The organism is Nocardioides oceani, assembly GCF_030412965.1.
Classification (GTDB): Bacteria; Actinomycetota; Actinomycetes; order Propionibacteriales; family Nocardioidaceae; genus Nocardioides; species Nocardioides oceani.
Genome location: NZ_JAUHJQ010000006.1, coordinates 55,212 through 108,693 on the forward strand (window position 1 = coordinate 55,212; position 53,482 = coordinate 108,693).

The 53,482-nt window shown below is 74.0% G+C and carries 61 protein-coding genes (2 of these 61 only partly in view); 30 read left to right on the forward strand and 31 right to left on the reverse strand.

From position 1 onward, the window contains the following. The 3 genes in view from QWY28_RS14810 to QWY28_RS14820 are tightly spaced (each overlapping or abutting the next) and all read right to left on the reverse strand, a layout consistent with a single transcriptional unit that may run on beyond the window. Nucleotides 1-492 carry the 5' portion of an SDR family NAD(P)-dependent oxidoreductase gene (locus tag QWY28_RS14810; protein WP_300953334.1) on the reverse strand. 264 nt of this gene lie to the left of the window's left edge, so 492 of the gene's 756 nt are visible here — the first part of the coding sequence; it begins with the start codon at nt 490-492; its stop codon lies off the left edge, out of view. Continuing rightward, entirely contained in the window at nt 489-1,376 is an 888-nt protein-coding gene (locus QWY28_RS14815) for an SDR family oxidoreductase (RefSeq protein ID WP_300953335.1), read from the reverse strand. The genes QWY28_RS14810 and QWY28_RS14815 overlap by 4 nt, the downstream gene beginning before the upstream one ends. Beyond that, nucleotides 1,373-3,145 (reverse strand): GMC oxidoreductase, encoded by a 1,773-nt coding sequence (locus QWY28_RS14820; protein ID WP_300953336.1) that lies wholly within the window; start codon nt 3,143-3,145, stop codon nt 1,373-1,375. Before QWY28_RS14820 ends, QWY28_RS14815 begins: the two co-directional genes overlap by 4 nt. Before the next feature lie 144 nt (nt 3,146-3,289). Between QWY28_RS14820 and QWY28_RS14825 the strand changes: the two genes are divergently transcribed. Further along, nucleotides 3,290-4,072 carry a hypothetical protein gene (locus QWY28_RS14825; RefSeq protein ID WP_300953337.1) on the forward strand — a complete coding sequence of 261 codons (783 nt, stop codon included), beginning with the start codon at nt 3,290-3,292 and terminating at the stop codon, nt 4,070-4,072. Then, on the forward strand, nt 4,072-4,359 hold the full coding sequence (locus QWY28_RS14830) for a DUF1905 domain-containing protein (protein WP_300953338.1): 288 nt from the start codon (nt 4,072-4,074) through the stop codon (nt 4,357-4,359). The genes QWY28_RS14825 and QWY28_RS14830 overlap by 1 nt, the downstream gene beginning before the upstream one ends. Nucleotides 4,360-4,394: 35 nt before the next feature. Here QWY28_RS14830 and QWY28_RS14835 read toward each other — a convergent pair whose 3' ends face one another. Next, nucleotides 4,395-5,015 (reverse strand): TetR/AcrR family transcriptional regulator, encoded by a 621-nt coding sequence (locus tag QWY28_RS14835; protein ID WP_300953339.1) that lies wholly within the window; start codon nt 5,013-5,015, stop codon nt 4,395-4,397. A gap of 104 nt (nt 5,016-5,119) precedes the next feature. On the opposite strand from QWY28_RS14835, the gene QWY28_RS14840 reads away from it, so the two are divergent. The 8 genes from QWY28_RS14840 to QWY28_RS14875 all read left to right on the forward strand — a co-directional run bounded on the left by QWY28_RS14840 (nt 5,120) and on the right by QWY28_RS14875 (nt 14,668). Further along, entirely contained in the window at nt 5,120-6,544 is a 1,425-nt protein-coding gene (locus tag QWY28_RS14840; RefSeq protein WP_300953340.1) for a cytochrome P450, read from the forward strand. Continuing rightward, nucleotides 6,541-8,139 carry a succinic semialdehyde dehydrogenase gene (locus tag QWY28_RS14845; protein WP_300953341.1) on the forward strand — a complete coding sequence of 533 codons (1,599 nt, stop codon included), beginning with the start codon at nt 6,541-6,543 and terminating at the stop codon, nt 8,137-8,139. The genes QWY28_RS14840 and QWY28_RS14845 overlap by 4 nt, the downstream gene beginning before the upstream one ends. Before the next feature lie 593 nt (nt 8,140-8,732). Next, nucleotides 8,733-9,341, forward strand: a complete 609-nt coding sequence (locus QWY28_RS14850; protein ID WP_300953342.1) for a TetR/AcrR family transcriptional regulator — start codon at nt 8,733-8,735, stop codon at nt 9,339-9,341. Nucleotides 9,342-9,498: 157 nt separating this feature from the next. Continuing rightward, nucleotides 9,499-10,719, forward strand: coding sequence for an acyl-CoA dehydrogenase family protein (locus tag QWY28_RS14855; RefSeq protein WP_300953343.1), 1,221 nt, complete (start codon nt 9,499-9,501; stop codon nt 10,717-10,719). A gap of 18 nt (nt 10,720-10,737) precedes the next feature. Beyond that, nucleotides 10,738-11,793, forward strand: coding sequence for an acyl-CoA dehydrogenase family protein (locus QWY28_RS14860; RefSeq protein ID WP_300953344.1), 1,056 nt, complete (start codon nt 10,738-10,740; stop codon nt 11,791-11,793). Beyond that, nucleotides 11,790-13,316, forward strand: a complete 1,527-nt coding sequence (locus QWY28_RS14865; protein ID WP_300953345.1) for a class I adenylate-forming enzyme family protein — start codon at nt 11,790-11,792, stop codon at nt 13,314-13,316. The genes QWY28_RS14860 and QWY28_RS14865 overlap by 4 nt, the downstream gene beginning before the upstream one ends. 63 nt (nt 13,317-13,379) lie before the next feature. After that, nucleotides 13,380-14,219 carry an SDR family oxidoreductase gene (locus QWY28_RS14870; RefSeq protein ID WP_300953346.1) on the forward strand — a complete coding sequence of 280 codons (840 nt, stop codon included), beginning with the start codon at nt 13,380-13,382 and terminating at the stop codon, nt 14,217-14,219. Between the two features lie 59 nt (nt 14,220-14,278). After that, a complete protein-coding gene (locus tag QWY28_RS14875; RefSeq protein WP_300953347.1) occupies nt 14,279-14,668 on the forward strand; it encodes a hypothetical protein in 390 nt (129 codons plus the stop codon). Nucleotides 14,669-14,685: 17 nt separating this feature from the next. On the opposite strand, the gene QWY28_RS14880 is transcribed toward QWY28_RS14875, so the two are convergent. After that, on the reverse strand, nt 14,686-15,114 hold the full coding sequence (locus QWY28_RS14880; protein ID WP_300953348.1) for a four-helix bundle copper-binding protein: 429 nt from the start codon (nt 15,112-15,114) through the stop codon (nt 14,686-14,688). A gap of 133 nt (nt 15,115-15,247) precedes the next feature. On the opposite strand from QWY28_RS14880, the gene QWY28_RS14885 reads away from it, so the two are divergent. Continuing rightward, nucleotides 15,248-15,889, forward strand: coding sequence for a hypothetical protein (locus tag QWY28_RS14885; RefSeq protein ID WP_300953349.1), 642 nt, complete (start codon nt 15,248-15,250; stop codon nt 15,887-15,889). Between the two features lie 63 nt (nt 15,890-15,952). Here the strand turns inward: QWY28_RS14885 and QWY28_RS14890 are convergent, their stop codons facing one another. Both QWY28_RS14890 and QWY28_RS14895 read right to left on the reverse strand, forming a co-directional pair. Continuing rightward, nucleotides 15,953-17,545: an MXAN_6640 family putative metalloprotease gene (locus tag QWY28_RS14890; RefSeq protein WP_300953350.1), complete on the reverse strand. Its 1,593-nt coding sequence runs from the start codon at nt 17,543-17,545 to the stop codon at nt 15,953-15,955. A gap of 79 nt (nt 17,546-17,624) precedes the next feature. Further along, the gene (locus QWY28_RS14895; RefSeq protein WP_300953351.1) at nt 17,625-18,023 is read right to left on the reverse strand and encodes an FAD synthase family protein; all 399 of its coding nucleotides are present in this window, start codon (nt 18,021-18,023) and stop codon (nt 17,625-17,627) included. A gap of 44 nt (nt 18,024-18,067) precedes the next feature. Here QWY28_RS14895 and QWY28_RS14900 point away from each other — a divergent pair, with 44 nt between their 5' ends. Both QWY28_RS14900 and QWY28_RS14905 read left to right on the forward strand, forming a co-directional pair. Then, nucleotides 18,068-19,345: a DUF445 domain-containing protein gene (locus QWY28_RS14900; protein WP_300953352.1), complete on the forward strand. Its 1,278-nt coding sequence runs from the start codon at nt 18,068-18,070 to the stop codon at nt 19,343-19,345. Continuing rightward, nucleotides 19,345-19,644: an RNA-binding S4 domain-containing protein gene (locus tag QWY28_RS14905; protein ID WP_439117257.1), complete on the forward strand. Its 300-nt coding sequence runs from the start codon at nt 19,345-19,347 to the stop codon at nt 19,642-19,644. The genes QWY28_RS14900 and QWY28_RS14905 overlap by 1 nt, the downstream gene beginning before the upstream one ends. Nucleotides 19,645-19,671: 27 nt before the next feature. Here QWY28_RS14905 and QWY28_RS14910 read toward each other — a convergent pair whose 3' ends face one another. From QWY28_RS14910 to QWY28_RS14935, 6 genes are all read right to left on the reverse strand, one after another. Then, on the reverse strand, nt 19,672-20,040 hold the full coding sequence (locus tag QWY28_RS14910) for an FKBP-type peptidyl-prolyl cis-trans isomerase (RefSeq protein ID WP_300953353.1): 369 nt from the start codon (nt 20,038-20,040) through the stop codon (nt 19,672-19,674). Between the two features lie 5 nt (nt 20,041-20,045). Further along, nucleotides 20,046-20,459, reverse strand: a complete 414-nt coding sequence (locus QWY28_RS14915) for a hypothetical protein (RefSeq protein WP_300953354.1) — start codon at nt 20,457-20,459, stop codon at nt 20,046-20,048. Beyond that, nucleotides 20,443-21,753 carry an NAD(P)/FAD-dependent oxidoreductase gene (locus QWY28_RS14920; RefSeq protein WP_300953355.1) on the reverse strand — a complete coding sequence of 437 codons (1,311 nt, stop codon included), beginning with the start codon at nt 21,751-21,753 and terminating at the stop codon, nt 20,443-20,445. Before QWY28_RS14920 ends, QWY28_RS14915 begins: the two co-directional genes overlap by 17 nt. Before the next feature lie 16 nt (nt 21,754-21,769). Then, nucleotides 21,770-22,636, reverse strand: coding sequence for a DICT sensory domain-containing protein (locus tag QWY28_RS14925; RefSeq protein WP_300953356.1), 867 nt, complete (start codon nt 22,634-22,636; stop codon nt 21,770-21,772). A gap of 58 nt (nt 22,637-22,694) precedes the next feature. Continuing rightward, on the reverse strand, nt 22,695-23,126 hold the full coding sequence (locus QWY28_RS14930) for a CBS domain-containing protein (protein ID WP_300953357.1): 432 nt from the start codon (nt 23,124-23,126) through the stop codon (nt 22,695-22,697). Nucleotides 23,127-23,208: 82 nt separating this feature from the next. After that, nucleotides 23,209-24,123 carry an inositol monophosphatase family protein gene (locus tag QWY28_RS14935; protein WP_300953358.1) on the reverse strand — a complete coding sequence of 305 codons (915 nt, stop codon included), beginning with the start codon at nt 24,121-24,123 and terminating at the stop codon, nt 23,209-23,211. Nucleotides 24,124-24,177: 54 nt separating this feature from the next. On the opposite strand from QWY28_RS14935, the gene QWY28_RS14940 reads away from it, so the two are divergent. Continuing rightward, nucleotides 24,178-24,627, forward strand: coding sequence for a DUF2231 domain-containing protein (locus tag QWY28_RS14940; protein WP_300953359.1), 450 nt, complete (start codon nt 24,178-24,180; stop codon nt 24,625-24,627). Nucleotides 24,628-24,640: 13 nt separating this feature from the next. Here the strand turns inward: QWY28_RS14940 and QWY28_RS14945 are convergent, their stop codons facing one another. Together QWY28_RS14945 and QWY28_RS14950 are read right to left on the reverse strand one after the other, a co-directional pair. Further along, nucleotides 24,641-25,543 carry a GTP-binding protein LepA gene (locus QWY28_RS14945; protein ID WP_300953360.1) on the reverse strand — a complete coding sequence of 301 codons (903 nt, stop codon included), beginning with the start codon at nt 25,541-25,543 and terminating at the stop codon, nt 24,641-24,643. A gap of 57 nt (nt 25,544-25,600) precedes the next feature. Then, entirely contained in the window at nt 25,601-26,236 is a 636-nt protein-coding gene (locus QWY28_RS14950) for an RDD family protein (RefSeq protein WP_300953361.1), read from the reverse strand. A gap of 74 nt (nt 26,237-26,310) precedes the next feature. Between QWY28_RS14950 and QWY28_RS14955 the strand changes: the two genes are divergently transcribed. After that, nucleotides 26,311-26,697: a PaaI family thioesterase gene (locus QWY28_RS14955; protein WP_300953362.1), complete on the forward strand. Its 387-nt coding sequence runs from the start codon at nt 26,311-26,313 to the stop codon at nt 26,695-26,697. 16 nt (nt 26,698-26,713) lie between these two features. Here QWY28_RS14955 and rsgA read toward each other — a convergent pair whose 3' ends face one another. Genes rsgA through QWY28_RS14970 form a run of 3 tightly spaced genes read right to left on the reverse strand, consistent with a single transcriptional unit; the run spans nt 26,714 to nt 29,548 of the window. Continuing rightward, nucleotides 26,714-27,706: a ribosome small subunit-dependent GTPase A gene (gene rsgA / locus QWY28_RS14960; protein ID WP_300953363.1), complete on the reverse strand. Its 993-nt coding sequence runs from the start codon at nt 27,704-27,706 to the stop codon at nt 26,714-26,716. Between the two features lie 8 nt (nt 27,707-27,714). After that, nucleotides 27,715-28,995, reverse strand: a complete 1,281-nt coding sequence (gene aroA, locus QWY28_RS14965; RefSeq protein ID WP_300953364.1) for a 3-phosphoshikimate 1-carboxyvinyltransferase — start codon at nt 28,993-28,995, stop codon at nt 27,715-27,717. A 22-nt stretch (nt 28,996-29,017) separates the two neighbouring features. Beyond that, the gene (locus tag QWY28_RS14970; protein ID WP_300953365.1) at nt 29,018-29,548 is read right to left on the reverse strand and encodes a DoxX family membrane protein; all 531 of its coding nucleotides are present in this window, start codon (nt 29,546-29,548) and stop codon (nt 29,018-29,020) included. Nucleotides 29,549-29,611: 63 nt separating this feature from the next. Here QWY28_RS14970 and QWY28_RS14975 point away from each other — a divergent pair, with 63 nt between their 5' ends. The 4 genes from QWY28_RS14975 to rsrA all read left to right on the forward strand — a co-directional run bounded on the left by QWY28_RS14975 (nt 29,612) and on the right by rsrA (nt 32,057). Continuing rightward, nucleotides 29,612-30,373 (forward strand): SOS response-associated peptidase, encoded by a 762-nt coding sequence (locus QWY28_RS14975; protein WP_300953366.1) that lies wholly within the window; start codon nt 29,612-29,614, stop codon nt 30,371-30,373. After that, the gene (locus QWY28_RS14980) at nt 30,370-31,020 is read left to right on the forward strand and encodes an alpha/beta hydrolase family protein (protein WP_300953367.1); all 651 of its coding nucleotides are present in this window, start codon (nt 30,370-30,372) and stop codon (nt 31,018-31,020) included. Before QWY28_RS14975 ends, QWY28_RS14980 begins: the two co-directional genes overlap by 4 nt. 108 nt (nt 31,021-31,128) lie before the next feature. Then, nucleotides 31,129-31,779, forward strand: a complete 651-nt coding sequence (locus tag QWY28_RS14985) for a sigma-70 family RNA polymerase sigma factor (protein ID WP_300953368.1) — start codon at nt 31,129-31,131, stop codon at nt 31,777-31,779. After that, nucleotides 31,779-32,057 (forward strand): mycothiol system anti-sigma-R factor, encoded by a 279-nt coding sequence (rsrA, locus tag QWY28_RS14990; RefSeq protein WP_300953369.1) that lies wholly within the window; start codon nt 31,779-31,781, stop codon nt 32,055-32,057. The genes QWY28_RS14985 and rsrA overlap by 1 nt, the downstream gene beginning before the upstream one ends. Nucleotides 32,058-32,253: 196 nt before the next feature. On the opposite strand, the gene QWY28_RS24725 is transcribed toward rsrA, so the two are convergent. The 5 genes from QWY28_RS24725 to QWY28_RS15010 all read right to left on the reverse strand — a co-directional run bounded on the left by QWY28_RS24725 (nt 32,254) and on the right by QWY28_RS15010 (nt 35,877). Then, nucleotides 32,254-32,328: a 50S ribosomal protein bL37 gene (locus tag QWY28_RS24725; protein WP_369759046.1), complete on the reverse strand. Its 75-nt coding sequence runs from the start codon at nt 32,326-32,328 to the stop codon at nt 32,254-32,256. 61 nt (nt 32,329-32,389) lie between these two features. Then, nucleotides 32,390-32,791, reverse strand: a complete 402-nt coding sequence (locus QWY28_RS14995) for a thioesterase family protein (protein ID WP_300953370.1) — start codon at nt 32,789-32,791, stop codon at nt 32,390-32,392. Further along, nucleotides 32,791-33,285 (reverse strand): GNAT family N-acetyltransferase, encoded by a 495-nt coding sequence (locus tag QWY28_RS15000; protein ID WP_300953371.1) that lies wholly within the window; start codon nt 33,283-33,285, stop codon nt 32,791-32,793. The genes QWY28_RS14995 and QWY28_RS15000 overlap by 1 nt, the downstream gene beginning before the upstream one ends. After that, complete coding sequence (locus QWY28_RS15005; protein WP_300953372.1) at nt 33,285-34,991, reverse strand: acetolactate synthase; 1,707 nt, start codon at nt 34,989-34,991, stop codon at nt 33,285-33,287. The genes QWY28_RS15000 and QWY28_RS15005 overlap by 1 nt, the downstream gene beginning before the upstream one ends. A gap of 25 nt (nt 34,992-35,016) precedes the next feature. Next, a complete protein-coding gene (locus tag QWY28_RS15010; RefSeq protein WP_300953373.1) occupies nt 35,017-35,877 on the reverse strand; it encodes a DUF2785 domain-containing protein in 861 nt (286 codons plus the stop codon). 78 nt (nt 35,878-35,955) lie between these two features. Between QWY28_RS15010 and QWY28_RS15015 the strand changes: the two genes are divergently transcribed. After that, a complete protein-coding gene (locus QWY28_RS15015) occupies nt 35,956-37,479 on the forward strand; it encodes a sensor histidine kinase (RefSeq protein WP_300953374.1) in 1,524 nt (507 codons plus the stop codon). Between the two features lie 18 nt (nt 37,480-37,497). Here QWY28_RS15015 and QWY28_RS15020 read toward each other — a convergent pair whose 3' ends face one another. Continuing rightward, a complete protein-coding gene (locus tag QWY28_RS15020) occupies nt 37,498-37,749 on the reverse strand; it encodes a WhiB family transcriptional regulator (protein ID WP_011755173.1) in 252 nt (83 codons plus the stop codon). Between the two features lie 231 nt (nt 37,750-37,980). On the opposite strand from QWY28_RS15020, the gene QWY28_RS15025 reads away from it, so the two are divergent. Next, nucleotides 37,981-38,433 carry a hypothetical protein gene (locus tag QWY28_RS15025; protein ID WP_300953375.1) on the forward strand — a complete coding sequence of 151 codons (453 nt, stop codon included), beginning with the start codon at nt 37,981-37,983 and terminating at the stop codon, nt 38,431-38,433. Here QWY28_RS15025 and QWY28_RS15030 read toward each other — a convergent pair whose 3' ends face one another. The 3 genes from QWY28_RS15030 to sodN all read right to left on the reverse strand — a co-directional run bounded on the left by QWY28_RS15030 (nt 38,434) and on the right by sodN (nt 40,259). Then, nucleotides 38,434-39,249, reverse strand: a complete 816-nt coding sequence (locus QWY28_RS15030) for an RNA polymerase sigma factor SigF (RefSeq protein WP_300953376.1) — start codon at nt 39,247-39,249, stop codon at nt 38,434-38,436. A 2-nt stretch (nt 39,250-39,251) separates the two neighbouring features. Next, nucleotides 39,252-39,692 (reverse strand): ATP-binding protein, encoded by a 441-nt coding sequence (locus tag QWY28_RS15035; protein ID WP_300953377.1) that lies wholly within the window; start codon nt 39,690-39,692, stop codon nt 39,252-39,254. 162 nt (nt 39,693-39,854) lie between these two features. Next, the gene (gene sodN, locus QWY28_RS15040) at nt 39,855-40,259 is read right to left on the reverse strand and encodes a superoxide dismutase, Ni (protein ID WP_300953378.1); all 405 of its coding nucleotides are present in this window, start codon (nt 40,257-40,259) and stop codon (nt 39,855-39,857) included. 134 nt (nt 40,260-40,393) lie between these two features. Here sodN and QWY28_RS15045 point away from each other — a divergent pair, with 134 nt between their 5' ends. The 4 genes from QWY28_RS15045 to QWY28_RS15060 all read left to right on the forward strand — a co-directional run bounded on the left by QWY28_RS15045 (nt 40,394) and on the right by QWY28_RS15060 (nt 43,722). After that, entirely contained in the window at nt 40,394-40,708 is a 315-nt protein-coding gene (locus QWY28_RS15045; RefSeq protein WP_300953379.1) for a S24 family peptidase, read from the forward strand. Nucleotides 40,709-40,798: 90 nt separating this feature from the next. Next, on the forward strand, nt 40,799-42,022 hold the full coding sequence (locus QWY28_RS15050) for an NAD(P)-dependent malic enzyme (RefSeq protein WP_300953380.1): 1,224 nt from the start codon (nt 40,799-40,801) through the stop codon (nt 42,020-42,022). 36 nt (nt 42,023-42,058) lie between these two features. Beyond that, nucleotides 42,059-43,027, forward strand: coding sequence for a zinc-binding dehydrogenase (locus QWY28_RS15055; protein ID WP_300953381.1), 969 nt, complete (start codon nt 42,059-42,061; stop codon nt 43,025-43,027). Continuing rightward, nucleotides 43,024-43,722 carry an SDR family oxidoreductase gene (locus tag QWY28_RS15060; RefSeq protein ID WP_300953382.1) on the forward strand — a complete coding sequence of 233 codons (699 nt, stop codon included), beginning with the start codon at nt 43,024-43,026 and terminating at the stop codon, nt 43,720-43,722. Before QWY28_RS15055 ends, QWY28_RS15060 begins: the two co-directional genes overlap by 4 nt. 15 nt (nt 43,723-43,737) lie before the next feature. Here the strand turns inward: QWY28_RS15060 and QWY28_RS15065 are convergent, their stop codons facing one another. Further along, entirely contained in the window at nt 43,738-44,367 is a 630-nt protein-coding gene (locus tag QWY28_RS15065; RefSeq protein ID WP_300953383.1) for a TetR family transcriptional regulator, read from the reverse strand. 144 nt (nt 44,368-44,511) lie between these two features. On the opposite strand from QWY28_RS15065, the gene QWY28_RS15070 reads away from it, so the two are divergent. The 3 genes from QWY28_RS15070 to QWY28_RS15080 are packed head-to-tail and all read left to right on the forward strand — an operon-like array spanning nt 44,512 to nt 47,056. Continuing rightward, complete coding sequence (locus QWY28_RS15070; protein ID WP_300953384.1) at nt 44,512-45,591, forward strand: ferredoxin reductase; 1,080 nt, start codon at nt 44,512-44,514, stop codon at nt 45,589-45,591. Between the two features lie 31 nt (nt 45,592-45,622). Then, entirely contained in the window at nt 45,623-46,774 is a 1,152-nt protein-coding gene (locus tag QWY28_RS15075; protein ID WP_300953385.1) for a fatty acid desaturase family protein, read from the forward strand. A 24-nt stretch (nt 46,775-46,798) separates the two neighbouring features. Continuing rightward, nucleotides 46,799-47,056, forward strand: coding sequence for a hypothetical protein (locus QWY28_RS15080; RefSeq protein WP_300953386.1), 258 nt, complete (start codon nt 46,799-46,801; stop codon nt 47,054-47,056). A 306-nt stretch (nt 47,057-47,362) separates the two neighbouring features. On the opposite strand, the gene QWY28_RS15085 is transcribed toward QWY28_RS15080, so the two are convergent. The 3 genes from QWY28_RS15085 to QWY28_RS15095 form a co-directional block, all read right to left on the reverse strand. Continuing rightward, on the reverse strand, nt 47,363-48,010 hold the full coding sequence (locus tag QWY28_RS15085; RefSeq protein ID WP_300953387.1) for an acetoacetate decarboxylase family protein: 648 nt from the start codon (nt 48,008-48,010) through the stop codon (nt 47,363-47,365). A gap of 15 nt (nt 48,011-48,025) precedes the next feature. Then, nucleotides 48,026-48,202 carry a DUF6104 family protein gene (locus tag QWY28_RS15090; RefSeq protein WP_166193936.1) on the reverse strand — a complete coding sequence of 59 codons (177 nt, stop codon included), beginning with the start codon at nt 48,200-48,202 and terminating at the stop codon, nt 48,026-48,028. 87 nt (nt 48,203-48,289) lie between these two features. Then, on the reverse strand, nt 48,290-52,033 hold the full coding sequence (locus QWY28_RS15095; RefSeq protein WP_300953388.1) for a multifunctional oxoglutarate decarboxylase/oxoglutarate dehydrogenase thiamine pyrophosphate-binding subunit/dihydrolipoyllysine-residue succinyltransferase subunit: 3,744 nt from the start codon (nt 52,031-52,033) through the stop codon (nt 48,290-48,292). Nucleotides 52,034-52,243: 210 nt separating this feature from the next. Between QWY28_RS15095 and QWY28_RS15100 the strand changes: the two genes are divergently transcribed. Further along, entirely contained in the window at nt 52,244-52,882 is a 639-nt protein-coding gene (locus tag QWY28_RS15100) for a hypothetical protein (RefSeq protein ID WP_300953389.1), read from the forward strand. Then, nucleotides 52,882-53,482 carry the 5' portion of an LCP family protein gene (locus tag QWY28_RS15105; protein WP_300953390.1) on the forward strand. It continues 320 nt past the right edge of the window, so 601 of the gene's 921 nt are visible here — the first part of the coding sequence; its start codon is at nt 52,882-52,884; the stop codon falls past the right edge of the window. Before QWY28_RS15100 ends, QWY28_RS15105 begins: the two co-directional genes overlap by 1 nt.

Genomic DNA, 53,482 nt, shown 5'->3' on the forward strand with positions numbered 1-53,482 from the left:
CGGCCCGAGCTCGAGCGCGGCGACCTGGGTGAGCATCGCCAGGCCCGCCTTCGCCGAGCAGTACGCCGCCATGCCGGTGCCCGGCTGGCGGGCGTTGAGCGAGGCGACCGAGACGACCGCGCCGCCGGTGCCCGCGGCGGTCATCACCCGGGCGGCGTGCTTGAGCACCAGCAGGCCGCCGGTCAGGTTCACGTCGACGACACGGCGGAACTCCTGCACGTCGTGGTCGACCACCTGCATCAACGTGCTGACCCCGGCGCTGTTGACCACCACGTCGAGCCGGCCGTGCTCGGCGACGACGGTGTCCACGGCGGCCGCGACCGCCGCCTCGTCGGTCACGTCGACGACCAGGTCGGCCGCCGCTCCCTCGAGGTCGCCGGTGACCACGGTGTGGCCGGCGCCGCGGAGCGCCTCGGCGGTGGCGGCGCCGAGGCCCGAGCCGCCGCCGACGACGAGCGCGACGGGCTGTCCTGCGGGGGTGGTGCTGGTCATGCGCGGCCTCCTGACCGGTCGGCGCGCCGGGCCTGGAGCCGGCGCTGCTTGGCGACGAACCGGGTCGCGGCCCGGTTCGCGAAGGCGGGGGCCAGGCGGCCGACCCGCCACGCGATCCGCGCGGGGCGCGGGGTCACGAGCATCGGCCGGTCCGCGGCGACGGCGGCGAGCGCCTCGGCGGCCAGCACGTCGGGGTCCAGCGGGCGGCGTACGCCCTGGCCCTTGAGGTAGTAGTCGCGCCCGTGGAACCGCCCGAGGTGGCCCTTCTCGAGGATCGGCGTCTCGACCGCCGCCGGGCACAGCACGGTGACGCCGACGTTCTTGGCCGCCGCCTCGGTCCGCAGCGCGAGCGACAGCCCGACCACCGCGTGCTTGGTCATCACGTAGCTGGTGATCAGCCCCGCGGCCATCAGTCCGCCCATCGAGGCGGTGTTGACGACGTGGCCGCCCCAGCCGTCGCGGCCCTGCCGGACCAGGTGGGGGTACGCCGCGGCGACGCCGTGCACGACGCCGCGGATGTTGACGTCGATGATCGCGTCCCAGTGCTCGGGCGTGAGGTCCTCGGTCTCGCCGCCGAAAGTGATCCCGGCGTTGTTGAACAGCAGGTCGATCCGCCCGGCGCGCGCCACGACGTCGTCGACCGCGGCCCGCACCGCGTCCGCGTCGGTGACGTCGAGCCGCAGCGCCCGGGCGGTGCCGGGACCGGTGGCCCCGGCGGCGTCGGCCACCCGCTGGGCGGCGAGCTCGTCGAGGTCGGCGACCACGACGTGCGCCCCGGCATCGACCAGCGCCCGGACCAGGGCGGCGCCGATGCCGGAGCCGCCGCCGGTGACCAGGGCCTGGCGGTCGGTGAACGGGTCCTCGGGGCGGACGGTCCGGGTCATGCGGGCTCCTCGACGGGGCGGGCAGGGTCGCTCGGGCGAGCGGGGACGGGCGTGATCGGCAGCAGCCGCAGCGCACCGGGTGCGCTGGCGGGGACGGCGGGGGAACGCGGCGGCACCGGCGCGAGCCGGATGTACGCCGTGCCCAGCGGCGGGCGGGGATCGGGCTCGCCGCGGTTGGGCCAGAACGACATCGCCCGCTCGGCCATCGCGGTGATGGTCAGTGACGGGTTGACGCCGAGGTTGGCCGCGACCGCGGAGCCGTCGACGACGTGCAGACCGGGGTGGCCGTGCAGCCGGTGCCAGGGGTCGATCACCCCGGTGGCGGCGTCCGCGCCGATCGGGCAGCCGCCGAGGAAGTGCGCGGTGGTCGGGACGTCGACCACCTCGGTCCAGCCCGCGCCGGGGATGCCGTCCATCCGCCGGGCCATCGCCCGCCCGATCGCGTTCGCCTCGGGGATGTGGGTGGGGTTCGGCTCGCCGATGCCCTGCCGGGTGGTCATCACCCGGCCGCGGCCGAGGCGCCGGCGGCGGGTGTAGGTCGTCAACGAGTTGTCGATGCTCTGCATCACCAGCACGCCGATCGACTGCTCCGACCACCGCCGCGGCACGTGCAGCCGCAGCAGGTCGCGCCGCCCGCGCCACATCTCCCGCGCCATCACCAGCGCCCGGTGCCGCCCCGGCACCGGGTCGGTCATCGTGGCCATCGCCATGCCCATCGCGTTGCTGCCGCGGCCGTAGCGGCACGGCTCCACGTGGGTCCGCTCGTCGAGGTGCACCGAGGAGGAGATCGCGACGCCCTCGGTGTAGTCGACGTCGTCGCCCCGCGCGCGCACCGCCAGGCCGGCCTCGGAGTTGGTCCGCGTCAGCTCGCCCAGCCGCGGCGAGACGTGCGGCAGGCTGCCGGAGTCGCGCAGGTGGTGCAGCAGCCGCTGGGTGCCCAGCGCGGCCGCCGACAGCACGACCTGCTCGGCGGTCACGGTCCGCCCGCGCCGCCGCCACCCACCGGTGCGGCGCGTCGACACGGCGTACCCACCTCCCGGCAGCGGCCGCACGTCGGTCACCGTCGTCAGCGGGTGCACGGTCGCGCCGGCGGCCTCGGCGAGGTGGAGGTAGTTCTTGGGCAGCGTGTTCTTGGCGTTGTGCCGGCAGCCGGTCATGCACTCCCCGCAGTGGAGGCAGGCGCGACGGTCGGGGCCGGCGCCGCCGAAGTACGGGTCGGGCACCGGCCGGCCCGGCTCCGGACCGAGCAGCACGCCGACGTCGGTGGGTCGCCAGGTGTGCGCGGCCCCGAGGTCGGCGGCCGCGTCGCGCAGCACCCGGTCCGCCGGCGTGACCCGGTCGTACGTCGTCACGCCGAGCATCCGCTTGGCCTGGTCGTAGTGCGGGGCGAGCTCGGCGCGCCAGTCGGTCACGTCGCGCCAGTGCGGGTCGTCGTAGAACGCCGCGGGCGGCTCGTAGAGCGTGGCGCCGTAGACCAGCGACCCGCCGCCCACGCCGGCGCCGCTGATCACCAGCGCGTTGCGCAGCAGCGTCATCCGCTGGATGCCGAGCAGCCCGAGCCGCGGTGCGAACACGTAGCGACGCAGCCGCCACGACGTCCGCGGCAGGTCGTGGTCCTCGAAGCGCGCCCCCGCCTCCAGGACCGCGACGTGGTAGCCCTTCTCCGCCAGCCGCAGCGCCGTCACGCTGCCGCCGAACCCCGACCCGATCACCACGACGTCGTGGTCGAACTCCCTGCCGCTGTCGCTGCTGCTCCCGCGCGCCGTCATCGCCACCCCTCCGCGCTCCGCGCCACAGCGACGTCGTCGGTCCCGGCGGGCTGTGTCGTGCGCCACACGGGTCAACAGTGTTGACACGCGTCAGGTCTGTCAATGGCCCACGCGGGGCAGTCGGCGTGGCTAGGGTCCGGACGCATGAGGCGCACAGGGCGCACAGAGCGCACGAGGCGTGCGGTCGTCGGGCTCGCGGTCGCGGTGGTCGTCCTCGCCGGGTGCGGCGGGGGCGGCGACGAGCCGCGTCCGGCCGCTGACGGCTCGGCCCCCGCGAGCGAGCAGCCCGAGCCGCCCGAGCAGTCGGAGCAGTCGGAGCAGTCGGAGCCGCCGGCGGAGGAGGAGCCGCTGCCCTGCGTGCCGGGGGTCGAGCCCTTCACCGGGCCGGCCGCGGACCGGTTCGGCGCGGAGAGCGTCATGGCCGCCTACTGCACGCTCGCGGAGCTCTCCCTCGAGCACGCCTTCACCGACCTGATCGTGCCGGCGCAGGGCCGGTCCGCCCGCGCGTACGCCGGCCCGCGGCCGGTGCTGACGCCGGCGGCCCGCGCCCGCTGGGACGCCGACGTGGCGGCGTACCTCCGTGCGGGGGACGGGGCCGCGCACGACCGCATCGACGCCCTCGTGCTCACCGACGTGGTGGACGTGCCGAAGGGGTTCCGCCTCGCCGACGACCCCCCGCCGGCGATCGGCGACGAGGTCGGCGCTCGCGCGGTGGCCTCGGTGGTGGGGGAGCGGCTTCGGCTGGCCGTGCCGGTGCGGACGGGCATCGTCCTGGAGCGCCGCGGCGACGACTCCGGCCGCCACCTGCTGCTGCCCGTCACCAAGCGGCTGAGCGTCGACCTGGAGCGGACCGGCTCCGGGCGCTGGCTGGTCGCCGACTGGTCCGCGCGGTGGTCGCGCGGACGCGTGCAGCTGGTGTTCGGCTGATGGAGCTGCAGGTGACCGGCCCGGTCTTCGAGTGGCGCGGACCCGCCCCGCACCACTTCGTCGCGCTGCCCGAGGACGACGCCGCCCTCGTGCGCGACGTGGCGGCGGCGGTGACCTACGGCTGGGGGATGGTCCCCGTCGCCGTACGCATGGGCGATGCCCGCTGGACCACCTCGCTGTGGCCGCGGGAGGGGACGTACGTCGTCCCGCTCAAGCTCGCCGCCCGCCGCTCCGAGGGCGTCGTGACCGGCGACGTCGTCGACCTCGTCGTCACCATCGACGTCTGACCGGGGCTCACGACCCCGCAGACGCGCGGGCCCGCTCAGCCCGCCACGTGCAGCCCGAGGAACATCGCGGTGGCGGCGTCGACGAGCTCCTCGGGCGTGGCCTCGAGCGAGCCGTCGAGCCACGCGCTGACCAGCTCGGCCATGCCGCCGATGAACAGCAGGCCGGCGATCTCGCCCTCGCGCGGCCCCCACCCGCCGACGCCGTAGATGTCCCGGGCCTCCTGGGCGGAGCGGTGCGCGAAGTGCCGCAGCAGCTGGGTGCGCCGCGCGCGCAGGGCCGGCATCGCGCCGGCCTCGATGATCGCGACGCGACCCTTGCGGGGGTCGGCGGTGAGGTACTCGACGAACGCCAGCACCGACGCCCGCGCCCGCGCCGCGGGGTCGTCGCCCGCCGCGTCGCCGGCGGCCAGGCTGACCTCCTCGATCTCGGTCGCGATCCGGTCCATGACCGCGGTGAGCGCGTCGTCGAGGGAGCGGAACGACTCGTAGAAGTAGCGCTCGGTCAGGCCCGCGGTCGCGCAGATCCGCGTCATCGTGGGCCGGGCTTCGGACGGGTCCGCCCAGACCGCGAGGGTCGCCTCGAGCAGCCGCTCGCGCCGCTCGGCGGCACGGTCCTCGGCGCTCACGCCGCGGTAGGTCCCGGACTGCACAGCCATGCGAGCACCCTCTCACAGAAGGTTGACAGGGCCCCCTGTCTGAATGATGCTGACCCGACGTAGCGCCCGTCACACCCACCCGTCCCACCTCCAGGGGGCCTCCCGTGTCGCTCGACCTCACCCAGCCGCCGTCGTCCGGCGGAGCCCGCGCGGCCCGCTCCACCCGCGCGGCCGACGCGGACGGCGCAGACGCCGTCCGCGAGCTCCCGCCGATCCGCCCCGACGACCGCGGCAAGCCGATCCTCGGTCGTGCCTTCGAGTACGCCAAGGACCCCTTCGCGCTGTTCCGCCGGCAGTGGGACCACTACGGCCCGGTCGCGCCGATCTCGATGCTCGGCCAGCGCTGGGTGATGCTGCTCGGCCCCGACGCCTGCGAGGAGGCGTTCCGCAACAAGGACAAGGCCTTCGCCAACGGCCCCGCCTGGACCTACCTCGTCGGCCCGTTCTTCGACCGGGGCCTGATGCTGCTCGACTTCGAGGAGCACCACATGCACCGGCGGATCATGCAGCAGGCCTTCACCCGCGATCGGCTCGAGGCGTACGCCGCCCGGATGCACGCCCCGATCGAGGCCGGCCTCGCCGGCTGGGCCGCGGCGGGCCGCGACCGCGACTTCGCGGCGTACCCCTCCCTCAAGCAGCTCACCCTCGACGTCGCCGCCGACATCTTCATGGGCGGCGCCGAGGACACCACGCCTGCGGAGATGGCGAAGGTCAACCAGGCCTTCATCGCCTGCGTCCAGGCCGCCGCCGCGGTGGTCCGCAAGGACCTCCCGGGCACCCGCTGGGGCCGCGGCCACCGGGGCCGCGAGGTGCTCGAGGAGTTCCTGCGGCACTACCTGCCCTCGCGGCGCGCGGTGGAGACCGACGACCTGTTCTCCCAGCTGTGCCACATCGAGAGCGACGAGGGCGAGCGGTTCAGCGACGACGACGTCGTCAACCACATGATCTTCCTGATGATGGCCGCGCACGACACCTCGACCATCACGCTCTCCACGATGCTGCAGATGCTCGGCCAGCACCCGGCCTGGCAGCAGCGCTGCCGCGAGGAGTCCCTCGCGCTCGGCCCGCGCCCGAGCCTGGCCGAGCTCGAGGGCCTCGAGGCGATGGACTGGGTGATGAAGGAGTGCCTGCGGCTGCGTGCGCCCGTCCCGGTCGTGCTGCGCCAGGTCGTCAAGGACACCGTCGTCCAGGGCGTGCGCATCCCCGAGGGCACCTTCGTCACCGTCGCGCCGCAGTTCGCGCAGGTGATGGAGGAGCTGTGGACCAACCCGCTCGTCTTCGACCCCGAGCGGTTCTCGCCCGAGCGCCGCGAGGACAAGTCCCACCGCTACGCCTGGAACCCCTTCGGCGGCGGCGTGCACAAGTGCCTGGGCATGTACTTCGCCGGCGCCGAGGTCAAGGCCGTCCTCCACCACCTCCTGCGCGGCTGGGAGTGGAGCGTCGACCCCGGGTACGTCGCGCCGATGAACAACCACTCCCTGCCGTTCCCCAAGGACGGCCAGCCGATCGACCTGCGGAGGACCCGATGACCGCCACGCTCCACCCCGCGACGACCCCCGCCACCGCGCGGCCCGCCTGGGTCACCGACGCCAAGCTGGCGTCCTGGAACCGCTGGGTCTCCGCGCCGGTCACCGGCGGCGAGGGCACACTGAGCGCGACCGCGCCGTACGACGCGCAGCCGACGGCGCCGGTCCCGAGCTGCACCCCCGACGACGTCGCCGCCACCGTGGTCCGCTCGCGGGCGGCCCAGGCCAGCTGGGGCGGGCTGACCATCACCGCCCGGGCCGAGGTGCTGCTGCGCTTCCACGACCTCCTGCTCGAGCGGCAGGACGAGGTCCTCGACCTCATCCAGTGGGAGATGGGCAAGGCGCGCTACCACGCCTGGATGGAGGTCCTGCAGGTCGCCAACCTGACCCGGCACTACGCCAAGCGCGCCGCGGCGTACCTCGCCGACCGCCCCGTCCGCGGCGCCATGCCGCTGCTCACCAGCGTGCGCGAGGTGCGCGTGCCACGGGGCGTCGTCGGGATCGTCTCGCCGTGGAACTACCCGCTCTACCTCGGCGTCGGCGACGCGGTGCCCGCGCTGCTGGCCGGGTGCACGGTCGTCAGCAAGGCCGACCCCCAGACGCCGCTGACGATGCTGTGGACCCGGGCGCTGATGGGCGAGGCCGGCCTGCCCGCCCACGTCTGGGACGTCGTCGCCGGGCCGGGTGCCGAGGTCGGCACGGCGCTGGTCGAGGCGGCCGACTACGTCTGCTTCACCGGCTCCACCGCGACCGGCCGGCTGGTCAGCGAGGCCGCGGCCCGCCGCCTGGTCGGCGCGTCGCTGGAGCTCGGCGGCAAGAACCCGCTCCTCGTCCGCGCCGACGCCGACCTCGACAAGGCCGCCGCCGGCACCGTCGATGCGGTCTTCACCAACACCGGCCAGATGTGCATCCACATCGAGCGCGTCCTCGTGCACGAGGACGTGTACGCCGCGTTCCGCGACAAGCTCGTCGCCGCCACGCGCGCACTCACCGTCGGCCAGTCCTTCGACTTCTCCCGCCAGGTGGGGTCGCTGGCCAGCGCGGCCCAGCTGGCGAAGGTGACCGCCCACGTCGAGGACGCCGTCGCCAAGGGCGCGACCGTCCTCTGCGGCGGCCGCGCCCGGCCGGATCTCGGCCCCTACGTCTTCGAGCCGACCGTGCTCGAGGGCGTCACCGAGGACATGGACCTCTGCCTCGGCGAGACCTTCGGCCCGGTCGTCGCGCTGCACCGGGTCGGCAGCGACGACGAGGCCGTCGCGCTGGCCAACCAGGGCTCCTACGGGCTCTCGGCGAGCATCTTCAGCCGCGACACCCGCACCGCCCAGGCGCTGGCCCGCCGGGTCCGCGCCGGCTCGGTCAACATCAACGACGGCGCCGCCCTCGCCGCCGGCTCGGTGGAGGCCGGCATGGGCGGCATGGGCGACAGCGGGCTCGGCCGCCGCCACGGCGTCCAGGGCATCCAGCGGTTCACCGAGACCCAGACCATCGCCCTGTCCCGGATAGGCCCCGTCGGCCCACCCCCGGGCATGGCACTCGAGACGTTCGTCAAGGTCGGCAACGCCCAGCTCCGGCTGCTGCGGAGGCTCCGCTCCCGCTGACCGGTCACCGCTGGTCGAGCACGGCGCGGCGTGTGGTCTCGGGGGCGGCGCGCCGGGCAGCCCCTCTTCAGCGACCCTGTGGTCGCTCCACACGCGGCAGGAGCCCTGTGAAGCGACCAACTGGTCGCTGGACAGGCGCCGGTGGCCGGCGCGCCGGGCAGCCCCTCTTCAGCGACCCTACGGTCGCTCGACACGCGGCAGGAGCCCTGCGGAGCGACCGCCAGGTCGCTGGACACGGCACCGGTGGCCGGCGCGCCGGGCAGCCCCTCTTCAGCGACCCTGTGGTCGCTTCATACGCGGCAGGAGCCCTGCGGAGCGACCGCCAGGTCGCTGGACACGGCACCGGTGGCCGGCGCGCCGGGCAGCCCCTCTTCAGCGACCCTATGGTCGCTTCACACGCGGCAGGAGCCCTGCGGAGCGACCGCCAGGTCGCTGGACACGGCACCGGTGGCCGGCGCGCCGGGCAGCCCCTCTTCAGCGACCCTGTGGTCGCTTCACACGCGGCAGAAGCCCTGTGGAGCGACCGCCAGGTCGCTGGACACGGCACCGACAGGCGGCGGCACAGCACCCGGCCGGCGCAGTAGGTTGCCGCCGTGCCCACCTCCTCGCGCCCGGCCCGTCGTACCCAGGCCGAGCGGCGGGCCAGCACCCGCGGGGCGCTGCTCGACGCGACGATCGAGGTGCTGGTCGATCGCGGCTACGCCCGGCTGACCGCGACGACGGTCTGCGAGCGGGCGGGCGTGACGCGCGGCGCGCAGGCGCACTACTTCGCGACCAAGGCCGACCTGGTGGTGCAGGCGCTGGCCCACCTGACCGATCGGCTGGTCGACGACCTCGTGGGGCACCCGCTGGCCGTCGCCGACGGTCCGGCGGGACAGTACGCCGTGCTGCTGGACCGCCTGTGGGAGATCTTCAGCGGGCCGGTGTCGTCCGCCCAGCTGGAGCTGTTCGTGGCCGCCCGGACCGACGAGGAGCTCCACCGCCACCTGGTGGAGTTCGACGCGGCCGTGCAGCGCACCCTCGGCACGGCCGCGACCCGGGTCGCCCCCGAGCTCGTGGGCCGGGAGGACTTCAAGCCGCTCATGGTCACCGCGATCGCCACCATCCGCGGCCTGCGCATGCTCCGCGCCGTCGCCACCGAGACCCAGGTCCAGCGTTCCTGGCCGTCCGCCAGGGACCAGCTGCTGGCCGCGCTGGGCTGACCGACGCGCCCCGGCCGCTCCCCGCTCGGACATCTCGTGCAGAACTGGCAGCGCGCAGCCACTTACCTGCAACACCGCAGATAAGTTATGGTCCGGTTCCCGGACGTGGTCCAGGTCACACCTGCCGCGTCGCACGCGAACCGAGAGGACCTGCGTCGTGGACTTCGACGACACCCCGGACGAGGCGGCCTGGCGCGCGGAGGTGCGCGCCTTCATCGAGGAGCACCGCGAGGAGCTCGGCCGCCGCGGCGACGAGCGCGGCTTCGACGACCACGTGGCGCGCGCCCGGCAGGCCCTGCTGTACGACGGCGGGCTGGTCGGCGTCACCTGGCCCGTCGAGGCGGGCGGCCGCGGCGGCACCCCGATGCAGCAGGCGATCGTCGACCAGGAGCTCGCGCGGGCGGAGGTGCCCGCGCTGATCAACCTGATCGGCATCGGGATGTGCGGCCCGACGGTGATCCACCACGGCACCGAGGACCAGAAGGCGCGCTACCTGCAGCGGCTGCTCCGCGCCGACGACGTGTGGTGCCAGCTGTTCAGCGAGCCCGCCTCCGGCAGCGACCTGGCCGCGCTGCGCACCAAGGCGGTCCGCACCGAGGACGGCAGCTGGCGGATCAGCGGGCAGAAGGTGTGGACCACGCTGGCCCACCTGGCCGACCACGGCATCGTGCTCACCCGCACGGACCCCGACGTCGCCAAGCACCGCGGGCTGACCATGTTCGTCGTCGACATGAAGGCGCCGGGCGTGACGGTCCGGCCGCTGCGGCAGATGAGCGGCGGCGCGGACTTCAACGAGGTGTTCTTCGACGACGTGGTGGTCCCCGACACCGAGCGGCTCGGCGACGTCGGCGACGGCTGGCGGGTCGCGCTCACGACCTTGATGAGCGAGCGGCTCTCCCTCGGTGGCGGCGGCACCGAGATCGGCATCGGCTCCACCGCGATCGTCGAGCACGTCGCCCGGCACGTCGGCGCGCTCCCTGCGGACCGGCAGGCGCTCGTGCGCCAGCAGCTCGGTCGGGCGTACGTCGACAGCCTCGGCACCCGCTACACCGGCTACCGCCAGCTCTCCGCGATCAGCCGCGGCGACCTCCCCGGGCCGGAGGCGTCGGCAGGCAAGCTCGCCGGCACCAAGGCGGCCCGCGACCTCGCCGACCTCGCGGTGCGCGTCCTCGGCGACGACGCGGCGTACGCCGTCTCGGCCGACGGGTCGAGCACCTGGCAGGACCTCCAGGCCGTGCTGCCCGGCATGGCCATCGCCGGCGGCACCGACGAGGTGCTCCGCAACGTCATCGGCGAGCGGGTCCTCGGGCTGCCGCCCGAGCCGCGGGCCGACAAGGGCATCACCTTCCGCGAGAGCCTCGCCGCCGCAGGCGCCTGAGAGACAGGACGAGACGACATGAACTTCGACCTCGACGACGAGCAGCGCGACCTCGCCGCGGCCGCGCGCGACTTCCTGGCCGGCTCCGCCTCCCCGGCGGTGGCGCGGGCCGCGCTGGAGTCCGACGACCCGGCGACGGCGGAGCTGGCCCCGGGACGCGACGCCCTGGTCGCCAGCGGCTTCGCCACGATCACCGTGCCGGAGGACGCCGGCGGCGGAGGCGGCTCCCTGCTCGACCTGGCCGTCGTGGCCGAGCAGGCCGGCCGGGTGCTCGCCGGCCCGTCGCTGGTGACCACCGCCCGCGCGGCGGTGCTGCTCGCCGGCGACGACGAGCGGCTCGCCCGCCTCGTGGACGGCAGCCTGCGGGTCGCGGTCGTGGACGGCGCCGGCCCGGTCCTCGACGCCGCCTCGGCCGACGCCTTCCTCGCCCTGCGCGGCGAGGACCTGGTCTGCGGGCCGGGCGTCGTCGACGTGCGGGAGCCGATCGACCCCACGCGCGGCCTGGGCCGGGTGGAGCTCGGCGAGGTCGAGGTGCTCGCCACGGACGCCCGCCTGCGCTGGGAGCACGCCGAGCGCGTCGGGCGCGTCGTCCTCGCGGCCGAGGACCTCGGCGCGGCCGGCCGCGCGGTCGAGATCGGCGTCGCCTACGCCCGCGAGCGGCAGGCCTTCGGGCGGGCGATCGGGTCCTACCAGGCCGTGAAGCACGCGCTGGTCGGCGCCTACGTCCAGGTCGAGCAGCTGCGCTCGCTGGTGTGGTGGGCGGCGTGGGCGGCCGACCAGGCCGTCGACGAGCTGCCGATGGCCGCGGCCGCCGCGAAGGCCGCCGCCGCCACGACGCTCACCACGGCCGCGGAGACACTGATCCAGGTGCACGGCGGGATCGGGTTCACCTGGGAGCACGACGCCCACCTGTACTGGCGTCGCGCCAAGGTCGACCGGTTCCTGCTCGGTGACGACGTGGCGGCGTACGACGAGGTGGCGCGGCTGGCGATCGCCCAGGCCGAGGCGGCCGGCCCCGGCGGGCCGTCCCCCGAGGCCGGAGCCCTGGCCGAGGCCGCGGTGGCCGCCCGATGAGCGGGCGGGGTGAGCGCGACCTGTCGGTCCTCGCCGAGCGTGCCTTCGAGCGGCTCGGCGACCACGACACCCTGTTCTTCGAGGGCGCCTGGCACAGCTCGGGCAGCATCCACGAGCGCTCCACCCGGGTCGCCGGCGGCCTGCGCCGCATCGGCGTGGGGGTGGGGGACCGGGTGGTCGTCCTGATGATGAACACCCCGGAGGTCTTCGTCACCTACCGCGCCGTCTGGCGGGCCGGCGCGGTCGTCACGCCGGTGCTCTTCCTCCAGACCCCGCCGGAGCTGCGACACATCCTCACCGACTCCGGCGCCCGCGCGGTCGTCGTCACCCCCGAGCTGCTGCCGCTGCTGCAGTCGGCGAGCGAGGGGCTCGACCTCCGGGTCCTCGTCGTGGGCGAGGAGGCCGAGCCGACGCCCGGCACGCTGCCGTACGCCGAGCTGGAGACCGCCGAGCCGCTGCCGCTCGAGCCGCGCGCCGACGACGACCTCGCCGCGCTGCTCTACACCGGCGGCACCACCGGCCGGGCCAAGGGCGTCATGCTCAGCCACCACGGCCTGTGGGAGAGCGGCGCGGGCCTCGACGCCGTCGCCCGGACGATGGACTCCACCCGCTCGCTGCTCCCGCTGCCCCTGTCCCACGCCTACGGGCTCAACGTCGTCATCGCCGGCCTGCACGCCGAGCGGCGCACCGTCGCGGTCCTGCAGCGGTGGTTCGACGCCCGCGGCTGGTTGGAGCTGGTGCAGGAGCACCGCCTGGAGTCCAGCCCGGTCGTCCCGTCGATGCTGACGATGCTGCTCGCCGAGCCGCTCGAGGACCACGACCTGTCCTCGCTGCGGTCCTTCGGCTCGGGCGGCGCTCCGCTGCCGCCGGCCCTGCGCGAGGAGGTGGAGAAGCGGCTCGGCGTGGTCATCCTCGAGGGGTACGGCTGCACCGAGTCCAGCGCGGTCGTCACCGCGTCGACGATGGACGCCAACCGCCCCGGCAGCGTCGGCCGGCCCGTGCCGCACGCCGAGGTGGCGGTCCTCGACCCGAGCGGTCGCGCGCTGCCGGCCGGCGAGGACGGCGAGATCTGCGTCCGCGGCCCCGGCGTGATGCTCGGCTACTGGAACGAGCCGGAGCTCACCGCCCGGACCGTCGTCGACGGCTGGCTGCACACCGGCGACATCGGCCACCTCGACGACGACGGCTTCCTGTACGTCGTCGACCGGCTCAAGGACCTCATCATCCGCGGCGGCTTCAACGTGTTCCCGCGCGACGTCGAGGACGCCCTGCTCACCCACCCCGAGGTGACCTCGGCGGCCTGCGTCGGCCGGCCGGACCCGGTCAGCGGCGAGGAGGTCGTGGCGGTGGTCGCCGTGCAGCCCGGGTCGACCGTGACGGGGGAGGAGCTGGTGGCCTACGCCCGCGAGCGGCTGGCGGCCTACAAGTACCCCCGCGAGGTCGTCGTCGTCGAGGCCGTCCCGCTCACGAGCGTGGGCAAGACCGACCGCAAGGCGGTCCGGGCGCTCGTGGGGGACCGTTGACAGCAGCGCTGTCACTGTCCAGACTGACAGGAGACCCTGTCAGAATCGAGAGGAACCCCCGCCATGCCCCGTGAGATCTCCGGCCTGTCCGTCGTCGTCACCGGAGGTGCCCGCGGCATCGGCAAGGCGACGGTCGAGCGCTTCGCCCGCCAGGGCGCCAAGGTCGCCATCGGCGACCGTGACGTCGAGCTCGCCGAGCTGGTCGCGTCGCCGTTCGGCGACCGCGTCAAGGCCGCGCCGCTCGACGTGACCGACCCGGAGTCGTGGCGGGCGTTCCTCGACGCCGTCTCCGTGCTCGGCCCGTTCGACGTGCTCGTCAACAACGCCGGGATCATGCCGCTCGGCTCGGTGCTCAAGGAGCCCGACGGGGTCGCCAAGGCGATCGTCGACGTCAACCTGCACGGGGTCATCAACGGCACCAAGGCGGTCGCGCCCGGGATGGTCGACCGCGGGCGCGGTCACATCGTCAACGTCGCCTCCGCGGTCGGCCGGCTCGCGGTGGCCGACGGGGCGACGTACTCCGCCTCGAAGTTCGCCACCGTCGGCTTCAGCGAGGCGACCCGCTCCGAGCTGCGCCCGCACGGCATCGACGTGACCGTCGTGCTGCCGACCGTCGTCCAGACCGAGCTGGCGGCCGGGGTGCCCGCGGCCAAGGGCGTCAAGCCGGTCACCGCGGACGACGTCGCGAAGGTCATCGAGCAGGCGGTCCGCTCGCCCAAGGCCGAGATGTGGGTCCCGCGCTGGTCGCAGGGCCTGGTGAAGGTGACCTCGCTGCTCCCGCGGCGGGTGCAGGACGCGATGGCCAAGATGACCCAGGCCGACTCGGTGCTCGCGCAGGCCGACCCGGCCGCGCGGGCGGCCTACGAGGAGCGCGCGCGCCGCTCGGCCGGCCCGCAGGTCTGATCCGGCGCCCTCCGGGGACCGGGGCGGTGACGTCCGTCCCGGAACCCGGAGGTGCCCCCATGGGTGGCGCGATCCCCCTGCTGATCTTCCTCGCCATCGCCGTGGCGGTGCTCTACTTCCTCAGCACCAGCGGCGTGGTCGCGCTGGGCGGCCGGCGCGCCGGCGGCACCCGCGTCGCCGACGAGCTGCCGGACGAACGGCTGCGGTACGCCGTGCCGCTCGGCCAGGACCCCTCGGCCGTGGTCGCGGCGCTGACCCGGCAGGGGTACGACGCCGCGCTGGACCCCGACGACGAGGTCGACGGCCGGCAGGTCGTGCACGTCGCCCGCACGGACGACGAGCGCCCCGACCGGGAGGACGTCCGCCGCGTCATCCGCGAGGACGCGACCCTCAACCTGGAGGGGCACCGCCCCGACACCGGGCCCGTGCGCTTCGCCGACGAGCGGTAGTCCCCGGCCCCGCGGCCTCAGCGCAGCGCGGCCAGCAGGTCGCGGCAGGCGCGCTCGCAGCGGCGGCAGGTCTCGGCGCAGGCGCGGCAGTGCTCGTGCATCCCGGCGTGCCGCTCGCACTCGGCGGCGCAGGCGCCGCAGGCCGCGATGCAGGCCTCGACGAGCGACCGGACCAGCCCCGGGTCGGTCGGCCGGCGTACCAGCACGGCGGCCGTGGCCGCGCACACGTCGGCGCAGGTGAGGTCCGAGCGGACGCAGGCGACGAGGTCGGCGACCATCTCCTCGTCCAGGCACGCGTCGGCGCAGGCGCGGCAGGTGGCCACGCACTCGCCGAGCGCCTCGACGGCGGCGACCAGCGCCGGCAGGTCGACGTCGTGCTCGCCGGGGTGGCTGCGCAGCACGGTCGTGCGGTCGGCGCCGGTGGGGTCCGTGGCTGTGGTGGTCATGCGCACCCCTTTCCCCCCGGGCCGACCGGTCCATACCGCTGCGCGCGGTCGCGCCGTCCCGTTACCGTGGTCGGGCTCGGTCGTTGTCGGCTTCGGGCATGGGGGCTTGGCAGCACGACCACAGGGAGGGCCGGTGGGCTTCAGCGCACCGTTGAGCAAGCCGCAGCGAGACCTGCGGATCGGGTACGGCGCGCTCGGCGTCGGCGCGGCGGCGTTCGTGCTGATGACCGTGACGACGCTGTACGTCACCGACACCGACATCCCCGGCCTGCCGGTCGCGCAGCCGCCGACCCAGACCGCACCGGACGCCCAGCAGGTGGCCGACGCCCGCGTGCTCGTGCGCGCCGCCGCGCCGGTCAGGGGTGGCGCCGGTCCTGCCGCGGGCGGCCTCGGCGCCGGCGGGGGCGTCGTGCCCGTGCAGCCCGCCGGTGGGGACGCCGGCGCGGGCGCGGGCACCGGCGGTCCCGGCCCCGCCGCCCCCGGGTCGCAGCCGGGCGGCGGCACCACGCCCGACCCGGGCGCTCCCGGGACGCCGGGCACCCCCGGCACCCCCGGCGGCCCGGGCGAGCCCGGCCCGCAGCCCGACCCGGGGCCGCGCCAGGGTCCGGTCTCCACGCTCGTCGACCCCGTCGTCGCCGGTGTCGTGGGGGCGGTCGACGGCCTCACCGGCGACGCGCTCGCGCCGGTCACCGGCGCCGTGCAGGGCACCACCGACGGGCTCACCGACACCGTCGACACCCTGCTGGGCGGCCGGCTCCTCGGCGGGCGGCCCTGACCGACTCCCCGCTCCGGCGCCCGACGAGCACCGTCGGGCGCCGCCCGAGGACGGGGCCGGGCGTCAGCGCTTGACGGCGGCGACCTTCAGCGCGAACGTGCGGCCCTGGTCGCGGGAGAGCCCGCGGCAGGAGAGGTTCGTGCCCTTGAAGCACCGGTAGCGCGTGGAGGCGTTGGCCAGGGTGATCGTCACGCCGCTGACCTTCTTGGCGTTGAAGCTGACCATCTTCTTGCCGTAGCCCGACCGGTTCAGCGCGACGGTCTTGCGGGACCAGGCGCCGGACTTGTTGCGCACGAGGACGTGCACGGCCGAGCCGGCGGCGCGCTTCGGGGCGTTGACGGTGATCCGCAGGCGCCACTTGCGACCGGAGAGGTCGGCGGCGGGGCGGACGCCGATGTTGCGCGACGCGAGGTGGTTGATGGTGACCGAGGAGGAGTCCCGGCGGCTGCCCTTCGAGAGGGTGACGCGCTTGGTGAAGCCGGCCCGCGGCCAGGCCGACCCCTCGGGGTAGTAGCGCGCCGGGGCGGTGTTCGAGGCGGCGTACGCCGCGAAGACGGACGGCAGCCCGCCGCCCCGGCGGCCCACGGTCTTGCGCAGCGCCTGGGCGGAGTACATGTTCGGCGCACCCTTGAACGCGCCGGCCTTGTTCCACACCTGCTTGACGATGCCGTTGCCGAAGCGGCGGCCGAGGTACTCCCAGAAGGTCCAGTTGCCGTACTGGGCGAACCCGGACGGCTGGAAGACGTCGAGGGAGCTGGTGGGCAGCTTCACCTGGCTGGCCGAGAGGTACTGCCGGTTGTCGTCGGCGCCGTCCGCGACCCGCTCCTCCATCCAGGTGGCGGTGGACTCCATGAGCCACCGGTCCTCGTGGAAGTCGTAGGCGAACTGGATCGCGTGGAAGAACTCGTGGGCGGCGGTGACCTTGAGGCTCTTGATCGGCGGGGCGCCGAACTGGGCCTGGGCGAAGTCGTTGTCGAGCACGCAGTAGCCCGAGGCGACCCAGCGGGTGCCCTTCTTGCGGTACTCCGGCACGCAGTAGCCGTAGAGGCCCTTGCCGCCGAGCTCCTTGAGGTAGACGTCGAACTTGCCGTTGCCGCCGCGGTTGCCGTCCTTGACGGGGCGGCGGTAGCCCATCTTCGTGACCTCCTGGCGCCAGACCTTCTTCAGCACCTTGAGGTTCTTGCCCACCCACGCCTTCGAGGTCGGCCGGTCGGCGGTGCTCGTGACGTAGTGCAGGCAGATCGTGCTCGAGCACCGCTTGGTCGAGCGCACGGAGTAGCCGTCGCCCTGCGGGTCCCGGGACCCCTCGGTCGGCCGGGCCAGCAGCGCCTCGGCCTGCCGGCGCTCGGCGCCCTCCAGCGTGGGCAGCGCGACGAGCAGGTCGCGCATCAGCAGCGTGGCGTCGAGCCGTCCCTCGACCCGCTCGGAGGCGGCGGCGCCGGCCGGGGCGTCGAGCACCTCGGTCGCCTCGCCGAGCGTGCGGCGGGCCGCCTCGACGGTGATCGCCGCGTCCCCGGCGGCCGCGGGGGCCGTGACGGCGGGCGGCGCCTCCGGTGCCGTCCCGGGCTCGGCGGTCGCCGTCGGGGTGACGGTGGCGGGGAGCACGGCGAGGGCCGTGCTCAGGGCGACCAGGGCGGCCGCGAGGGGACGACGCATGGGGTGGGTGCCTCTTTCGCTGGGGGGAGGGACGGGCACCAGCGTGCCCGGCGGGGGCGGCGCGAAACCGCCGAGGGCCTCAGGCGGAGGCGGAGATCTTCTCGATCAGCGCCGTGGTGGAGATGGCCGGCGTCCGCGGGAGGTAGACGACCTCGCAGATGTCCTCGAACTCGTCGAATCGGCCGGCCCAGTCGTCGCCCATGACCAGCACGTCGGCGGCGTGCTCGGTGATGTAGTGGCGCTTGAGCTCGAGGCTCTCCTCGACGAACACGGCGTCGACGGGCTTGAGCGCGGCCACGATCGCGAGCCGCTCGGCCTGGCTGAAGACCGGCTCGCGGCCCTTCTTGCGCAGGTTCAGCTCGTCGGCGGAGACCCCTACGACGAGCCGGTCGCCGAGCTCCGCCGCCCGCTCGATCACCCGGAGGTGGCCGACGTGGAAGACGTCGAACGTGCCGAAGGTGATGACGGTGCGAGACATGCGGGTGATTCTGGCACGAGGGTGCGTGGGCCAGGATGTCGGTGATGACCACGCCGCGACCGATGACCATCCCCATGATCACCGCCGACCCGGAGGCCGACGCGATCCGCCGTCGGGGCCTGCGCCAGATGCGCACGATCGCGGTCGGCCTGCTGGTCCTGGCCGCCGCGGTGTACGTCGCCACGCTGGGCCGGGACGGGGTGCTCGGTTTCGTCAACGCCGGGGCCGAGGCCTCGATGGTCGGGGCGATCGCCGACTGGTTCGCGGTGACCGCGCTGTTCCGCCACCCGCTGGGCCTGCCCGTGCCGCACACGGCGCTGGTGCCCAAGCGCAAGGACGAGCTCGGCCGCGGGCTGGAGGAGTTCGTCGGGGAGAACTTCCTGCAGGAGGACATCATCCGCGAGCGGGTGACGGCGGCGACGATCTCGCTGCGCGTCGGCCGCTGGCTCGCCGAGCCGGCGAACGCCCAGCGCGTGGTCGACGAGGTCAGCGACGTCGCGGTGATCGCCCTGGGCAAGGTGCGCGACGACCACGTCGAGAGCCTGATCCGCGAGGCGCTCGTGCCGCGGTTCCGCGACGAGCCGATCTCGCCGCTGCTGGGCGGGCTCCTCACCGAGACGCTGCGCGACGACCTCCACCACGGTCTGGTCGACCTCGCGCTCACCGAGCTGCACGACTGGCTGGTCGACAACCCCGACACCGTCACCGAGATCCTCGGCGAGCGGGCCCCGTGGTGGTCCCCGCCGAGCGTGAACGAGCGGGTGAGCGCGCGCGTGCACCTCGAGCTGGTCCGCTGGGTGGCCGACATCCGCGACGACCCGCACCACCACGCGCGTCGCGCGCTCGACTCGATGCTCGAGCAGCTCGCGCACGACCTGCTGGAGGACCCGGCCACCCAGGAGCGCACCGAGCGGCTCAAGGAGCGGCTGCTGGAGCACCCGCAGGTGCTCGCCTCCAGCGTGTCGCTGTGGAACGCCCTGCGCCGCGGCCTCACCGGCTCCCTGCGCGACCCCGAGGGCGCCGTGCGTCAGCGCCTGCTGACCGAGGCCCACGCGTTCGCCCAGCGCCTGCTGGCCGAGGAGGAGCTGCGCGCGCGCCTGGACGGGATGGCCGCGGACGCGGCGGTCTTCGCCGTGTCGCGGTACGGCGCGGAGGTCACCACCGTCATCACCAGCACCATCGAGCGCTGGGACGGCAAGGAGGCCGCGCGCCGGATCGAGCTCCACGTGGGCCGGGACCTGCAGTTCATCCGGATCAACGGCACCATCGTCGGTGGTCTCGTCGGTGTGCTCATCCACGCGATCTCGGTCATGATCCACTGATGCGCCTGCCGTGGAGGAAGACCCAGGACACGCCCGACCGGGCCGAGCCGGCCGGGCCGGTGCCGGTCGACGTCGCGATCCGCGACGAGATGATCCGGCTGGGCCAGTTCCTCAAGCTCGCCAACCTGGTCGAGACCGGGGCGGAGGCCAAGCCGGTCATCGCCGAGGGGCTCGTGCAGGTCAACGGCGAGGTGGAGACCCGCCGGGGCCGCCAGCTGCGCGTGGGCGACGTGGTGGAGCTGCGCGGGCAGGCCGCCCGGGTGTCGGACACCGACGCCACGGACGACCTGCCCTGGTGAGGCAGGTGCTCCCGAGGGAGCAGCGGGTCAGCTGACCCCGAGCAGGTCCACGACGAAGATCAGCGTCTCGCCGGGCTTGATGACGCCGCCGGCGCCGCGGTCGCCGTACCCCAGGTGCGGCGGGATGACCAGCTGGCGGCGGCCGCCGACCTTCATGCCCTGCACGCCGGTGTCCCAGCCGGAGATGACCTGGCCGATGCCGAGGCGGAAGCGCAGCGGCTCGCCGCGGTTGTACGACGCGTCGAACTCCTCGCCGGTGGAGTGCGCGACGCCGACGTAGTGGACCTCCACGGTGTCGCCGGCAGCGGCCTCGGGGCCGTCGCCCACGGTGATGTCGGTGACCTGCAGGTCGGAGGGCGGGTCGAAGGCGGGGAAGTCGATCTCGGGCTTGTCCATGGCGATCACCCTACGGCGGCCGCGAGCGCGGCCGGCACGGCGGCGACCGCCGCCACTGCACGCACGCGGTCCACGGCGAGCAGGCGGGCGAGCAGCCGCGGGTCCGGCCGGTCCGCGAGCCGACCGTGCAGGGGAGCGGCGCGCGCGGCGGTCGTCCCCAGGGCGAGCCCGCAAGCGGACGCGGCCGCCACCACGGCCGGGCCGGGGTCGGCCAGCGCCCACCCGCAGGCGGCCAGGACGGCGGCGTACACGACGGCGACGAGGGGCGTGATGGTGCGGCCGTGCCGCTCGTGCACCCGGCGCCAGTCGGCGGCCGGGGTGTCGGCGAGCCGGGGGTAGACCAGCGTCGTCACCGTCAGCTGGAAGCCCGCGTGCAGCGCGGTCGCCCCCAGCAGCAGCGCCTCAGGCGTGGTCGGCACGGTCGCGGTCCCGGCTCCCCAGCACCGCACGGGCGGCGCGCTGCCCGCTGACCAGCGCGCCCTGGATCGAGGCGGTGTCGCGGTGGTCGCCGCACACCACCAGCCCGGGTCGTACGACGACGGGCCGGCGGACCGCGAACGGCACGGGCTGCGCCGGGAGCGCCCGCGGCAGCTCGTGGCGGGCCAGCTCGCCCCAGCCGGTGTCGGCCAGCCCCAGCAGGTCGGCGGCGTGACGTCGCATCCGCCCCTCCGACGGGGGAGCGGCGCCGGGCCCGACGACCGCCGAGGCCTGGACGAGGTGCCGCCCGGCCGGGGCGTAGGACGGGGCGGCCGAGGAGACGACCGCCGCGTTGACGGCGGGGCCGGTCGGGCGGGTGCGCGCGTCCACGGCCAGCACGCCGGGCGCAAGCGCGTCGCGCCGGCCGGCGAGGTCGTCGACGGCCCACCATTGGGTCACCACGCCGCGCGGCGAGGGGGTGGGGGTGCCGGCGAGCCGGTGGGCGGTGGCCCCGTCGGTGGCGACGACGACGTGCCGCGCGCGGGTCGCGCCGTCGGCGGTGAGCAGCACCGGCTCGTCGCGGCTCGTGTCGATCCCCTCGACCGGGCAGCGCAGCCGGACCCGGTCCTCGAGGCCGGCCGCGAGCTGGGCGGGCAGGGCCGCCATCCCGTCGGCCGGGAGGGCGGGGGTGCCGGTGGCGAACGTGCGGGCGAGGAGCAGCGCGTAGGCGTCGGCGGTCGCGCCGGAGGCGTCGAGCAGGACGCCGGCGAGGAACCGCTCGAGGACGCGGCGCAGCAGCCCGTGCACGCCGGCCCGGTCGAGGGAGTCGCGCAGGGTCAGGTCGCCGCGGCGCGGCACGACCCGGTCGGCCAGCTCGCGCCCGCGACCGACCGCGGGGCGGGCCCAGCGGAGCAGCGCGAGCACCTCCCGGGGACGGACCGCCACCGAGCGGGCGGTCCGTCCGGTGAGGCCGAGCTCCCGCAGCGGGTCCGCCAGCAGCTCGGCGCCCTGCTCGGTGCGCGCCAGCACGCCGGCGGGGAACGCCTGGAGCGCGAGGGCGTCGACGTCCACCCAGCGGCGTACGGCGGGGTAGGCGGGGTTGAGCAGCTGGAAGCCGTGGTCGACGAGGAAGCCGTCGACGCGGTCGGTGCGCACCCGCCCGCCGACCCGGTCGGTGGCCTCGAGCACCACCACGTCGAGCCCGGCGTCGACCAGCACGCGTGCGCAGCGCAGGCCGGCCAGGCCGGCCCCGACCACGACGACGTCCGCCTCGACCTCGCGCCCCGCGCGTCCCACGACCGCCGCCGCCGACTCAGTCGCGACCGAAGCGGTCGACGTAGGCGACGACGCGGTTGAACAGCGTCGAGACCGCGGCCAGGTCGGCCGTGCCGGGCCCCGGGTCGTCGGCGAGGGCGAACAGCACGGGCCGGGCCGCCTCGACGCCGGCGTCGGCCGCGACGCGGGCGCAGACCCGGGCCGCGTCGCGGACCGCCTGCGGGTCGACCGCCCAGACCGCCTCGAACAGCCGCTCGCGGTCGGGTACGTCGTCCTGCCCGGGCAGCTCCCAGGCCGCGAGGACGGCGGGCAGGTCGGCCGCGTCGCACACGACCGTCCACTCCCTCCGCAGCGGGGAGTCCTCGGCGAGCGGCACGTGGTGGACGTGGGCCGCGCGCGTGTCGGGGTCGCCGGCGGCCAGCGCGAACGCCGCCCGGGCCACGCGGGCCAGCTCCTCCCACCGGGGCGCGGCGGGTGCGTAGAAGCGGCTGTCCTGGAAGGAGCCGAAGATGGTCGCGCGCTCGGCCCGTGCGCAGAACTCGTCCTCGATCGCCCAGGAGAGCGCGAGCAGCGTCGCCTTGGTCAGCCGCTGGGGCTGCAGGTGCAGGTGTCGCCGGCGGAGCTCGGCGAAGACCGACTCCGGGGCCGGCGCCGCGGCGGCCCGGGCCTGCTCGACGGCCTGACTGATCGCGCGGTCGAGCCGGACGCCCTCCTCGCGGCGGCGGACGACCTCGCGCACGGCCTCGACGTCGGACTCGGCATACCGCCGGTGGCCGGACTCGCGGCGCACCGGCTCGGGGAACCCGTGCCGGGTCTCCCACATCCGCAGCGTCGCGGGCGCGACGCCCGTCCGGTCGGCCAGGTCGCCGATGCTGAGCCCTGCAGATCTAAACGCATTGTTCATGTTCAGACAGATTACCTGAACAAGAGGTTCCGAAACCCGCGTCATGCCAGGCGACCGATCAGGTCTGGTGCACGTAGCTGTCCAGCTGGTCCCGCTCGAACTCCAGCTGGCCGATCTTGTGCTTGACCACGTCGCCGATGCTCACGATGCCGACGAGCCGCCCGTCCTCGACCACCGGGACGTGGCGGAAGCGCCGGTCGGTCATCGTGCGCATCAGCTCGTCGAGGTCGGTGTCGGGGGAGCAGATCTCGACCACCGCGGTCATGATCGCGCCGACGGTGTTCTCGACGACCGTGCCGTCGGCGTGGAGGCGCCGCACGACGTCGCGCTCGCTCACGATGCCGTCCAGCGTGGTGCCGTCCGCGCTGACGACCAGCGCGCCGACGTTGTGCTCGGCCAGGGCGGCGAGGAGCTCCCGCACCCCGGCGTCCGGACGGATGGTGACCACGTCGGTGCGCGGCTTGCTGGCGAGAACCTCGGCGATGCGCATGCTTGCCTCCGGGGGAGTGGACCCTCGACGGTACTCACCCGCGGGGGTCAGGGACACCCCCTCGTCCGCCCGCCCCGGTGGATCAGTCCAGCGGCAGGTCGGGGCCCGGGACGCCCGGGCGGCGCCGCGAGCGCAGGTCGGAGACCGAGCCGGGCCCGGTCCGCGGCCAGTCCGGGTCGTCGGGGTCCCCGCCCAGGTCCGGCAGCGCGCCCACGAAGGACATCGCCGCGTCGTGCAGGTGACCGTTGGTCGCCAGGGCGTTGCCGCCGAACGGGCCGTCGGTCCCGTCGAGGGAGGTGAACCGGCCGCCCGCCTCCCGCACGATGACGTCCAGGGCGGCCATGTCGTAGACCTCCAGCTCCGGCTCGGCGGCGATGTCGACCGCGCCCTCGGCGAGGAGCATGTAGGACCAGAAGTCGCCGTAGGCACGGGTGCGCCACACGCGCCGCATCAGCGACAGCAGGTCCTCGAGCCGGCCGCGCTCCTCCCAGCCCGAGAGCGAGGAGTAGGCCAGCGAAGCGTCCTCCAGGCGACGTACGTCGGAGACGCGGCACTGGGTGGCCTTGAGCAGTGAGCGGCCCGTCCAGGCGGCGCCGCCGGCCGAGGCCCACCAGCGGCGCTGGAGCTGGGGCGCGGAGACCACGCCGAGCACCACCTCGTCGTCGACGACGAGCGAGATGAGGGTCGCCCAGACCGGCACGCCGCGCACGAAGTTCTTGGTGCCGTCGATGGGGTCGACGATCCAGCGCCGCTGGCTGTGACCGGTCGAGCCCTGCTCCTCCCCGGTCACCGCGTCGCGCGAGCGGACCCGCGAGAGCGTGCGCCGGATCCCCTCCTCGACGGCCTGGTCGGCGTCGGTCACGGGGGTCAGGTCCGGCTTGCTCATGACGTGCAGGTCGAGCGCCTTGAACCGCGCCGTCGTCAGCGAGTCGGCGTCGTCGGCGAGCACGTGCGCGAGGCGCAGGTCGTCGGTGTAGTCGGGGTGCGGGGTGGCCACGAACGCACAGGCTACTTTCAGCAACCGGCGGGCGGGGTGGTGCAACATTCATCCATGGAGATCAACGGCCTCCCCCTGCACGCCCTCGTCGTCCACGCCGCGGTCGTGCTCGGCCCCGTCGCGGCCCTGTTCGGGGTCGCCTACGCGGCCGTGCCGCGCTGGCGCGACTGGATCCGGTGGCCCATGGTGGTCCTGGCGGTACCGGCCGCGGTGGCGGTCTGGGTGGCGTACTTCTCCGGCGAGCAGCTCACCGAGGCCAACCAGTACGGCGGTCCGCTGCTGGAGCTGATCGAGACCCACGAGTCCCGCGCCGCCGTCTTCCGCCTGGTGGTCCTCGCGTTCGCGGTGGTCGCCGTCCTCGCCGCCGCCCTGCACCGGCGTGTCGGCGCCGTGCGCTGGGTGCTGGCCGCGCTGCTGGCGGTCACCGGCGTCGCGACCGTGGTCTACGCCGTGCTCACCGGCGACGCCGGCGCGCAGGTCGCGTGGTACGGCGTCGAGGGCTGAGCGGGCCGGTCCCTCAGGCCGCGGCGGCCCGCTCCCGCGCCAGCTCCAGGCACTCGCGGAAGGAGCGCACGATGTACGGCGGCACGGCGAGCCCGGCCTCGGCCGCGCCGAGCAGCTCGGCCTCGGTGCGGGCGACGGTCTCGACGAACGTGTCGGAGTCCTCCGGCGTCCCGATCCCGAGCGCGACCATCATGTCGCCGACGTCGGCCTTGCGGCTGTCGTCACCGGCCGCGACGGGCGCGAAGGACACCGCCCGCAGCCGGCGGACGAGCCAGCGCTGCCAGTCCGCGAGCTGGGCCCACAGGCCGCGGGCGGAGAGCTGGTAGAACGCGAAGTGGCCGGGCTCCTGGCGTCGGATCGGGGTGATGATCGTCTGCGCCACGGCGGTCTCACCCATCTCGGTCAGCCCGTCGTGGAGCCGGTGGTAGGCCAGCAGCGCCGAGCGCTCGGTGGTCATGCCGGTCAGGTAGTAGAGCATCCGGACCACGTCCTGGAGGGCGCCGACGTGGGCGAGCGCGCCGACCGCGCGGACCTTCGGGGAGAGCGTGGTGAGGTCGGTCTGGGCGGGCGGGAGGCCGAGCCGCACCTGCAGCTCGTCGAGGGCGAGCCCGTGGTGGGACTCCTGCGGCTGCCAGACCTCCCGGTAGAAGTACCGGTCCACGTCGGGGGCGTGCGGCAGGAGCACGCCGAGCTCGAGGGTGTTGCGCTCGACCTCGAGCTCGGCGCGCGCCATGTAGTCCAGGACGGGCGCGAACCGCGCGACGACCTCGTCGCGCCGTCGGACGGAGAAGTCGCACGTCGCCAGGTCGATCGGCGGGTGCTCCTCGGCCAGGCGGTCGACGTGGGCGACGAGGCGGGGCTCGGACCACGGCTCGGTCCGGCCCCGCACGCGGGACAGCAGGGTGGGGGTGCGCACGTCCTCCTGTTCGGAGCCGGGCGCGCGCCGGATCGGTCCTCGGATCGGACCCCGGGGTCAGACCTTGGGGCGGTTGACCACCGTCGTGGAGCAGATCATGTCGGCCCAGGTGCGGTTCTTGGCGTCGAACAGCGGCCAGAGGAAGCCCAGGTAGCAGGGGATCGCGTCGAGGATGTGGGCGAAGGACCGGCCGATGGTGAGGCCGATGCCCGGCGGCACGTCGCTGCCGTCCTTGACCAGCTTGATGCCGAGCGCCTGCTTGCCCAGCGAGTAGCCGGTGCGGCCCTGCCGGATCCAGGTGTTCCAGATGGTGAAGGCGATCGCGACGACGTAGAGCAGGCCGGCGATGGCCAGGCCGGCGCCAGTGGGCTCGGTGACCTCGGAGACGGTGGTGCCGGTGAACGGGTCGGTCTCGGTCTGGGTCGTGGTCTCCGACAGCACGGCGAGCGCGATGGCGGCCACGCCGTAGACGACCGCGGGGATGATGCCGTCGATGAGGTAGGCGCCGATCCGCCGGCCCCAGGACGCGTACGACACCGGCGCGCCCCCACCCGGCGCGCCGTACGCCGGCTGCCCGTAGGGCTGGTGGGTCGGCGGCTGGCCGTAGGGGTCGTGGCCGGGCTGCTGGCCGAAGGGGTTCTGTCCGGGGGCGGGCTGCTGACCGTAGGGGTCCTGGCCGTAGGGGTCGCTCACGAGCGGGGGACCTACCCCGGCTCGGCGCCACCAAACCGCCGGTACGGACCAGCGCTGCGGGGTACCCGACCGCCATGGGCGACAGCACGCACGACAGCGGGACCGGTTTCGTCGACCTCGTCGGCGCGGGATCGCCGGAGGCGGAGGGCGGAAGCGTGCGGCTGGAGCTCGACGTCGACGAGCGTCACCTCAACCCCGCCGGGACCGTCCACGGCGGCATGCTCGCCACCTTGGTCGACACCGCCATGGGTGCGGCGGTGCGGAGCACCACCGAGGACCAGGTGCCGGCAACCAGCCAGCTCACCGTCACCTACCTCCGCCCGGGCGGGCCCGGACGGCTCGTCGTGACTGCGGAGGTGCGCAAGCGCGGGCAGGACCTCACCGTCTGCGAGGCGGGCGTGGAGCAGGACGGCAAGGACCTCGTGCACGCGGTCGCGACCTTCGCCCTCCTCAGCCGGTAGCGCCGCCCGCGGCGCCTCAGTGGTCCGGGGCGCTGCGCGCGGCGAGCAGCCGGCGGAAGGACGAGACCCGCTCGGGGTCGGCGTGCCCGGCGGCGACCGCGTCGTCGAGGCCGCACTCGGGCTCGTCCTCCCCGTGGGTGCAGCCGCGCGGGCAGTCCTCGGTCATCTCGTCGAGGTCGGGGAAGGCCTCGATCAGGTGCTCGGGCTGGACGTGCGCCAGCCCGAAGGAGCGGATGCCCGGGGTGTCGATGATCCAACCGCCCCGCTCGCCCGGCAGCGCGAGCATGTACGCCGACGTCGAGGTGTGCCGCCCACGACCGGTGACCGCGTTCACGTGGCCGACCTCGCGGTGGGCGTCCGGGACGAGCGCGTTGACCAGCGTCGACTTCCCGACCCCGCTGTGCCCGACGAGCACGCTCGTGCGCCCCTCGAGCCGCTCGCGCACCTCGGCGAGGTCGCCGCCGCGGCGGGTCACCACCCACGGCACGCCCAGCGAGCGGTAGGTGACCAGCAGCGTCTCGGGGTCGCGCAGGTCGGACTTGGTCAGGCACAGGAGCGGCTGCATGCCGGCGTCGTACGCCGCCACGAGGGCGCGGTCGATCAGGCGCGGCCGGGGCTCGGGGTCGGCCAGGGCGGCCACCACCACCAGCTGGGAGGCGTTGCTGACGATGACCCGCTCGACGGGGTCGTCGTCGTCCGCGGTCCGGCGCAGCACCGTCTCCCGCTCGTGCACCTCGACGATGCGGGCCAGCGACCCGTCGGCGCCGGAGGTGTCGCCGACGACCCGGACGCGGTCGCCGACCACGACGCCCTTGCGGCCCAGCGGGCGGGCCTTCATCGCCATCACGACGGCGCCGTCGACGAGCAGGGTGAACCGGCCGCGGTCGACGGTGACGACCACCGCGTCGACCGCGTCGTCGTAGGAGGGGCGCTCCTTGGTGCGCGGGCGCGTGCGTCGGCGGGGTCGCTCGTAGTGCTCGTGGTCGTGCTCGGAGTAGCGACCCGACATCGACGTGCCTACCCGAGCAGCGCGGCCCAGGCGCCGGCGAAGTCGGGGAAGGTCTTGGCGGTCGTGGCGACGTCCTCGACGAGCACGCCGTCGACGGCGGCCCCGACGACGACGCCTGCGTGGGCCATGCGGTGGTCGGCGTAGGTCCGGAAGACGCCGCCGTGGAGGGCGGCCGGCCGCAGCTCGAGCCCGTCGGGGTGCTCGGTGACGTCGGCGCCGAGGCGGCCGAGCTCGGTGGCCAGCGCCGCGAGCCGGTCGGTCTCGTGGCCGCGGATGTGGGCGATGCCGCGCAGGTGCGAGGGGCCGTCGGCCAGCGCGCAGAGGGCGGCGACCGCCGGGGCCAGCTCGCCGACGTCGTGGAGGTCGAGGTCGACCCCCTGCAGCCGGTCGGGTCCGGTGACGGTGAGGCCGGCGTCGCCGAGGTCGACCGCGCACCCCATCGCGGCGAGGATGCCGCGCAGCGCGTCCCCGGCCTGCGTGGTGTGGCGCGGCCAGTCCCGCACGGTGAGGGTCCCGCCGGAGACGGCGGCGAGCGCCAGGAACGGTGCGGCGTTGGACAGGTCGGGCTCGATCAGGTGGTCGACGGCCCGGACCGGGCCCGGCGCGACCGCCCACCGGTTGGCGTCGGCGTCGTCGACCTCGACGCCGTGCTCGCGCAGCATCGCCACGGTCATGTCGATGTGGGGGAGGGACGGCACCGGCTTGCCGTCGTGGCGGACGTCGACGCCGCGGTCGTAGCGCGCCCCGGCCAGCAGCAGCGCGGAGATGAACTGGGAGGACGCCGACGCGTCGACCACGACGGTCCCGCCCGGCACCGAGCCGGTGCCGCGGACGGTGAACGGCAGCGCCTCACCGGTCACGTCGATCCCGAGCGCGCGCAGGGCGCCGAGGACCTCGCCGACGGGCCGCTGGCGCATGTGCGGGTCGCCGTCGAAGGCGATCGTCCCCGACGAGAGGCCCGCGACAGGCGGCACGAACCGCATGACGGTGCCGGCCAGCCCGCAGTCGACCGCCGCGTCGCCGGCGAGGTCGCCCGGCGTGACCCGCCAGTCCTCGCCGCTGGTGTCGACCGAGGCGCCGAGCGCCGTGAGCGCCGCCGCCATGAGCGTGGTGTCGCGCGAGCGGAGGGCACGGCGTACGACGGAGGGCCCGTCGGCCACCGCGGCCAGCACCAGCGCCCGGTTGGTCAGCGACTTGCTGCCCGGCAGCGTCACCGTCGCCTCGACCGGGCCACGGGCGCGGGGCGCGGGCCAGGGGTCCTCGACGACGGCGCGCGCAGGGTCGGTCACGCGCCGCACTCTAGCGAGGGCGTCAGGCCACCTTCGCCTTCACCAGCTTGGCCTCCTGCCGGGCGGCGACGGCGAGGTGCCGGGCCTCGCGGCGGGCGTCCTTGGCGGCGCGGCGTGCCCGCCACGCGACGCCCGGTCGGCCCTCGGTGTCACCGGCGGCGATGATCAGCCCGCCGAGCACCGAGACGTTCTTGAAGAAGTGCAGCTGGTGCTGCTTGCGCTCGGCCGGGTCGCCGGCCTCCCAGAACCGGTGGCCGGCCAGGGTGGTCGGCGCGAGCGAGGCGGCCAGCACGGCCGCGGAGGTGCGGGGCGCGCGCCCGGTGGCGAGCGCCGCCGCGGCGACCAGCTGCACCGCGGCGTTGATCCGCACCAGCGTCTGCGGGTCGTCGGGCAGCGGCACCTGGGGCGCGGCCTTCTTGATCGTGCCGACCAGGGTGTCGGTGACCGGCTCGGCCTTGGACGCGAGCGCGTCGCTGTTCTTCAGCGCGTTGGTGGCGCCGACGACGAAGACCGACGCGAGCATGGGACGGGCGAGGCGTCTGCTGAGCGACATGCGGGCCAGATACCCCCTGCGCCCGGGCCGTACACGAGCGGCCGCGCCACTAGGGTGGCGCCCATGTGCGGTCGCTACGCCTCGAGCCGCCGGGCCGAGGACCTCGTCGAGGAGTTCGACGTCGACGCCCTGCGGATCGCCGCCCCGCTCGAGCCCGACTACAACGTCGCGCCCACCAAGGACGTGTACGCCGTCGTCGAGCGGCCGCCGTCCGGGCAGGTCGCCGAGCGGGCCGAGGGCGCCGAGCGGCAGCTGCGGGTGGTCCGCTGGGGCCTGGTGCCGTCGTGGGCCAAGGACGTCTCCATCGGCAACCGGATGATCAACGCGCGGATGGAGACGGTGGCCGAGAAGCCGGCGTACAAGCGGGCCTTCGCGAAGCGACGGTGCCTGCTCCCGGCCGACGGCTACTTCGAGTGGTACCCCACGCAGCAGACGACCAAGGCCGGCAAGCCGCTCAAGCAGCCGTTCTTCATCCGCCCGCGCGACGGCGGGTCCCTGGCGATGGCCGGGCTCTACGAGATCTGGCGCGACCCGGCCAGGGCCGAGGACGACCCGGACCGGTTCGTGTGGTCGTGCACGGTCATCACCACCGACGCCGAGGACGAGCTGGGGCACATCCACGACCGGATGCCGCTCATGGTCGAGCCGGACCGGTGGTCGGCCTGGCTCGACCCGACCGCGGCCCAGGACTCGCTGCTCGACCTGCTGGTGCCCGCCGCGCCGGGGGCGCTCGAGGCGTACCCCGTCTCCCGGGAGGTGAGCAACGTGCGCAACAACGGCGCCCACCTGCTCGACCCGCTCCCGCTCGAGGAGGTCGTCGAGTGACGCTGAGCGAGCGCGTCGTCGACACCCCGCACGGGCCCGCCCGCCTCGTCACCCACCGCGCCCCCCGGCCCCTCGGGACGCTCCTGCTGGGGCACGGCGCCGGCGGTGGCGTCGACGCCCGCGACCTCCTCGCGCTGGCGACCCACCTGCCCCGGCACGGGTTCACCGTCGTCCGGGTCGAGCAGCCGTGGAGGGTCGCCGGCAAGCGGATCGCGCCGGCGCCGCGCATCCTCGACGAGGGCCTGGTCGCCGCCTCGGACAAGCTGCGGGTGCGCACGCCGCTCATCGTCGGTGGCCGCTCCGCCGGCGCCCGCTCGGCCCTGCGGTGCGGCCGTCGGCTCGGGGCCGTCGCGTGCCTGGCGCTCGCCTTCCCGCTGCACCCGCCCGGCAAGCCGGAGAAGTCGCGGCTCGACGAGCTCCGCGGGGCGCGGCTGCCCACCCTGGTGGTGCAGGGCGAGCGGGACACGATGGGCCGGCCCGAGGAGTTCCCCGGTGACGTCGAGATGGCGGTCATCCCGGGCGCCGACCACGGGTTCCTGACCGCCGCCCGCGGCCCGATCGACACCGACGAGGCGATGGACCTGCTGGTCGAGTGCACCCTGGAGTGGCTCGTGCGCGAGGTGACCGGGAACAACCGCCCGGGGTGAGGTGTTCGGACCGGTGTGACCGTGCTGATGGAACGCCCCCCGCTGACCGAGCCGGTGGTCGAGCCTGTCGGGTCCGGTGTCCGCGCGACGCGGGTACCCTGGACCACGATGACTGACTCCGTCACTGACCCGCTGGAGGTCGCCTCGACCGCCGACCCGGTCGAGCCCGCCTCCGAGACCGACGAGGAGCGCTCGCTGCGCTTCGAGCGCGACGCGCTGCCCTTCCTCGACCAGCTCTACTCCGCCGCGATGCGCATGACGCGCAACCCGGCCGACGCCGAGGACCTGGTGCAGGAGACGTTCGCCAAGGCGTACTCCTCCTTCCACCAGTTCAAGCCGGGCACCAACCTGAAGGCCTGGCTGTACCGGATCCTCACCAACACCTTCATCAACACCTACCGCAAGAAGCAGCGCCAGCCGCAGCAGTCGATGTCCGAGGACGTCGAGGACTGGCAGCTCGCCCGGGCCGAGTCGCACACCTCGACCGGCCTGAAGTCCGCGGAGATGGAGGCGCTCGAGCACCTGCCCGACTCCCAGGTCAAGGACGCGTTGCAGCGCCTGCCCGAGGAGTTCCGGCTCGCCGTCTACCTCGCCGATGTCGAGGGCTTCGCGTACAAGGAGATCGCCGAGATCATGGAGACGCCGATCGGGACCGTGATGTCCCGTCTGCACCGTGGCCGTCGCCAGCTGCGCGACATGCTCTCCGACTACGTGCGCACCAACGACCTGCTGACCGTCGGTCGCGACGGGGGCAAGTGATGAGCGAGCGCCCCACCCACCAGCACGTGGACCCGCAGCAGTGTGCGGACTACCTCGAGCAGATCGTCTACTTCATCGACAACGAGCTGGCCGAGGCCGACTGCGCCGCCGTGCGCGTCCACCTCGACACCTGCAACCCGTGCCTGGAGAAGTACGACCTCCAGCGCACCGTCAAGCAGGTCGTCGCCCGCTCCTGCTCCGAGCCGGCCCCCGCCGAGCTCCGTGAGCGCGTGATGCTCCGCATCCGCGAGGTCCAGGTCCGCATCACCGAGGCCTGACCCGCCCGCCGGCGACGCCCCTCGAGGTCGTCGCCGGCCATGTAACGCGACGTTCGCCGCTCTGTATGCACGCTGCAGCGTGCCTCCAGAGCAGTGAACCTGTCGTTACATGCCGCTCCGGGCTCGGCGGGACAACCCCGGGAAAGCAGCGAACCCCCGGCCGGGTGGCTCGGGGGTCCAGTGCGTCTGCCTGCGCTCAGGCGTTGGGGCGCTTGCCGTGGTTCGCGCCCTTCTTCTTGCGAGCGCGGCGCTTGCGGCCGGTCTTGCCCATGGTGTCCTCCTGGGATCGATGTACGTCGCCCACGAAGGGCCGTCGGACAGTCTCCCAGATGTCAGGAAGCAGGAGAAATCCGGCTCAGGAACCGCTCGGCGTCGACGACGACCCGGGTGACCTCCCCGGTGGCGACGACCTTGCCCGCGACCGGTCCCTCGGGGCCGATCTCGACGTGCCGGGCGGCGACGGTGAAGCGGTGCAGCCGCCCGTCGACGTACGCCGGGGACGCAGTGACCTCGAGCGCCTGCCCGACGGGGCTGGCGGCCTGGTGGTCGATCGTCACGCGCGTGCCGACCGAGGTCTGGCCCTCGCCGAGGGCGGGCTCGATGGCGGCGCAGGTGGCCGCCTCGCACCAGGCGAGCAGCCGGGGCGTCCCGAGGACGGGCAGCGAGCCCGAGCCCACGGCGGCCGCGGTGTCCTCGTCGGTGACCGTGAAGGGCAGGGTGGCGTCGGTGGTCATCAGAGGTCCCTTCCGAAGGCGATCAGCGAGACGGCGGGCGCCGGCGAGAAGTCGCGCTCGGGCAGCCGGACGAACCCGGCCCGAGCGTAGAGCCGGTGCGCGCCGGTCATGGTGGTCAGGCTCGACATGACCACCGCGGTCGCGCCGGCGGCGCGGTGGTGCTCGAGCACGAGGTCGACCAGCGCCGCACCGACGCCGCGGCCGCGCGCGGCAGGGTCGACCGCCAGCATCCGGAACTCGCCCTCGCCCTCCCGCGAGATCTCCCGCCACGGCGACCCGGGCGGGCAGAGCGTGACCGTGCCCAGCACCCGGTCGCGGTGCGCGGGGTCCTCCTCGACCGCCACCCACAGCTCGGCCTCGCGGTCGCGCTGGGCGGCGTCGCGCAGCCGCTCGACGTACGGGTCCTCGGGGCCGAGCACGAAGTCGGCGTACGCCGCCACGGTCACCGCGCCGGCGGCCTCGAGGTCCTGCGGGGTGGCCCGTCGCAGCCGCATCAGATCCCGAACGTCGAGCGCGGGTACGCCGCGTCGACGTCGGTGATCACGTTGACCAGGTAGGGCACGTCCGCGGCGAACGCCCGGTCGAGCGCGGGACCCACCTGGCGCGGGTCGGTGACGGTCTCGCCCGCACCACCGAGCGCGGTGACGACCTGGTCGTAGGCCGTGCGCGGCGCGAGGTCGGCGGCGACGTCGTAGCCGTAGAGCATCTGCATCGGGCCCTTCTCCAGGCCCCAGGCGGAGTTGTTGCCCATGACCATGACCACGGGCAACCGGTGGCGGACCAGGGTGTCGACGTCCATCAGCGAGAAGCCGGCCGCGCCGTCGCCGAGCAGCAGCACGACCTGCGAGGAGGGCCGGGCGATCCGGGCCGCGATGGCGGCACCCAGGCCGGCGCCGAGGCAGCCGTAGGGGCCGGGGTCCAGCCAGCCGCCGGGACGCTTGGGCTCGACGAACTTGCCGGCGAAGCTGACGAAGTCGCCGCCGTCGCCGATGACGACCGCGTCCTCGGCCAGGCGCGGCACCAGCTCGCCGTAGATGCGGGCGGGGTGGATGGGGTCGGCCTCGGCCGTGAGCAGCAGGCGGTCGCGCTCCACGCCGGCGCGGACGGTGTCCTGCAGCGTGGCGACCCACGCCGACCAGTCCGGGCGGCGCGGGGAGCGCTCCACCCCGGCGAGCACGCCGTCGAGCACCGAGGTGAGGTCGCCGGCGACCGAGGCGGCCAGCGAGGCGTGGGCGGAGAGCTGGCCGGGGGAGTCGGCGACGTGCACGACCTGCGCGTCGCCGAAGACACCGTAGGAGAGCCGGAAGTCCAGCGGCGTGCCCACGACGACGACCAGGTCGGCCTCCTTGAGCGCCTGGCTGCGGGCCTTGGTGACCAGCAGCGGGTGGCCGCCCGGCACCACTCCGCGGCCCATGCCGTTGGTCAGGGTGGGCACCCCGGCGGACTCGACGAGCCGCAGCGCGGCCTCCTCGGCGCGGTCGGCCCACACGTCGGTGCCGAGCACCAGCACCGGGCGGGACGCCTCGGCGAGCAGCTCGGCGATCCGGGCGACCGCCTCGGGGTCCGGCTCGGCCCCGCGGGGCACCTCGACGGCCGAGGCCTCGGGCGCCGTCGCCTGCGCGAACAGCTCGTCCATCGGTACGTCGACGAAGACCGGCCCGCGGTGGGAGGACCCGGCGGCCCGGAAGGCCTGGTCGAGCCCCGGGGCGACGTCGGCCGCGGTCATGAGCGTCCGGGCGTCCTTGGACACCGACGCGACGATCGGCGGCTGGTCGAGCTCCTGCAGGCTGCCGCTGCCCCAGCGGTTCTGCGGGGCGCGACCGCCGACGACCACCATCGGGGACCCCGCGAACTGGGCCTGGGCGATCGCGCTCACGCCGTTGGTCACGCCCGGTCCGGCGGTCAGCACCGCGAGCCCGGGGACGCGGGTGAGCTTGCCGGTCGCCTCCGCCGCGAACGCCGCGGTCTGCTCGTGCCGGACGTCGAGCAGGCGCATCGGCTGCTCCGCCTTGACCGCCCCGTCGTAGAGCGGGAAGACGTGCGCGCCCGAGAGCGTGAACATGGTCTCGACGCCGTGCGCCTGCGCGACCGCCACGGCCAGCTCGCCGGCGTGGCCCCGCACGTGGCCCTCGGGGACGGGGGTGTCGGCGGTCAGGTCGGGCCAGGTCTCAGCGGTCTCGGGCGTCGTCGCGTCGGTCATGCCCGCAGGCTATGTGCAACGCACGTCACACGGGGGCCGAAGCGCCCGTGGCCGCCAACGACGGGTTGGTGTGCCGCAGCGCGTCGACCACGACGAGCAGCAGGTCGGACCGGACCTCCGGGGGGTGCGGGGCCAGCGCCAGCTGCAGGTGCAGCGCCCGCAGGAACGCCTCGGCGTTGCCGCCGGCCAGGTGCGGGTCGCGGTCGTCGTACGTCGCCCGGCTGGCCGCCGACACGGCGAGCCGCGCGATCCAGGGCTCGAGGACCTGCAGCGGCACGCGGTCGCGGCGCAGCACCGCCATGGTCGCGCCGGCGAGCCGGTCGGGCTCGCCGTTGACGAACAGGTGCTCCACCGGCATCAGCACGCGGTCGGCCACCACGTCGAGCACCACGGTCAGCTCGGGGGTGCCCAGGTGCGGGGAGCGCGCCAGCGCGCCGAGTGCGTCGGCGCCGTTGGCCACGGCGTGCGCCCAGCCCCGGCCCGGGACGAACCCCCGGGTGTCCTGCTCACGCAGCAGCCACGTGGCCACCCGGTCGCCCCACTCGAGGATCTTGCCGGCGGGCACGAGCGCGTGCTCGTTGTCACGCTCGAGGCACGCGGCCAGCACCCGCGCGGAGCAGCTGCGCCGCAGGACCGTGTCGGTGCCGACCTCGCCGACCCCCACGCCGAGGCCGGCGGCGATGCCGTCGCCGAGGCCGACCAGCAGGTCGTCGTACACCCCGCGCCCGATCCAGGTCGTCAGCGCGGGACAGGCGGTGCCGTCGCGCAGCTCGGGGTCGGGATCACCCAGCATCCGCGTCAGCTCGGCGGTCAGGTCCTCCAGCGGCCGGTCCTCGGGGACCGCGAGACCGCGGGCGTGGACCTGCTTCCAGTACTGCCCCGACATGACCCCCATCCTGCCAGGGAACCGCGCCCAGGCCGACCCCGCGGACGCCTCGGCCGGGCTTCAGTAGGGTCACGGACCGTGCCGACCCTCACCGACCTGGTGCGCAGCCACACCGACCTCTCCGACGACGACGTCGCGTGGCTCCAGCTGCTGCAGGCGGACTGGCAGATCATCGCCGACCTCTCCTTCGCCGACCTGGTGCTGTGGCTGCCCGACCGGGCCGGCGCCGGGTTCTGGGCCGGCGGGCAGATGCGCCCGACGACCGGCCCGACGGCGTACGTCGACGACGTCGTCGGCACCTTCGTCCCGGCCGGGCGCCGACCCCTCCTCGACACGGCGTACGCCGAGGGGCGGCTGGTCCGCGAGGGCGACCCGGAGTGGCGCGACGACGTGCCGGTCCGGGTGGAGACCATCCCCGTGCGCCGCGGGGACCGGGTGATCGCCGTGGTCGCGCGCAACACCAACCTGCTCGGCGTGCGCACGCCCAGCCGGCTGGAGCTGTCCTACCTGCAGACGGCCGCCGACCTCACGCAGATGATCGCGCAGGGCTGGTTCCCCGCGACCGGCCAGCGCAGCGACCACGCCGACTCGCCGCGGGTGGGGGACGGGTTCCTGCGCGTGGACGCCCAGGGGCGGGTCGCCTACGCCAGCCCGAACGCGCTCTCGGTCTACCGCCGGCTCGGCCTCTCCGGGGACCTGGCCGGCCTCTCGCTCGCCGACCTCACCCGCGAGCTGGTGCCGCCCCGGCGCCGCCCGGACGAGGAGACGCTCAGCGCCGTGCTCGGCGGTCGCGCGCAGCGCGACACCGAGATCGGCACGGACACCGTCTCGCTCATCGTCCGGTCGATCCCACTGCGACCGCAGGGCACGCACATCGGCGCCCTCGTGCTGGTCCGCGACGTCACCGACCTGCGCCGGCGCGACCGCGAGCTGGTCACCAAGGACGCCACGATCCGCGAGATCCACCACCGGGTGAAGAACAACCTGCAGACCGTGGCCGCGCTGCTGCGCCTCCAGGCCCGGCGGATGGACTCCGAGGCCGCCAAGCTGGCGCTCGAGGAGGCGGTGCGGCGGGTCGGCTCGATCGCGATCGTCCACGAGACCCTCAGCCAGGCCGTCGAGGAGACCGTCGACTTCGACGAGATCGCCGACCGGCTCGGGTCGATGGTCACCGACGTCAGCGCGGTGGCCGGGCGCGTGCGCGTGCTGCGCGACGGCGAGTTCGGCACGCTGCCCTCGGAGTCGGCGACCGCGCTGGCGATGGTCCTCACCGAGGTGCTGCAGAACGCCGTCGAGCACGGCTACGAGGTCGACCGCTCCGTCGAGCCGGCGGTCCCCGAGGACCTCACCGAGCTCGGCGGGCCCGACGGGGACGGCGGCACGATCCGGCTGACGGTACGCCGCGGCGAGGGACGCCTGCGCGTCACCGTCGACGACGACGGCCGCGGACTCCCCGAGGGGTTCGACCTCGACGGCTCGACGAACCTCGGGCTGTCGATCGTGCGCACGCTCGTGGAGTCCGAGCTGGGCGGACGGCTCGCGCTCGGCCCGGTGCCGGACGGTCCCGGGACGCGCGCGGCCGTCGACGTACCTCTGGGGTAGGCGGTCAGGTCCTCCGGCTCAGGCCGTGCGGACGCGGGCGCGGGCGTTGCGGCGCTTCAGCGCACGACGCTCGTCCTCGCTGAGGCCGCCCCAGACCCCGTGGTCCTGCCCCGCCTCCAGCGCCCACGCGAGGCACTGCTCGCGCACCTCGCAGCGTCGGCACACCTGCTTGGCCTCCTCGATCTGGAGGATGGCCGGACCGGTGTTGCCGATCGGGAAGAACAGTTCCGGGTCCTCGTCGAGGCAGGCGGAACGGTGGCGCCAATCCATGGCTGGGAAATCCCTACTCTCTACTACGTACGTGCAGGCCAGGGGCAGCTCAAGCCTGCGGGGCCCGTGTCAGGGCACAGCGATGTGAACGCATTCACGAGCGAGTGTCCAGCGTGGCAATCTTTGGAACGTTATACAAGCGTTTGCGATGGTCTCTTCCGTCACAGGCGTCCCGGACGTCCGCCCCCGGACGGCGTGGAGCGACCCCGTTAGGCTCGTGCGGTGCCCTCGATGGACGACCTCGATACCGCTCCCGGTGAGCCGGCCGGCCGGCGCGGCGCCGCGAGCCCTGTCCCGCTGACCGTCGCGACGGCGCTGGTCGCCGCCGAGGGCGCGGTCCTGGCGCTGCTCGCCGTCGCAGAGCTCGTCCACCTCACGCCCGGCCGGGTGACCATGAACGTCACGACCACGGGCTTCTTCCTGCTCTGCGGTGCCGCGCTCCTGCTGTGCGCGGCAGGCCTGCGTCGGCACGCGACCTGGTCGCGCAGCCCCTCGGTGCTCGCCCAGCTGATCACCCTCGGCGTCGCGTGGTCCTTCCGCGGCGGGGACACGACGCTGCTCGCCCTCGGGCTGGCGCTCGTCGCGGCGGTCGTCCTCGTCGGGCTGCTGCACCCCTCCAGCACCGCCGTGCTGGTCGACGACCCGACCGGCACCGCGGGCAGGGCCGACGAGCCGACCAGCTGACTAGTCCGCCTGCTCCAGCGAGGTCCGCAGCTGCACCAGCGTGCGGTTGAGCAGGCGGGAGACGTGCATCTGGGAGACGCCGATCTCCTCGGCGATCTGCGACTGGGTCATGTTCTTGAAGAACCGCAGCAGCAGGATCTTCTTCTCCCGCGGGTCCAGCCGGTCGAGCAGCGGCTTGATCGACTCGCGGATCTCCACGTGCTCGAGGTTCGCGTCGTCGACGCCGATCGCGTCGAGCATCGACGCGGCGCCGTCCTCGGAGTCGTCGCTGGCGTCCAGGGAGAGCGTGGAGTAGGCGTTGCTGGACTCGATGCCCTCGACGATCTCCTCGACCGTGCATCCGATCGCCTCGGCCAGCTCCCGCGGGGTGGGGGAGCGGCCCAGCGACTGGGTCAGCTCGGCCGTGGCCGAGCCGATCTGCATGCGCAGCTCCTGCAGCCGGCGCGGCACGCGGATCGCCCAGCCCTTGTCGCGGAAGTAGCGCTTGATCTCGCCGATGATCGTCGGCGTCGCGTACGTCGAGAACTCCACGCCGCGGTCGGTGTCGAAGCGGTCCACGGACTTGATCAGCCCGATGGTGCCGACCTGCACGAGGTCCTCGAACGGCTCGCCGCGGTTGCGGAAGCGTCGTGCGCAGTGCTCGACCAGCGGCAGGTGCAGGTGGACCAGGTCCTCGCGCGCCCGCTCGCGGACGTGCTGGGGCGCCTCCGCGTCGTGCAGGTCGCGGAAGAGCGCGGCGCTGCGCAGGCGCGTCAACTCGACCCCGGTCGGCGGTGTGTCCGCCTCCGTGGCCTCCTGCGTGCGCGGGGCGTCCATGGTCAGAGCCCGGCCCCCAGCGCGGCCTCGAGGTCGTCGTCCCCGAGGTCGAGCGCCTTCATCGTCATCGTGACGCCGAACCGGCCGCCCTCGGCCTGCACCGAGGCGGTCGAGGCGAGGGTGGTGAGCACCTGCCAGGCGAAGCTGTCCTGGTCGGGGGCGGCCGGCGCGGCCGCCTCCACGCTGACCGAGACCGTCATCTGGCCCGGCAGGAGCCAGAACCGGCACAGCAGGTCCGAGGCGGGGTCGGCCTCGGGGAGGACCATCGCGCTCGCCTCGCCCACCGCGATGCGCAGGTCCTCGATGTCGTCGATCGTGAAGTCCAGGCGCGCGGCCAGGCCTGCGGTGGTGGTGCGGAGCACCGAGACGTAGGCGCCGTCGGCCGGGATCCGCAGCTCGACGTCGGCGCGGTCCTGGAGGGGACCGCCGGCCGTGAGAGACATCTGGTTCGTCCTTCTTCGCTGGGACCTTCGTCCCGACCATAGTGGTCGGGGCCGGTCGCCGGGTGCTTACCCGGTGACCGGCCCCGCAAACGAGCGAGCCTTCTTGTTACGACGACCTCGCAGGCTCGGTCGTCGATGAAGACGAAGCTGGCCTTCGCAGGTTCAGGCCTTCTTCGTCTCCCAGAAGATCTCCGAGATCTCGTCGATCTTGGCGATCAGCTGGTCGGCCTTCTCCGCGTCGAAGGTGGCCTTGGTGCCGCCGCCGCCGCCCGCGAGCTTGGTCGCCTCGTTGAAGAGGGTGTGCAGCTGCGGGTACTTCTCGAAGTGCGGGGCCTTGAAGTAGTCGGTCCACAGCACCCACAGGTGGTGCTTGACCAGGTTCGAGCGCTCCTCCTTGATGAGGATCGCGCGGGTGCGGAAGTCGGGGTCGTCGTTGTCGGCGACCTTGCCGATGATGGCCTTGATCGACTCGGCCTCGTAGCGGGCCTGGGCGGGGTCGTAGACGCCGCACGGCAGGTCGCAGTGGGCCGAGACCTCGAGGGTGGGAGCGAAGAGTCGCGCGAACATTGCCGTCCTCTCAGGTGGGTGGCTTCTCGTTGATCGTGTCGAGCCGAGGTGGACCGGCGCTGCGGCCGGTGCCGCCTGCGACACTACTCCGCGTGTCACGTGACGCACGAGGAGGTCGCCGCGGCTCGGGACCGGTGCCCAGGATCGGTCTGGCGCACGTCTCTGGCGACTCGATGCGCCCGACGCTGACGCCCGGGGACCGGCTCGTCGTGCTCCACGGGAGGGTCCCGCGGCCGGGCCGGGTGGTGGTCGCCCGGCTGCCCGACGGGACGGTCGCGGTCAAGCGGGCGGTGGAGCGACGTACGACGGCGGCGGGACGGCCCGGCTGGTGGCTGCTCAGCGACGACCCGGAGCGCGGCGTGGACTCCCGGCACCGCGGACCGGTCGCGGACGAGGACGTCCTGGCCGTCGTGGTGGCCCGCCTCTGGCCGCGCCCGCGGCGGCTGTGACACCTCTCGTGCGGGTCGGCGGGCCCCTGTGACCCACACCATGATGGACAGCACCGACCGCGCCGGTCGGCTGTGCCAGAGTGGCCGACCATGGCGACACCGCACGAGACGACCGAGGCTCCCCAGGCCCCCGAGGCCGCTGCACCCGACCACCCCCTGGCGGGGGACCCGGTCTTCGACCTGCACGTAGGCGGCAAGCTCGAGACGGTCTCCACGGTGTCGCTCGCGGGCGCCGACGAGCTCTCGATGGCCTACACCCCGGGCGTCGCGCGCGTGTGCACCGCGATCGCCGAGGACCCCTCGATGACCCAGCACTACACATGGGTCCCCAACACGGTCGCCGTCGTCACCGACGGCACGGCGGTGCTCGGCCTCGGTGACATCGGCCCGGCCGCCGCGATGCCGGTGATGGAGGGCAAGGCGGTGCTGTTCAAGCAGTTCGGCGGCGTCGACGCCGTCCCGATCTGCCTCGACACCACCGACACCGACGAGATCATCGAGACGGTCGCGCGGCTCGCCCCGAGCTTCGGCGGCATCAACCTCGAGGACATCTCCGCCCCGCGCTGCTTCGAGATCGAGGACCGCCTCAAGGAGCGGCTCGACATCCCCGTCTTCCACGACGACCAGCACGGCACCGCGGTCGTCGCGCTCGCCGCCCTCAAGAACGCGCTGCGCCTGACCGGCCGCACCCCGGCCGAGACCCGCGTGGTGATCTCCGGCGCCGGCGCCGCCGGCGTGGCCGTCGCGCGGATCCTGCTCGAGGCCGGCATCACCGACCTCGCCGTGACCGACCGCAAGGGCGTGCTGAGCTCCGAGCGCGGCGACCTCACCCCGGTCAAGCGGGTGGTCGCCGAGCTGACCGCCGACACCACCGGCCGCAGCGGCACCCTCGCCGACGTGCTCGTCGGCGCCGACGTCTACATCGGCGTCTCCGGCGGCACCGTGCCCGAGGAGCACGTCGCGCGGATGGCCGACGACGCGATCATCTTCGGCCTCGCCAACCCGATCCCCGAGGTGCTCCCCGAGGTCGCGCACCGCCACGCGCGCGTGGTGGCCACCGGCCGCTCGGACTTCCCGAACCAGATCAACAACGTGCTGGCCTTCCCCGGCATCTTCCGCGGTGCCTTCGACGTGCGCGCCACGGCGATCACCGAGGGGATGAAGCTGGCGGCCGCCGACGCGCTCGCGGGCCTCGTGGGCGACCAGCTCGCCGAGGACTACGTCATCCCGTCGCCGTTCGACGAGCGGGTCGGTCCCGCGGTCTCCGCCGCCGTCGCCGAGGCCGCGCGCCGCGACGGCGTCGCGCGCCGCTGACCGGCTGAGCCGCGCCGAGAGGGGCACCTGGCCGCCGTGCTCGCCGTCTACGCCGAACGCTTCGCACCCGACGACCCGCTCTCCGCCCTGGTCGTGGGCGAGCAGCCCGAGCCGGTCGCGCCCGACGGCTGGGCGCGGGTCCGGATCCGCGCCGCCGCGCTCAACCACCACGACCTGTGGACCCTGCGGGGCGTCGGGATCAAGGCCGACGCGCTGCCGATGGTGCTCGGCTGCGACGGCGCCGGCGTCGACGAGGACGGCAACGAGGTCGTCGTCCACGCGGTGATCGGTGACCCCGGTGCTGCCGACGACGAGACCCTCGATCCCGACCGCGCGATCCTCTCCGAGCGGCACTGGGGCACCTTCGCCGAGACGATCGTGGTGCCGCGGCGCAACCTGGTCCCCAAGCCGGCGTCGCTGTCGTTCGAGGAGGCCGCGTGCCTGCCCTCGGCCTGGCTCACGGCGTACCGCATGCTCTTCACCCAGGGCGGCTGCCGCCCCGGCCAGACCGTGCTCGTCCAGGGCGCCGGCGGGGGAGTGGCCACCGCGCTGATCGTGCTCGCGCGCGCCGCCGGGCTCCGCGTGCTCGCGACCAGCCGGGACGAGGCCAAGCGGCGACGGGCGCTGGAGATCGGCGCCCACGAGACGTACGCCGCAGGGGAGCGGCTGCCGGTCACGGTCGACGCCGTCATGGAGACCGTCGGCCGCGCGACCTGGTCGCACTCGGTGCGGTCGCTGCGGCCCGGCGGCACGATCGTCGTCTCCGGTACCACCTCGGGGCCGAACCCGGACGACGCCGAGCTGACCCGCATCTTCTACCGGCAGCTGCGCGTCGTCGGCTCGACGATGGGCACCCGCAACGAGCTCTCGGCGCTCGTCGCGATGCTCGACGCCACCGGCGTGCGGCCGCTCGTCGACAGGGTGCTGCCGCTGTCGCAGGCGCGGGCGGGCTTCGAGGCGATGGCCGGCGGCGACCTCTTCGGCAAGGTGGTGTTCACGCTGTGAGCGCCCACCCTGTGACGAGCCCGCGCAGCCACCTGCTCACCGGTGCCGGCTCGGGGATCGGCGAGCTGCTCGCCCGGCGCCTGCACGACCGCGGCGACCGGCTGGTGCTGCTCGCTCGCACGCCGGCCCGCGCCGAGGAGCTCGCGGCTGCGTACCCCGGCGCGAGCGTGCTCGCCGCCGACCTCGCCGACCCCGCCTCGGTGGAGTCCCTGGAGCTGCCGGAGCGGCTCGACTCCGTCGTCCACGCCGCCGGGGTCGTCGAGCTCGGTCCGGTGGCCGAGCTGTCGGCCGCCGCCTGGCAGGAGACGCTGGGGGTGAACCTGGTCGCGCCGGCCGTCCTCACCCGGCAGGCGCTGCCCGCCCTGCGGGCGGCGCGCGGGACCGTCGTCCTGGTCAACTCCGGCGCCGGTCTCACCGCGAACCCCGACTGGTCGGCGTACGCCGCCTCCAAGCACGGCCTCCGCGCGCTCGCCGACGCCCTGCGGGCCGAGGAGTCCGGCACGGGCGTCCGGGTCACGTCGGTCTTCCCCGGCCGGACCGCCACCCCGATGCAGGAGGAGGTGCACCGCCAGGAGGGCAAGGCGTACGACGCCGCCGCCTGGATCCAGCCGGCGACCGTCGTCGACCTGGTGCTGCACGTGCTCGACCTGCCCGAGGACGCGGTCGTGCCGGAGGTCGTCGTCAGGCCTCGCTGACCGCCGGTCCCGCGCTCAGGACCGCGAGCGCCAGCGCATCGCGCCGACGAGGACCATCCGCAGCTGGGTGCGGGCGTTCTCCGCGAGCTGACGCTCGACGTCGGGCCGGCCGGTCGCGGCCAGGATCGACTCGGCGGTGGCGACCATCGCCGTGACGATGAGGTTCGACAGCACGCGCAGGTCCTCCCCGGACCATTGCTCGGTGCCGGGCAGCCGCGCGAGGTCGGTCGCGAGCTCGCGCTCGCACAGCTCGATCTCGTGGCGGATCGCGTCGCGGACGGACGGCGGACCGGCCGCCCGCTCGCGGGCGATGAAGCGGAAGTGCTGGCGCTGCCGGTGGACGTGGTCGACGAGGATCCGCACCGAGGAGTCGGCGATGCCGGCGAACCCGTCGACCGCGCCGTCGCCACGACGTACGTCGCGCAGCATCGCGCGCAAGGACACGAACGACTCGTCGACCAGCGCCAGCCCGAGCGCCTCGATGGACTCGAAGTGCCGGTAGAAGGCGGTCGGGACGATGCCGACCTCCTTGGCGACCTGCCGCAGCGAGAGGGCGACCAGGGAGCTGTCCTCGCAGAGGTCGAGCGCCGCGTCCAGGATCGCGCGGCGCGTGCGCTCCTTGCGCTCGACCCTGGTCTCGGACATCGGCTCATCGTAGCCCTCGTCACACCTGCGGAGGACGTGTGTGCACCCTCACCCGCCCCGACCTTGACCCTGCACGGGGAATCGAGCAACGTAGTGGGTGCACAGTCGTTCACTGAATACGTGCACTCCCGAAGGAGCCGCCCCATGGGGATCGCCACCTCCGTCCTGCGCAGCCGCGCCGTCGCCGCACTCGCCTCGCCGCACGGCGTCGACCGCTACCTCGAGCTCGTCAACCCGATGTGGGCCGCCCACGAGGTCCGCGCCCGCGTGGTGGACGTCCACCGCGAGGTCGACGTGCCCGGGCACCCGCCGGTCGCCACCCTCACCCTGCAGCCGACCTCGACCTGGCGCGGCCACCGCGCCGGCCAGCACGTCCAGGTCGGCGTCGAGATCGACGGCGCCCGGCGCACGACCCGGGTCTTCACGATCTCCAGCCCCGAGAGCCGCCCGGGCGACCGGTTCACGATCACCCTTCGGGCGAACCCCGAGGGGCTCGTCTCCCGCTACCTCGTCGAGCAGGCCCGCCCCGGCACGATGGTCCACCTCAGCCAGGCCCAGGGCGAGTTCGTCCTGCCCGACGCCGTGCCCGAGCGGATCCTGCTGGTCTCCGGCGGCTCCGGCATCACGCCGGTGATGTCGATGCTGCGCTCGCTCCAGCGCCGCACGCACCGGGGACAGGTGACGTTCCTGCACTACGCCCAGAGCCCCGAGCACCAGATCTTCGCCGCCGAGCTCGACGAGATCCGGCGCTCCGGCCACGGCATCGACGTGCGGCTGCTGCACCCCGAGCTCGGCGACCCGGCCCTCTCGCCGGCGTACCTCGAGCGGCTGGTCCCGGGGTACCGCGACGTGCCCACCTGGGCCTGCGGCCCGGCGCCGCTCATCGAGGCCGTCCAGCGCTGCTACGACGACTCGCCCGCGCTGCGCCTGGAGTACTTCAAGCCGCCGAAGGTCGCGGGGTCCGACGCCGCCGAGGGCGACGTCGTCTTCAGCCGCTCCGGAGCGACCGGCGCCAACACCGGCGCCACCCTGCTCGACCAGGCCGAGGCGCTTGGCTTGAAGCCCGAGTCCGGCTGCCGGATGGGCATCTGCTTCTCCTGCGTCTCCCGCAAGAGCGAGGGGACCGTGCGCAACGTGCTGACCGGCGAGGAGTCCTCGCTGCCCGACGAGGACGTCCGCATCTGCGTCTCCGCCCCCGTGGGCGACTGCACCGTCGACCTCTGACCCACCTCCCGAACCGAGCGGAAGGACCACCATGACCGCCACCCAGGACCGCCCCACCACCGAGGCGCCCCCGGCGCCCGACGCCACGATCTTCGGCCGGCTCGGCCCCGAGCAGCTCGAGGCCTTCGGCGAGGAGATGGACGCCATCCGCCAGCGCGTCCTCGCCGACCTCGGCGAGGCCGACGCGGCGTACATCCGCAACGTCGTCAAGGCCCAGCGCGCCTTCGAGATCGCCGGCCGCGCGCTGTTCTACCTGCCGCCCGCGTGGCCGCTCGCCGTCGCCTCGCTCAGCGTCTCCAAGATCCTGGACAACATGGAGATCGGGCACAACGTCATGCACGGCCAGTACGACTGGATGGGCGACCCGGGCCTGAGCTCGCGGATGTACGAGTGGGACAACGTGTGCCCGAGCGAGCAGTGGAAGTACAGCCACAACTACATCCACCACACCTACACCAACATCCTCGGCAAGGACCGCGACATCGGCTACGGCGTCCTGCGGATGGACGAGGACCAGCCGTGGCACCCGTACTACCTCGGCAACCCGCTCTACGCGTTCCTCCTCATGGTCTTCTTCGAGTGGGGCGTCGCGATGCACGACCTCGAGGTCGAGAACCTGGTCGCCGGCAAGCGCAAGATCGAGGAGAACAGGGCGCTGCACGCCGGGATCATGCGCAAGGTCAAGCGCCAGGCGCTCAAGGACTACGTGCTGTTCCCCGCGCTGACCGGACCGCTGTTCCCGCTGACCTTCGCCGGCAACGCGACCGCGAACCTCGTCCGCAACGTCTGGGCGTTCAACATCATCTTCTGCGGCCACTTCCCGGCCGGCGTCGCGACCTTCTCCCAGGAGGAGTGCGAGGACGAGAGCCGCGGCCAGTGGTACTTCCGCCAGCTGCTCGGCTCGGCCAACATCACCGGCGGCAAGCTGTTCCACCTGATGACCGGCAACCTCAGCCACCAGATCGAGCACCACCTGTTCCCGGACCTGCCGGCCCGGCGCTACCCGGAGATCGCCGAGGACGTCCGCGACATCTGCGAGCGCTACGACCTGCCCTACAACACCGGGCCGCTCGGCAAGCAGCTGTTCAGCGTGGCCAAGAAGATCTGCCGCCTCGCCCTGCCCGACCGGCGGACGAAGGAGGAGTCGCCGGTCGCCGAGCAGGACGCCGCGGTGGCCGCCTGAGCGCGGCCCGGCCACACTGGGACCATGAAGGACCACCTGAGCAAGGCCGAGATCCGCAAGGACGCCGTGCAGGGCGCGGTCGAGGCGACCGCGACCGCCGTCGGCGAGGTGGCGACCATCCTCACCCGCGCGGTCCGCGACGTCGCCGGTGCGGTCGGCGGGCTGGCCACCGAGGTCTTCGAGCTGCGTGACGCCGCCCGCCGGGCCTCCGTCGAGCACCGCGCTGGGCTCCCCACCGAGCTCGGCGAGGAGGGTCCGCGGGGCGGCGCTGCCGGGTCGTGAAGCGACCCTGGTGACGCTGCACATGCCTCCTGCGGGGTGTGCAGCGACACTAGGGTCGCTGCAGTTGCGCTGCCAGCGCGGGGATGAGCCGCCCGCCAGGCCTGCGCCGAGCACCCCACTGAGCACCGCGCTGGGCTCCCCACCGAGCTCGGCGAGGACGGTCCGCGGGGCGGCGCTGCCGGGTCGTGAAGCGACCCTGGTGCCGCTGCACATGCCTCCTGAGGGGTGTGCAGCGGCACTAGGGTCGCTGCAGTTGCGCTGCCAGCGCGGGGATGGTCTCGGCCGCCCGGGCTCAGCGGGGCCGGCTCAGCCGAAGGACATCCGGAAGTCGCGCATGCGGAAGGACGCGATCGCACGCCGGCCGGCGAGCCAGCCGAGCGGGCCGTCGGGGTCGAACTCCCAGGCGCCCCAGCACGGCATCGCCCTGGCGCTGCCCTGGAGGGTGGCGCGGCGCTCCTCCCCGCCGGTGTCGGCGATGCCGGGCTGCCAGGTCTGGCCCTTGAACGGCACCCGCGGCACGAGCCCTGCGGCGTCGGTGAAGCGCGCGTTGGCGATCGGCCGGCGGTCGAGGGTCGCGGCCCACTCGGTCCGCGCGAACGGACCGCGGCGCTCGGACTCGAGCCGGAAGTCGCACAGGCCCTTCGGGATGGCCCACAGCTCGCGGCCGCCGGCGACGGACGCGGGGGAGTCGACCCAGATGTCGGTGATGCTGACCCGCCGGCCACGCGATCCGGGCACCTTGAGCGGCCGCGCCACGAGCAGCTCGGAGTAGGTCAGCGGGCTCGGCTCCTCGTAGGAGACGAACGCCGCGCCGTACACGCCGGCGGGGCGGAGCTCGTCCACGGCCGTCGGGACGCGGAACAGCGACAGGAACAGCTGGCCGGTCATCTGCCAGGGCGCTGCGGGGTACGCCGGCGCGCCGGCCGAGGGTGCGGGCGAGGACGTCTCGGTCATCCCCGCATCATCGCGTCAGTCCTCGGGGTCGTCCAGCCGCGCCAGCCACGTTGCGAGACGCTCGACGGCGGTCTCGAACTCCGGGTGGGTGTCGGTGAAGGCCTGCAGCTGCTCGGCGAGCCAGGCGAAGGTGACCTCCTCGTCACCCCGCCGTCGCTCGAGCTCCTCGATGCCCCGGTCGGTGAAGTACATCGTCGTCTCCTCGTGTGCTCGGTCCCCAGACGCGAGATGGCCCGCGTCCGCTGCCGGACGGGGCCACCTCGCGTGCGTGTCGATCGGTCAGGCGAACGCCCGCGCGAGCAGCTCCTTCTGCTCGGCCTGGTGCCGCTTGACGGTGCCGACCGCGGGGGAGGACCCCTCCGGCCGGCAGACCGGGACGACCTTGGCGTCGACCTCGGGGACGACGTTGAGGGCGTAGTGCGGCCACGGACCCATGTTCAGCGGCTCGTCCTGGACCCAGCGCACCTCCTTGAGGTGCGGGTAGCGCGCGATCTCGGCCCGGATGTCGTCCAGCGGGCGCGGGTAGAGCTGCTCGACCCGGCCGATGGCGAACCGCTCGCCCTGCTCCTGCTTGGCGCGCTCGACCATGAGGTCCCAGGTCACGCGACCCGAGCACAGCAGCAGCGTGTCGACCTTCTCGGGGTCGGCACCCGCGTCGGCGATGAACGGCCGGAACGTGCCCTCGGTGAACTCGCCGGGCTGCGAGGCCGCCTCCTTGCGCTTGAGCATCGACTTCGGCGTGAAGACGATCAGCGGGCGGTGCCGCTCGCCGAGCGCGTGCTGGCGCAGCAGGTGGAAGTACGACGCCGGGCTGCTCGGCTGCGCGACGACGAACGCCTCGTCGGCGGCCATCGTGAGGAACCGCTCGATCCGCGCGGAGGAGTGGTCGGCGCCCTGGCCCTCGTAGCCGTGCGGCAGCAGCAGCACGACGCCGGACTGCTGGCGCCACTTGCTCTCGCCGGCGGTGATGAACTCGTCGATGACGATCTGGGCGCCGTTGACGAAGTCGCCGAACTGGGCCTCCCACAGGACCAGCGCCTCGGGCCGCGCGACGGAGTAGCCGTACTCGAAGCCGAGCGCGGCGTACTCCGAGAGCAGCGAGTCGTAGACGTGGAACTTCGCCTGGTCCTCGGTCAGCGAGCTGAGCGGGGTCCACTCGTCGGCGTTGGTCCGGTCGATGATCGTCGCGAACCGCTGCACGAACGTGCCGCGGCGCGAGTCCTGGCCGGCCAGGCGGACCGGCCGCCCGTCCATGAGCAGCGAGCCGAAGGCGAGGATCTCGCCGGTGCCCCAGTCGATCGGGCCGTCGGTGATCGCCTGCGCCCGGCGCTGCAGCTGCGGCATCACCTTCGGGTGGACCGTGAAGGCGTCCGGCGGCGTCGTGTAGGCGTCGGAGATCCGCTTGAGCACCTCCGGGGAGATCGCGGTCCGCGCCTCGCCCGCCGGCTTGTCCGGGTAGTCCGGGACCGTCGTCCACTCCGAGGGCTGCGTGCTGGCCTCGCGCACCTCGGTGAAGACCCGCTCGAGCTGCTGCTGGTAGTCGCGCAGGACCTGCTCGGCCTCCTCGACCGTGATGTCGCCACGGCCGATGAGGGACTCGGTGTAGAGCTTGCGGACCGAGCGCTTCTGCTCGATGAGGTCGTACATGAGCGGCTGGGTGTACGACGGGTCGTCGCCCTCGTTGTGGCCGCGTCGGCGGTAGCAGACGAGGTCGATGACGACGTCCTTGTTGAACGCCTGGCGGTACTCGAACGCGAGCCGCGCGACCCGGATGCACGCCTCGGGGTCGTCGCCGTTGACGTGGAAGATCGGCGCCTGGACCATCCGCGCCACGTCGGTGGCGTAGAGGGAGGACCGCGAGGAGCCCGGCGAGGTCGTGAAGCCGACCTGGTTGTTGACGATCACGTGGATCGTGCCGCCGGTGCGGTAGCCGCGCAGCTGGGAGAGGTTCAGCGTCTCGGCGACCACGCCCTGGCCCGCGAACGCCGCGTCACCGTGGACGAGCAGCGGCAGCACGGGGTAGTCCGCGCCGCGGTCGAGCACGTCCTGCTTGGCGCGCGCGATGCCCTCGAGCACCGGGTCGACCGCCTCGAGGTGGGACGGGTTCGCCGCGACCGAGACCTTGACCTTGTGGCCCGAGTCGGCCTCGAACTCACCCTCCGCGCCGAGGTGGTACTTCACGTCGCCGGAGCCCTGGACGGTCCGCGGGTCGATGTTGCCCTCGAACTCCCGGAAGATCTGCGAGTACTTCTTCCCGACGATGTTCGCGAGCACGTTGAGCCGGCCGCGGTGGGCCATGCCGATGGCGACCTCGTCGAGGTCGGCCTGCGCGGCGGCCTCGCAGATCTCGTCGATCACCGGGACGGTGGTCTCGCCGCCCTCGAGGGAGAACCGCTTCTGCCCGACGAACTTGGTCTGCAGGAACGTCTCGAACGCCTCGGCCTGGTTGAGCTTCAGCAGGATCCGGAGCTGCTCCTCGCGCGGCGGCTTCTGGTGCGGCTGCTCGACGCGCTGCTGGATCCACTGGCGCTGCTCGGGATCCATGATGTGCATGTACTCGATGCCGGTGGTGCGGCAGTAGGAGTCGCGCAGCGTGCCGAGGATGTGCCGCAGCTTCATGAAGCGCCGGCCCTCGCCACCGAAGGACCCGGTGGGGAACTCGCGGTCGAGGTCCCACAGCGTCAGGCCGTGCGACTCGATGCGCAGGTCGGGGTGGCTGCGCTGGCGGTACTCCAGCGGGTCGGTGTCGGCCATCAGGTGGCCGCGCACGCGGTAGGCGTGGATCAGCTCGAGGATCCGGGCCTGCTTGTCGATCTCGTCGTCGTGGGAGGCCGAGACGTCGGCGTTCCAGCGGATCGGCTCGTAGGGGATGCGCAGCGAGCGGAAGATCTCGTCGTAGAACCCGTCCTGGCCCAGGAGGTACTTGTGCACCTGGCCGAGGAACTCACCCGACTGCGCGCCCTGGATGACGCGATGGTCGTAGGTGGAGGTCATGGTCATGATCCGCGAGATGGCGTTCCGCGAGATCGTCTCCTCGGACGCGCCCTGGAACTCCGGCGGGTAGTCCATGGAGCCGACGCCGATGATGGCCGCCTGGCCCTTCATCAGGCGCGGGACCGAGTTGTTGGTCCCGAGGCCGCCGACGTTGGTGAGGCTGACCGTCGTGCCGGAGTAGTCCTCCATCGTCAGCTTGTTGTTCTTGGCCTTGCGGACGATGTCCTCGTACGCGGTCCAGAACTGCGCGAAGTCCATGGACTCGCAGGCCTTGATCGACGGGGCGACGAGCTGGCGGCTGCCGTCGGACTTCACCTGGTCGATGGCGAGGCCGAGGTTGATGTGCGCCGGGGTGACCAGCGTCGGCTTCCCGTCGACCTCGTCGTAGGTGTTGTTCATCGCCGGCAGCGCCTTGATCGCCTTGATGATCGCGTAGCCGATGAGGTGGGTGAAGGACACCTTGCCGCCGCGCGCACGCTCGAGGTGGCCGTTGATGACGATCCGGTTGTCCCACAGCAGCTTGACCGGCATGTTGCGCACCGACGTGGCGGTGGGCACGGACAGCGAGATGTCCATGTTCTTCGCCGTGGCCGCGCCGATGCCGCGCAGCACGGTGTACGACGGCTCGTCGCTCGCCGTGGCGGGGTCGGCGGGGCGCGACTCCTTGGGCGTGGGGGAGGAGGTGCCCTTGGCCGGCTCGGCGGCCTTGGTCTCAGGCCGCGGCGTGGCCTTCGGCTCCGACTTCGGCTGCGCCTTCTGCTCGGCCTTGGCCGGCTTGCTCTCCGGCTTGCTCTCCGGCTTGCTCTCGGCCTTGGCCGGGGCTTGCGGGGAGGAGCCGTTGCCGTTGCCGTTGCTGGGGGCCGCGGCGTCGCTCTTGAAGAACTTCACCCACGTCGGGTCGACGCTCCCGGGGTCCTTCTTGTACTGCTCGTGCATCTCCTCGACGAGCCACTCGTTGGCTCCGAAGTCAGCGGGTGGCTCCGAGCCGGAGGAACGTTCGGAGGACTGGTTGCCAGAGGACTGCGGCACGACTTGCTTCGCCTCTTCCCAAGTGAGCGCGCGGGGGTGGGTGTCGGAGGTCAAGGCTAGTCCCCCGCCGAAGCAAATGCGCCGGTCAGGGTCGCCTGTCGGGCAAGGTATGACCCGATGCACACCGGCGTGGCTCCCGCGCCGGAGGCGGGTCCGGGTGAACATGGGGCCCGTTCATCGACTTACGACACTTCAGGGAGCGGGCCAGGGATGTCCACCACCCCTCGCGGGACGCCTCCGCGCCGGGCCGGGCGGCTCGTCGCGGCGGCCACGACGGCGCTCGTGCTGGCCGCCGGCACGACCGCCTGCACGGGCGCCGACGACGGGGCCTCGGGCGACGCCGGCCACCCCACGGGCGGCCACCGGCAGGCGGCGCTCGTGCAGGCGCCCGCCGGCTCCCCGCCGACCACGACCACGATCGGCCGGGTGACCGGCCGGCTCCCCGCAGCGCGGCGGCAGGCACTGAAGCGGCAGGTGGGCCGGGTCGTCGACGGCTGGCTCGACGCGGCGTACGTCGGCGGCGACCTCCCGCGGGTCGGTGGCTTCCGGCAGGCCTTCCCCGGGTTCAGCAGCGGCGCGAAGGACGAGGCCCGTCGCGACCTGCGCCTGATGACCAACGTGGGCCTGGCGGGCCGCATCAGCGGCGTCGACGTACGCCGGCGTGAGCTGCGCCTGGACGTGCTGGCGGTCCGTGGCCGCGCCGTCGGGGTGACCGGGCGGGTGCTGCTCGTGTTCGAGACCACCGGGCAGGTGGCCCGTCGCGACCGGGTCGCGGGCCGGCTCCTCCTCGCCCGGCGCGAGGGTGCCTGGCAGGTCTTCGGCTACGACATCTCGAGGGGGAGGTCCTGATGGCGGCTCCGCTCGGACCGGTGCGGCGCGCTCTCCGCGCCGGTGTGCTGGCGCTGGTGCTCGCGGGTGCGGCGGTGGTCGTGCCCGACGCGGCCGTGCACCGGACCGACCTCGTGCTGGTGCAGGCCGACCGCGCCGACGGCGTGGCCGTCCGGGACCAGGACGTCCTCTGGGTCCTCGCCGTCGGCTCGGACGCCCGTCCGGGGGAGTCGATGGTGCGCTCGCGGGGCGACGCGATCCAGCTGGTCGGCATCAACACGAGGACCGGCTCGGCCGTCGCGATCGGCGTGCCGCGGGACTCGTGGGTGCCGATCCCCGGCCACGGCCACGGCCGGGTCAACTCCGCGCTCACCTACGGCGGCCCTGCGCTGATGGGCCGCACGGTCGGCGACCTGGTCGGTGTGCAGCCGGACTACGTCTTCGTCACGCGGTTCCCGTTCTTCGAGGACATGGTCGACGACATCGGTGGCATCCACGTGCGGAACCCGCGCGCCTTCTCCGACGAGAACCTCAAGCCGCTCGGCTTCACCGCCGGGCGGGTCCGGCTCGACGGGTACGGCGCGATGGCGTTCTCGCGGATCCGCAAGACGTTGCCGGGTG

Excerpts from the sequence above, each read along its gene's own strand:
- QWY28_RS15070 (WP_300953384.1), top strand. The coding sequence starts at position 44,512 with ATGGGGATCGCCACCTCCGTCCTGCGCAGCCGCGCCGTCGCCGCACTC.
- QWY28_RS14875 (WP_300953347.1), top strand. The coding sequence starts at position 14,279 with ATGGGTGGCGCGATCCCCCTGCTGATCTTCCTCGCCATCGCCGTGGCG.
- rsgA (WP_300953363.1), bottom strand. The coding sequence starts at position 27,706 with ATGTCGGGTCGCTACTCCGAGCACGACCACGAGCACTACGAGCGACCC.
- QWY28_RS14995 (WP_300953370.1), bottom strand. The coding sequence starts at position 32,791 with ATGACCACCGACGCCACCCTGCCCTTCACGGTCACCGACGAGGACACC.
- QWY28_RS14860 (WP_300953344.1), top strand. The coding sequence starts at position 10,738 with ATGAACTTCGACCTCGACGACGAGCAGCGCGACCTCGCCGCGGCCGCG.
- QWY28_RS14890 (WP_300953350.1), bottom strand. The coding sequence starts at position 17,545 with ATGCGTCGTCCCCTCGCGGCCGCCCTGGTCGCCCTGAGCACGGCCCTC.
- QWY28_RS15020 (WP_011755173.1), bottom strand. The coding sequence starts at position 37,749 with ATGGATTGGCGCCACCGTTCCGCCTGCCTCGACGAGGACCCGGAACTG.
- QWY28_RS14865 (WP_300953345.1), top strand. The coding sequence starts at position 11,790 with ATGAGCGGGCGGGGTGAGCGCGACCTGTCGGTCCTCGCCGAGCGTGCC.
- rsrA (WP_300953369.1), top strand. The coding sequence starts at position 31,779 with ATGAGCGAGCGCCCCACCCACCAGCACGTGGACCCGCAGCAGTGTGCG.
- QWY28_RS15065 (WP_300953383.1), bottom strand. The coding sequence starts at position 44,367 with ATGTCCGAGACCAGGGTCGAGCGCAAGGAGCGCACGCGCCGCGCGATC.
- QWY28_RS15050 (WP_300953380.1), top strand. The coding sequence starts at position 40,799 with ATGGCGACACCGCACGAGACGACCGAGGCTCCCCAGGCCCCCGAGGCC.
- QWY28_RS14925 (WP_300953356.1), bottom strand. The coding sequence starts at position 22,636 with ATGAACAATGCGTTTAGATCTGCAGGGCTCAGCATCGGCGACCTGGCC.
- QWY28_RS14825 (WP_300953337.1), top strand. The coding sequence starts at position 3,290 with ATGAGGCGCACAGGGCGCACAGAGCGCACGAGGCGTGCGGTCGTCGGG.
- QWY28_RS14820 (WP_300953336.1), bottom strand. The coding sequence starts at position 3,145 with ATGACGGCGCGCGGGAGCAGCAGCGACAGCGGCAGGGAGTTCGACCAC.
- QWY28_RS14970 (WP_300953365.1), bottom strand. The coding sequence starts at position 29,548 with ATGTCGCTCAGCAGACGCCTCGCCCGTCCCATGCTCGCGTCGGTCTTC.
- QWY28_RS15025 (WP_300953375.1), top strand. The coding sequence starts at position 37,981 with ATGGACGACCTCGATACCGCTCCCGGTGAGCCGGCCGGCCGGCGCGGC.
- QWY28_RS15080 (WP_300953386.1), top strand. The coding sequence starts at position 46,799 with ATGAAGGACCACCTGAGCAAGGCCGAGATCCGCAAGGACGCCGTGCAG.
- QWY28_RS14895 (WP_300953351.1), bottom strand. The coding sequence starts at position 18,023 with ATGTCTCGCACCGTCATCACCTTCGGCACGTTCGACGTCTTCCACGTC.
- QWY28_RS15000 (WP_300953371.1), bottom strand. The coding sequence starts at position 33,285 with ATGCGGCTGCGACGGGCCACCCCGCAGGACCTCGAGGCCGCCGGCGCG.
- QWY28_RS15005 (WP_300953372.1), bottom strand. The coding sequence starts at position 34,991 with ATGACCGACGCGACGACGCCCGAGACCGCTGAGACCTGGCCCGACCTG.
- QWY28_RS14830 (WP_300953338.1), top strand. The coding sequence starts at position 4,072 with ATGGAGCTGCAGGTGACCGGCCCGGTCTTCGAGTGGCGCGGACCCGCC.
- QWY28_RS15075 (WP_300953385.1), top strand. The coding sequence starts at position 45,623 with ATGACCGCCACCCAGGACCGCCCCACCACCGAGGCGCCCCCGGCGCCC.
- QWY28_RS15100 (WP_300953389.1), top strand. The coding sequence starts at position 52,244 with ATGTCCACCACCCCTCGCGGGACGCCTCCGCGCCGGGCCGGGCGGCTC.
- QWY28_RS14985 (WP_300953368.1), top strand. The coding sequence starts at position 31,129 with ATGACTGACTCCGTCACTGACCCGCTGGAGGTCGCCTCGACCGCCGAC.
- QWY28_RS14815 (WP_300953335.1), bottom strand. The coding sequence starts at position 1,376 with ATGACCCGGACCGTCCGCCCCGAGGACCCGTTCACCGACCGCCAGGCC.
- QWY28_RS14900 (WP_300953352.1), top strand. The coding sequence starts at position 18,068 with ATGACCACGCCGCGACCGATGACCATCCCCATGATCACCGCCGACCCG.
- QWY28_RS14930 (WP_300953357.1), bottom strand. The coding sequence starts at position 23,126 with ATGCGCATCGCCGAGGTTCTCGCCAGCAAGCCGCGCACCGACGTGGTC.
- QWY28_RS14870 (WP_300953346.1), top strand. The coding sequence starts at position 13,380 with ATGCCCCGTGAGATCTCCGGCCTGTCCGTCGTCGTCACCGGAGGTGCC.
- QWY28_RS15035 (WP_300953377.1), bottom strand. The coding sequence starts at position 39,692 with ATGTCTCTCACGGCCGGCGGTCCCCTCCAGGACCGCGCCGACGTCGAG.
- QWY28_RS14835 (WP_300953339.1), bottom strand. The coding sequence starts at position 5,015 with ATGGCTGTGCAGTCCGGGACCTACCGCGGCGTGAGCGCCGAGGACCGT.
- QWY28_RS14905 (WP_439117257.1), top strand. The coding sequence starts at position 19,345 with ATGCGCCTGCCGTGGAGGAAGACCCAGGACACGCCCGACCGGGCCGAG.
- QWY28_RS14940 (WP_300953359.1), top strand. The coding sequence starts at position 24,178 with ATGGAGATCAACGGCCTCCCCCTGCACGCCCTCGTCGTCCACGCCGCG.
- QWY28_RS15010 (WP_300953373.1), bottom strand. The coding sequence starts at position 35,877 with ATGTCGGGGCAGTACTGGAAGCAGGTCCACGCCCGCGGTCTCGCGGTC.
- QWY28_RS14975 (WP_300953366.1), top strand. The coding sequence starts at position 29,612 with ATGTGCGGTCGCTACGCCTCGAGCCGCCGGGCCGAGGACCTCGTCGAG.
- QWY28_RS15030 (WP_300953376.1), bottom strand. The coding sequence starts at position 39,249 with ATGGACGCCCCGCGCACGCAGGAGGCCACGGAGGCGGACACACCGCCG.
- QWY28_RS14845 (WP_300953341.1), top strand. The coding sequence starts at position 6,541 with ATGACCGCCACGCTCCACCCCGCGACGACCCCCGCCACCGCGCGGCCC.
- QWY28_RS14955 (WP_300953362.1), top strand. The coding sequence starts at position 26,311 with ATGGGCGACAGCACGCACGACAGCGGGACCGGTTTCGTCGACCTCGTC.
- QWY28_RS14910 (WP_300953353.1), bottom strand. The coding sequence starts at position 20,040 with ATGGACAAGCCCGAGATCGACTTCCCCGCCTTCGACCCGCCCTCCGAC.
- QWY28_RS15085 (WP_300953387.1), bottom strand. The coding sequence starts at position 48,010 with ATGACCGAGACGTCCTCGCCCGCACCCTCGGCCGGCGCGCCGGCGTAC.
- QWY28_RS15090 (WP_166193936.1), bottom strand. The coding sequence starts at position 48,202 with ATGTACTTCACCGACCGGGGCATCGAGGAGCTCGAGCGACGGCGGGGT.
- sodN (WP_300953378.1), bottom strand. The coding sequence starts at position 40,259 with ATGTTCGCGCGACTCTTCGCTCCCACCCTCGAGGTCTCGGCCCACTGC.
- QWY28_RS14880 (WP_300953348.1), bottom strand. The coding sequence starts at position 15,114 with ATGACCACCACAGCCACGGACCCCACCGGCGCCGACCGCACGACCGTG.